The following is a 57671-nucleotide window of genomic DNA, read 5'->3' on the forward strand; positions in this document are numbered from 1 at the left end:
GAACTGGAAGACCGCGTCGCCCGCCTCGGCGCACGGCTCGCGGCGCGCGGCGTCGGACCGGAACGGATCGTCGCGCTCGACATGCCGCGCTCGCCCGACCTCGTCGTGGCGATTCTCGGCGTCTGGCGCGCGGGCGGGGCGTACCTGCCGCTCGACCCGTCCTGGCCGCGGGCGCGGCGCGACCGGATCCTCGCGCTCGCCGAGCCCGTCCTCACGCTGACGGAAGCGGACTGCGACGAGACGGGAAGCGCGCGCCGCGCGGCCGATCCGGGGGATGCGGCGCGGATGGCCGCGGTGATCTTCACCTCCGGTTCGACCGGCACGCCGAAGGGCGTCGTCATCGAGCACGCGCAGGTGCGCGCCTACACCGAGGCGGTGATCGCGGCACTGGGGCTCGCGGAGAACCGCCGCTTCGCCCTGACCTCGACGGTGGCGGCCGACCTCGGCAACACCATGCTGTTCGCGGCCCTGCGCCTCGGTGCATGCCTCGTCGTCGCCCGTGAGGACGAGATGGCCGACGGGCCGGCCTTCGCGCGGTTCTTGCGCGAGCGGGCCGTCGATTGCGCCAAGCTCGTGCCCTCGCACCTCGCCGCGCTCCTCGATACGGAGGCGCCCACGCTTCCGAAACACCTCGTGCTCGGGGGCGAGCCGAGTTCGGCCGCGCTGGTGGCCCGCATCCGCGCCATCGCGCCGGAGACGCGGATCGCCAACCATTACGGACCGACGGAGTGCTGCGTCGGCGTCATCGTGCACGCGGTCGGGACTCAAGAGGCGGTGCCCCCCGAGGGCCTGCCGCTGACCCGGGTGCTCGCCGGCAGCGAGGCGGTGATCCTCGACGAAGAGGGCAGGCTCGCGCCGACCGGCATCGCCGGCATCCTGCACGTCGGCGGCGCCCAGCTCTGCCGCGGCTACCTGCCGTCCACCGCCGGCGAGGCGGCCGGCGACACACTCTTCGTGCCGAACCCGTTCGGTCCCGGGCGGCTCTACCGGACCGGCGACCGCGCCCGCTACCGCCCCGAGGGCGGGCTCGCGATCCTCGGCCGCGCCGACGACCAGCTCAAGCTCAACGGGCACCGCGTCGAACCCGGCGAGGTCGAGGCGGCGCTCGCAGGCCTCGACGGCGTGTCTCAGGCGGCCGTCCGGGCCTGGACCCGCGAAGGCGGGGAGGCTCGGCTCGCAGCCTACGCGGTGGCTCCGGGCCGCGACGCGGACGACCTGCGCGCCCGGCTCGCCGAGCGCCTGCCCGCGCCGATGCTGCCCGCCGCTTTCGTGCTGCTCGATGCGATGCCGCGCTTGGCCAACGGCAAGATCGATCGCGCCGCCCTGCCGGAGCCCGCGATCACGGCGGGGGGCTTCACGGCGCCGCGCACCGCGCTCGAAACGGTGCTGGCCGATGCGATGGCCGACCTGCTCAGGCGACCGCCCGGGACGATCGGCGCTCGGGACGACTTCTTCGAAGCCGGCGGCCACTCCCTGCTGGTCATCAAGCTGACGGCCCGGATCCGCAAGCTCCTCAGGATCGAGATCCAGCCGGGACTCGTCTTCGACCACCGCAGCCCGGCCGCGCTCGCGCTCGCGCTCGGCGCCCAGGCGGCGCCCGACGCGCTGGAGGAGACCGCCCGCCTCCGGCTCGAACTCGCCGCGATGAGCGAGGCCGAGCGCACGGCGCTCGCCGGGGACATCCGGTGATGCCGGAAAACCGCCTGCGGGACGACCGGCGCGCGGCGCTGGCGCGCCTTCTCGAAGAGGACGCCGCGGCGGACGACGCGATCCCGCGCCGCGCGGGCGACGGGCCGGCGCCGCTGTCCTTCCCGCAGAGCCGGCTCTGGTTCCTGCACCGCTACGATCCCGACAACCCGGCCTACCACTCGGCACGCGCCTTCCGCCTGAGGGGAATCCTCGACGAGGCCGCCCTGGCCGCGGCGCTCTCCCGCCTGATCGAGCGCCACGACGCCCTGCGCACGGTGATCTCGGACGCCGACGGCGCGCCGCGGCAGCACGTGCTGCCGCCGGCCGATCTCGCGATCGCACGCTTCGCGGTCACGGACGACCCGGAGCGGGCCATCCGCGCCATCACCCGGAAACCCTTCGATCTCACCCGCGATCCGCCCCTGCGCGTCGCGCTGTCCGAGCCCGAGCCGGACGGGGTGCGCGTCCTCGTCCTGGTGCTGCATCACATCGCGGGCGACGCCTGGTCCTATGCCCATATCCTCGGCGACCTGACGCGGGCCTATCGCGGCGCGCTCGCGGACGATGACCGGCGCGGGCCCCCGCTGCCGTCCCCGGCCCTGGCTTACGCCGACTACGCGCTCTGGCAGCGCGCGCGCATCGAGAGCGAAGGCGCGCAGGCCGCGCTGGCGCGCTGGCGGGCCTATCTCGGCCCGTCCGTGCCGGTGCTCGAACTCCCGGTCGACCGCCCGCGCGCTCCCCTCGGCGACCGGCCGGGCGGGCGCATCGACTTCGCCGTCGATGCCGGACTCGCCGACGCGCTCACCCGCTTCTGCAGGGCGGAGGGCGCGACGCCCTTCGTCGTGCTGCTCGCAGCCTGGCAGATCCTGCTCGGACGCCTGAGCGGTCAGACGGATTTCTGCGTCGGCGTGCCCAATGCCGGGCGCAACCGGCCGGAACTCCAGGATCTCGTCGGCTTCTTCGTCAACATGCAGGTCTATCGGGCCCGGCTCGATCCGGCCCTGAGCTTCCGCGATGTCTGCGCGAGGCTGCGCGGCGAGGCCATGGCCTTCCTGGCCGACGACGACGTGCCCTTCGAGCGCCTGATCGCGGAGACGGACCTGTCGCGCGACCTGCGCCACACGCCCGTCTTCCAGTCCGCCTTCAATTTCCGGCCGGCGCGGGACGCCGCCCCGCTCGTCCTCGACGGGGTGCGCGCCGAGCCTCTCGACGCCGACCCGATGAGCGCGAAGTTCGATCTGACCCTCGATGTCGCCGCCGGCCCCTCCGGCATCGACTGCCGGCTCGAATACGACGCCGGGCTGATCGAGGCGCGGACCGCCGCGCGCTGGCGCGGCCACTTTCTCACCCTGCTCGGCGCCTTGCTCGCCCGTCCCGGGCAAGCCCTCCGCGACGTGCAGATCCTCGGCCCGGCCGAGCGGGACGAACTCGACCGGCTGAACACGCCGCCCGCCGAGGACACGACACCCGACCTCGTCGCGATGCTGGAGGCGCAGCGCGACGCACGGCCCGGGGCGCGGGCGATCGTGCATGCGGGCGGCACGGTGAGCCATGCCGAGCTGCACGGGCGCGCGGACCGGCTGGCGGCGCGCCTGCGCGCGGCGGGCATCGGGCCGGAAACGCGCGTCGCGATCCTGCTGGAGCGCTCGCCCCTGCTGTTCGCGGCGATGCTCGCAGTGCTGAAGGCCGGCGGCGCCTTCATGCCGCTCGATCCCGGCCTGCCGCCCGACCGCCTCGGCTTCCTCCTGCGCGACGGCGCGCCCGCCCTGCTGCTGACGCAGGCGAGTCTCGCCGGGCCTCTCGACGGCTCCCGGCTGCCGACATGGCTGCTCGCGACGGACGAACCGGACGAGCCGGGCCCGACGGCGGCTCTCCCCGCCACCGTCCCGCATCCCGAAAACCTCGCCTACCTGATCCACACCTCGGGCTCGACCGGCCGGCCCAAGGGCGTGGCCGTGGCGCGCGGGGCCCTGTCGATGCATGTCCGGGCGATCGTCCGACTCTACGCGATGCGTCCCGACGACCTCGAAGTGCAGGTCTCGGGGACCGGCTTCGACATCACGCAGGAGCGCTGGCTGGCGCCGCTCGCCGCAGGCGGCGCCGTCAGCCTGACGCCCGCACCCGGCATCGCGATGGAATCCTGGATCGCGCAGGCGCGTGCGGCGAAGGTCACCGTCGCCTTCCTGCCGCCGGCCTACGCCAACGCGCTGGTCGGCGCCCTGGCCGGATCGGGCACGCCGCTCCCGCTGCGGCTCTGCATCGTCGGCGGCGAGGCCTGGGGACGGCGCGCGGCCGCCCGCGCGGCCGCAGCGTTCCCCGGGACCGCGCTCGTCAACGCCTACGGGCCGACCGAGACGGTGATCGCGCCGCTCGCCTGGCCCCTCCGGGCGGGCGTGCTGGGCGAGGGACAGGCGCCGGACGGCGTCTCCACGCCGATCGGGTTCGCGGTCGGCGCGCGAACGGCCTGGGTGCTCGACGACGGCCCGCAACCGGTGCCGGTCGGCGTGGCGGGCGAGCTGTATCTCGGCGGCGCCGGCCTCGCACGCGGCTACCACGGACGCCCGGGCGCGACCGCCGAACGCTTCGTCCCGGACCCGTTCGGACCGCCCGGTTCGCGCCTCTACCGCACCGGCGACCGCGTCCGGCGCAGGACGGACGGCGCGCTGGAATTCCTCGGCCGCCTCGACGACCAAGTGAAGATCCGCGGTTTCCGCATCGAGCCCGGCGAGATCGCCGCGCGGCTCTCGGAGCATCCGGAGGTGAGCGCGGCGACGGTCGCCGCCCACGACGCGCCGGGCGGCCCGCGGCTCGTCGCCTACGTCGTGCCGGACGGCGCCGCGCCGGGCCGGGACGAACCGGCCTTCGCGCTGTCCGCGCCCCTGGAGACGGCCCTGCGCGCCCATCTCGCGGCGCACCTGCCCGACTACATGCTGCCCGCCCGCTTCGTCGGCCTCGCCCGCCTGCCCCTGACGGTGAACGGAAAGCTCGACCGCGCCGCATTGCCCGAACCGGATTGGGCCGCGACCGGAGCCGGCGATGCGGAAGGGCTGAGCGAGGCCGAGACGGCCCTGGCCGCGATCTGGAGCGAACTGCTCGGCGTGAGCCGCGTCTCGCGCCACGACAACTTCTTCGAGCGCGGCGGCGATTCCATCCTCGCGCTGCAACTCGTCACCCGCGCGCGGCGCGACGGCTTCCATCTCACGCCGCGCCATGTGTTCGAGCACCAGAGCCTCGCCGCGCTCGCCGCTCACCTCGACGCGTGTCCGCCCGCGTCCCTCGGGGATGCCGAGCCCGAGACGCCGAGGCCGGTCCCGCCGACACCGATCCAGCGCTGGTTCCTCGACACGCCGGTCCCGAACCGGCATCACTGGAACCAGTCCCTCGTCCTGCATCCGAGCGCGCGGCTCGCTCCGCGGCATCTCGCGCAGGCCCTGCACGCGGTGATCCGCGCCCATCCGGCCCTGCGCCTGCGCTTCGCCCGCGACGCGCGAGGCTGGCACCAGACCTGCGCGCCCGTCGATTCGCACGCGCCGGAGGCCGTCGAGAACCTCCTCGGAGACGGCGACGGGGCGCTGCTCCGGCTGCGGGAGGCCGGCGACGAGCGGGCCTTCGCCGCCATCGCCCGGGAGACACAGACGAGCCTCGATCTCGAGGATGGGCCGCTCCTGCGCGCCGTCCTCGTCCGTGGGCCCGGACCGGGCGAGCGGCTGTTCGTCGCGATCCACCACCTGTGCGTCGATGCCGTCTCGTGGCGCATCCTGATCGACGACCTCGAGACCGCGCTCGCCGACCTCGCGCAGGGCCGACCCATCGCGCTGCCGGCGGCCACGACCGGATTTCCGAGCTGGGCGCGCGGCCTCGACGCGCTGGCACACGCGCCCGAACATGCCGGCCGCCGCGCCCGCTGGCTCGCGGAGTGGCGGGCCTGCCTCGCCGGGCCGGCCGCGACGCTCGCCCCCGCCCGCCCGGAGGGCGCCGACACCGAGGCGGAGCGCACGCATCTGCGTCAGGCGATCGACGCCGACGCGACGGACGCCCTGCTGCGGCGGGCGCCGAAGCCCTATCGCACCGGGATCGACGAGATCCTCCTGACCGCCCTGGCGCTGGGTCTGACCCGTCACCTCGCCGCCGGTTCCGCTTCCGGGCCGCTGCGTCCGGTTCGGATCGCCCTGGAGAGCCACGGGCGCGAGGCCGACGCGTCGGAAGACGGTGAGGCGGCCGGACCGCGGCACGACCTCAGCCGCAGCGTGGGCTGGTTCACCAGCCTCAAGCCCCTGCGTCTCGATCCGCTCGGCCTCGATGAGCGTGCCGGCGAAACATCGGGACAGGGCCGTCCGCCCGCCGTGCCGGACGAGCCCTGGGGCGACGACACGCTCGGGCGCGCGCTCTGCCGGATCAAGGAACGGCTGCGCACCCTGCCGCGACCCGGCTTCGGGCACGGGCTGCTGCGCTTCTGCGCCGATCCCGAAACCCGGCAGGCGCTGGCCGAGATCCCCGAGCCGGGCCTCACCCTCAACTATCTCGGGCAGATGGAGGCGGGCCGTGCCGGGCAGGCCGGCTCCCGCGCGGACGAGGGGCCGACCTTCGCCCTCGGAAGCGAGCGGCCCGCCCCCGACCGGGACGAAGGTGCGGACCTGGGCGCCGAGATGCTCCTCACCGCCCAGGTCCGCGCCGGCCGCCTCATCCTCGACTGGAGCTACAGCCGCGCCCGTCACGACGCGGCGGCGGTCGCCGGCCTCGCCGAGTCCTGCCGCGACGCGCTGCTCGCCCTGATCGCCCACTGCGCCGATCCGGCCACGCCCGGCCGGCTCACGCCCGCCGACCTGCCGCTCGCCGGACTCGACCAGGACGGGATCGATGCGATCGCCGAAACGGTGCGGCGCGAAAACGCGGGGGCGCTCGCCGACCTCTATCCCCTCTCGCCCCTGCAGCAGGGACTGCTCTTCCACGCCCAGCACGCACCCGACACGCCGCATTACCGCAACCAACTGCGCCTCGACGTCGAGAACCTCGATGCGGACCGCTTCGCGGCGGCCCTCGGCGAGACCGTCCGCGCCCATGACGCCCTGCGCACGGCGATCCTCGCCGAGACGCCGGCCGGACGACCGCTCCAGGCGGTGCTGACCGAGGCGGCCGATCCGGTCACCGTCGAGGATTGGAGCGGGACGGTCCCGGAGGAGCACGACGCGAGGCTCGACCTCCTGGCCGCAGCGGAGCGAGACCGCGGCTTCGATCTCGCCCGGCCGCCGCTGCTGCGGCTGCGGCTGGTGCGCACCGGCACGGCGCGCCACCACCTGATCCTGACGCTGCACCACATCGTGCTCGACGGCTGGAGCACGGCCCGCCTCGTCGCGGAATGGCTCGAACGCTACCGGTCCGGAACCGCTTCGCCGCCGCGCGGGCGCTTCCGCGACCTGATCGCCTGGACCGCCCGTCAGGACAGGGCGCGCTCGGAGGCGTTCTGGCGCGCGCAGACGGCGCTGCTCGACGAGCCCACCCTCGTCGCCGACAGCTTCGCGCCGTCGGCGGCCGCCGTCCCGGGTGCGGGCGACGCCGACCTCCGCCTGTGTCTCGACGAGCCGGCCGCGGCCCGCCTGCTCCACCGTGCCCGCGCGAGCCGGCTGACGCTCAACACCCTGGTTCAGGCCGCCTGGATCCGCCTGATCGCCGCGCGCACCGGCGCGCGCAGCGTCTGCTTCGGTGCGACCGTCGCCGGCCGCCCCGAGAACCTGCCGGGCGCCGACACCGTGCTCGGGCTCTTCATCAACACGCTGCCGGTCATCGTCGGGCTCGATCCCGATCGGCCGCTCGCGGCTTGGCTGTCGGACCTTCAGGACCTCAACCTCGCCCTGCGCGAGCACGGCCACGTGCCGCTCGCCGAGATTCAGCGCCTCGCGGGCCGATCCGGCCGCCCGCTGTTCGACAGCCTGATCGTCTTCGAGAATTACCCCGTCGGCGACGCCCTCGCCGCCCTGGCGGGCCCGGGAGCCCTGCGGTTCGGCCGACTCAGGTCGGTCGAGAGCACGCACTATCCGCTCACCCTCACCGTCCACCTGCGCGGCGCGGCGGCGGAGACGGCGGACGGGACGGCGGGGGCGCGGCTCGACCTGCGCCTGGGCTACGACCCGGCCCGGGTCGGGGCGGACGAGGCACGCGCGACCCTCGACCAGCTCGCCACCGGGCTCGACGCCCTCGCCGCCGCCGAACCCGACACTCCCCTCGGCGCCATCCCCGCCCTCACGCACCGGCCCGACGAGGACGAGTGGAACGCGACGGCGCGGGCGTTCGCGCCGCCGGCTTCGAGCGTCCTCGACCTGATCGCGATCCAAGTCGCGGCCCGGCCCGGGGCGATCGCCGTCTGCGACGACAGCCACACCCTCAGCTTCGCCGAACTCGACGCCCGCAGCACCCGCCTCGCCCGGCGCCTGCGCGCGCAGGGCGCCGGACCCGACACCCTGGTCGGCCTTGCCCTCGAACGCGGCTGCGCCCTGCCCACGGCCGTGCTCGCCATCCTCAAGGCCGGCGCCGCCTTCCTGCCGATGCTGCCCGACCTCCCCCGCGCCCGCCTCGACGAGATGGTCCGCGAGGCCGGCCTGCGCCTGCTGCTCACCGACCGAACCCTCGCCCCCGCCCTGCCCGACCGCCGCGACCATCCCGACCTCGCCGTGATCACGATCGAACAGGACGAGGAAGAACACGGCCTCGACGCGGCGCCGCTGCCGCCGCCGCATCCCGACAGCCTCGCCTACTGCGTCTACACCTCCGGCTCCACCGGACGGCCCAAGGGATGCGCCAACACCCATCGCGCCCTGCTCAACCGCCTGCGCTGGGGACAGGACGACGATCCGCTCGGGCCCGACGACGTTCTCCTCCAGAAGACGCCCCTCAGCTTCGACATCGCCATCTACGAACTGCTCTGGCCGCCGATGGCCGGCAGCCGTCTGGCGATGGCCCCGCCCGGCGCGCATCGCGACCCGCAGGCCCTGCGCGCGCTGATCACCCGCCACCGCGTCAGCCACGTCCACTTCGTGCCCTCCATGCTCGCCGCCTTCGTCGCCGCGGGCGAGCTCGACGCCTGCACCGGCCTGCGGCGCATCCTGTGCACGGGCGAGGCGCTGCCGCCGCCGCTGCAGGAGGCGGTGCTGGCCCGCTCCCCGGCCCGGCTGGTCAACCTCTACGGCCCGACCGAGGCGGCGATCGAGGTCACCGCCTGGACCTGCCGGAGCGAGCCGGGGGCGGCGAGCGTGCCGATCGGCCACCCGATCGCCAACACCGCCATCCACCTGCTGGACGCCGACCTCCACCCGGTTCCTTCAGGCGTGGCGGGGGAGCTGTACATCGGCGGGGTCGGGCTGGCGCGGGGCTACCGCGGCCGGGCGGGCACCACCGCCGAGCGCTTCGTGCCCGACCCGCTCGGCGCGCCGGGGGCGCGGCTGTACCGGACCGGCGACCGGGCCCGGCGGCGGGCGGACGGGGCGCTGGAGTTCCTCGGCCGGCTCGACGAGCAGGTGAAGATCCGTGGTTTTCGCATCGAGCCCGGCGAGGTGGCCGCGCGCCTGGCGGGCCATGCGGGGGTGGCCGCGGCCGCGGTGATCGCCGCACCGGCCCCGGGCGGCCTGCGGCTGGTCGCCTACGTCGTGCCGGAGGGCGGCGCCGAAGCAACCGACGCGGCGGCGCCGACCGCGCTCGATGCGGGGTTCGAGGCGGCCCTGCGCGCGCACCTCGCCGTGCAACTGCCCGACTACATGGTGCCGACCCGCTTCGTCGGGCTGGCGCGGCTTCCGCTCAGCGCCAACGGCAAGCTCGACCGGCGGGCCCTGCCGCTGCCGGACTGGACCGGAGCAACCGAGGCCGAGGCGGGCGAGGCGCCTCGGGGCGAGACCGAGACGGCGCTCGCCGCGATCTGGTGCGCGGTGCTCGGCCTGGAGCGCGTCGCCCGCCACGACAACTTCTTCGAGCGCGGCGGCGATTCCATCCTGGCCACGCGCGTGGTCTCGCGTCTGCGGCAGGAACACGGGATCGAGCTGCCCCTGCACCGTCTGTTCGAGGCGGCGACGCTGGCCGATCTCGCCGCGGGCCTCGACCTGTCCGGGCGCGCGGGCGCCGAGATCGACGCGATGAGCGACCTGCTCGACGCGCTGGAGCACGTCGGATGAACGACATGAGCGGACTGCGCGCGGACCAGCTCCGCACCATCGCCGAGCGCCTCGGCGCGCTGCCCGTCGAGAAGCGCCGGCTCTTTCTCGATCAGGTGCGCGCGCGCGGCATCGATCTGGCCCGGCTTCCGATCGCGTCGGCACCGCGCTCGGACGCGATGCCGCTCTCCGATGCGCAGCGCCGGCTCTGGCTTCTCTGGCAGCTCGAACCGGACAGCACGGCCTATCACATCGTCGGCGCGCTCCGCCTCGGAGGCCCCCTCGACGAGGCCTCCCTCGCGTCCGCCTTCGCCGCCGTGATCGAGCGCCACGAAGCCCTGCGCACGGAGTTTCCGAGCCGGGAGGGCGAGCCGGTCCAGCGGATCCGCGCCGCGATGCCCGTCGAGATGCTGCGCCGCGACCTGAGCGGCCTCGATCACGGGCGGGCCGAGGCCGAGCGGGAGCGGATCGCCGCGGAGCAGGCAGGCACACCCTTCGACCTGACGCAGGGACCGCTCCTGAGGATCGCCCTCGTGCGGGAGGCGCAGGATCGACACCTCCTGCTCCTGACGCTCCACCACATCATCGCCGACGGCCGGTCGATCGACCTGCTCGTCGACGATCTCGGCCTCGCCTACGAGGCGTTCCGCCGGGGCGGCACGCCGGACTGGGCGCCGACGCCGCTGCACTATGCCGACTACGCCGTCTGGCAGAACCGGATGCTGGAGGCCGGCGCCGCGGCGGACGGCCTCGCCTTCTGGACCGGACTGCTCGGCACCGAACACCCGGTCCTCGATCTGCCCGCGGACCGCCCCCGCCCGGAGATGCCGAGCTTTTCCGGGGGCAGCGTGTCCACGCGGCTTTCCGCGGAGACGTCCGCCCGGGTCCACGCGCTGGCGCGGCGCCATCGCGCGACCCCGTTCCACGTCCTCGTCGCAAGCTACGCGATCCTGCTGCAACGGCTCGGCGGTCAGGCGAGCGTGCGCATCGGCGTGCCGGTGGCGAACCGGATGCAGGCCGGGACCGAGTCGATGATGGGCACCTTCGCGAACACGCAGGTGCTGCCCTTCGCCTTCGATTCCCGCATGAACTTCCGCGAGGCGGTGGAAGCGGTCCGCGACCTCGCCGTGGACGCGCAGGCACACCAGTCGGTGCCCTTCGAACGCCTCGTCGGCGCATTGCGCCCGGAGCGGGAGCTCAGCCGCAATCCCCTGTTCCAGGTGCTTTTCCAGCATCGTCAGCAGCGCGACGCGGCGAAGATCCGTCTGGGCGATCTCGATGTCGAGCGCGTGCCCCGCTCGAGCGGACGGGCGCAGGTCGACCTGAGCCTGACCACGACCGAGGAGGGGCCCGACGCGATCCTGGCCGAGCTCGTCTACGCGCGCGATCTGATCGACGAGGCGACGGCCCTGCGCTGGCGCGACGGTTTCGTGGCGCTTCTCGGGCATCTGGTCTCGGCGCCGGAACGGCCGCTCCACGAGGCGAGCCTGCTGACGGAAGGCGACCACGCCGAGCTGCGACGCGCGAACGCGACGGCGCGGGCGTTCGCGCCGCCGGCTTCGAGCGTCCTCGACCTGATCGCGATCCAGGTCGCGGCCCGGCCCGGGGCGATCGCCGTCTGCGACGACGACCACACCCTCAGCTTCGCCGAACTCGACGCCCGCAGCACCCGCCTCGCCCGGCGCCTGCGCGCGCAGGGCGCCGGACCCGACACCCTGGTCGGCCTCGCCCTCGAACGCGGCTGCGCCCTGCCCACGGCCGTGCTCGCCATCCTCAAGGCCGGCGCCGCCTTCCTGCCGATGCTGCCCGACCTGCCCCGTGCCCGCCTCGACGAGATGGTCCGCGAGGCCGGCCTGCGCCTGCTGCTCACCGACCGCGCCCTCGCCCCCGCCCTGCCCGACCGCCGCGACCATCCCGACCTCGCCGTGATCACGATCGAACAGGACGAGGAAGAACACGGCCTCGACGCGGCGCCGCTGCCGCCGCCGCACCCCGACAGCCTCGCCTACTGCATCTACACCTCCGGCTCGACCGGACGGCCCAAGGGCTGCGCCAACACCCACCGCGCCCTGCTCAACCGCCTGCGCTGGGGGCAGGACGACGATCCGCTCGGGCCCGACGACGTCCTCCTCCAGAAGACGCCGCTCAGCTTCGACATCGCCATCTACGAACTGCTCTGGCCGCCGATGGCCGGCAGCCGTCTGGTGATGGCCCCGCCCGGCGCGCACCGCGACCCGCAGGCCCTGCGCGCACTGATCACACGCCACCGCGTCAGCCACGTCCACTTCGTGCCCTCCATGCTCGCCGCCTTCGTCGCCGCGGGCGAGCTCGACGCCTGCACCGGCCTGCGGCGCATCCTGTGCACGGGCGAGGCGCTGCCGCCGCCGCTGCAGGAGGCGGTGCTGGCCCGCTCCCCGGCCCGGCTGGTCAACCTCTACGGCCCGACCGAGGCGGCGATCGAGGTCACCGCCTGGACCTGCCGGAGCGAGCCGGGGGCGGCGAGCGTGCCGATCGGCCACCCGATCGCCAACACCGCCATCCACCTGCTGGACGCCGACCTCCACCCGGTTCCTTCAGGCGTGGCGGGGGAGCTGTACATCGGCGGGGTCGGGCTGGCGCGGGGCTACCGCGGCCGGGCGGGCGCCACCGCCGAGCGCTTCGTGCCCGACCCGCTCGGCGCGCCGGGGGCGCGGCTGTACCGGACCGGCGACCGGGCCCGGCGGCGGGCGGACGGGGCGCTGGAGTTCCTCGGCCGGCTCGACGAGCAGGTGAAGATCCGCGGTTTGCGCATCGAGCCCGGGGAGGTGGCCGCGCGCCTGGCGGGCCATGCGGGGGTGGCCGCGGCCGCCGTGATCGCGGTCCAGGCCCCGGGCGGCCTGCGGCTGGTCGCCTACGTCGTGCCGGAGGGCGATGCCGAGGCGGCGCTGGTGCCGACCGCGCTCGACGCGGGGTTCGAGGCGGCGTTGCGCGCGCATCTGGCCGGGCAACTGCCGGACTACATGGTGCCGACCCGCTTCGTCGGCCTGGCGCGGCTTCCGCTCAGCGCCAACGGCAAGCTCGACCGGCGGGCCCTGCCGCTGCCCGACTGGACCGGGGCGGGCGAGGCCGAGGCGGGCGAGGCGCCGCGGGACGGCACCGAGACGGCGCTGGCCGCGATCTGGCGCGCGGTGCTCGGCCTGGAGCGCGTCGCCCGCCACGACAACTTCTTCGAACGCGGCGGCGATTCCATCCTGGCGCTGCAACTGGTGACCCGCGCCCGCCGGGCCGGCCTCGACCTGAGCCCGCGGGCGGTGTTCGAGCACCAGAGCCTGGCGGCGCTGGCCGCGCACGCCCTCTCCACGGCGGGGCAGTCCGGGCAGGCCCCCGGCCCCGCGCCGGCGGAGCGGACGGGGCCGGTCCCGCCGACGCCGATCCAGCGCTGGTTCCTGGCGACGCCGGTGCCGCGGCGCCGGCACTGGAACCAGGCGGTGGTGCTGGGCCTGCCCGGGCCGGTCGACGCGCGGCGGCTGGAGCGCGCCCTGCACGGGCTGGTGGCGCGGCACGCGGCGCTGCGGCTGCGCTTCGCCCGGACGGGCGGGAGCGACGGGGCGGCCGGAGCCCGGGAGGGGGAGGACGACGGATCGGACTGGGTGCAGACCTGCCTGACCCCGGCGGAGGCCGCCGCCGCGGGGGCGGAGCTGCTCTGGCAGCGGCGGGCGCAGCCGGGCGCCGCGGAGGCCGGGGCGTCGGGAGGGTTCGCGGCGCTGGCGCAGGAGGCGCAGACCAGCCTCGACCTGGAGCGCGGCCCGGTCCTGCGCGCGGTGCTGGTGCGGCCGGACGAGCCGGGGAGCGGGACGGCGCCGGTGACGCGCCTGATCGTGGCGATCCACCACCTGTGCGTGGACGCGGTGTCCTGGCGCGTGCTGATCGAGGACCTGACCCTGGCGCTGGCTGCTCCGACGGACATCGCGGAACTCGCGCCGACGGCGGGCTTCCCGGCCTGGGCCGACCATCTGCACGCGGTGGCCGCGCAGCCGGCCTACGCGGCTCTGCGCGCGGGCTGGCTGGCGGGCTGGCTGTCGCACCTGTCGGGGCCGGCCGCGCGGCTGGAGCCGGCCTGCGCGGCGGCGGCCAACGTCGAGGGCGCGCGGCGCCGGCACCGCGCGGCGCTGGACGCCGAGACGACGCGGGCGCTGCTGCGGGCGGCCGCGCGGCCGTACCGGACGCGGATCGACGAGATCCTGCTCACCGGCCTGGCGCTGGGCCTGCGCCGCCATCTCGGGCGCGGCCCGCTGCGGCTGGCGCTGGAGGGGCACGGGCGCGAGGCGGACGCGCTGGCCGATGCGCTGGCCGACGCACGAGCCGAGGGACAGGCCGAGGGGGCGGACGGGGAGAGGGACGGGCCGGCGGCCGCCCGGTTCGACCTGAGCCGGAGCGTGGGCTGGTTCACCAGCCTGACGCCGCTGCGGCTCGACCCGCTGGGCGAGGACGCGGGCACCGCCGCGGCAGCGTCCGGCACGGCGGCGGAAGGAGCATGGCAAGGAGCACGGCAAGGAGCACGGCAAGGAGCACGGCAAGGAGCACGGCAAGAAGCGGAAGGCTCCCCCTGGAGCGGGGCGGTGCTGGGCGCGGCCCTGTGCCGGGTCAAGGAGCAACTGCGCGGCCTGCCCGCGCCCGGCCTCAGCCACGGCCTCCTGCGCTACGGCCCGGACGCGGCGGTGCGCGCGGCCCTGGCCGCCCTGCCGGAGCCGACGGTGACGCTGAACTACCTCGGCCAGATCGACGCGGGCTTCGACACGGGCCTGGACACGGGCGGCGCGGCGGCGGCGGGCGGCCCCCTGTCGCTGCGGCCGGAGCGGGCGGGCCCGGACCGCGCGGCCGACGCGCCGATGGGCGTCGAGGTGCTGGTGAGCGCGCAGGTGCGCGCGGGCCGCCTGCTGCTGGAGTTCAGCTACGCGCGAGGCCGGCACGAGGCGGCGGCGATTGCCGCCCTGGCGCGGGCGAGCCGGACGGCGCTGGAGGCCCTGATCGCGCATTGCGCGGCGCCGGCGACGCGGGCGCGGCTGACCCCCTCGGACGTGCCGCTGTCGGGGCTCGACCAGGCCGGGCTCGACGCGCTGGCCGCGCGCCTGTGCGGACCGGCCGAAGGGGCGCAAGTACCGGACGGGATGCCGGGCGGGATGCCAGGGGAAGTGCTGGACGTCTACCCGCTCTCGCCGCTGCAGCAGGGCCTGCTGTTCCACGCGCTGGAGGCGCCGGAGGCGGACGCCTACCGCAACCAGTTGCGGCTCGACCTGGAGAACCTGGACGCGCCCCGCTTCGCTGCCGCCTTCCGGGCGAGCCTGGCCGCGCACGAGAGCCTGCGCAGCGCGATCGTGGCCGACACCGTCACCGGCCGGCCGCTGCAGGCGGTGCTCTCCGCCGTGCCCGACCCGGTGGTGCTGGAGGACTGGACCGGAGCCGACGCGTCGGACGCGACGCCGGATCTGCCCACCGACCTGACGTCGGACCTGCCGGCCCGGCTCGCGGCGCTGGCGGGCGCGGAGCGGGCGCGCGGCTTCGACCTCGCCCGGCCGCCGCTGCTGCGGCTGCGGCTGGTCCGCACCGGCGCGGCGCGCCATCACCTGATCCTGACGCTGCACCACATCGTGCTCGACGGCTGGAGCACCGCGCGGCTGCTGGCGGAGGTGATCGGGCGCTACCGGGGCCGGCAGGACGGCGCCGCGCCGGCGCCCGGCCGGTTCCGGGACTACATCGCGTGGCTGTCGCGGCGGGACCGGGCGGGCGCGGAGGCGTTCTGGCGCGAACGGCTGGCCCGCCTCGACGCGCCGACGCGGCTGGCCGACGGCTTCCGCGGACCGGAGGCGGCGCAGGGGGAGGCGGAGGGGGAGGCGCAGGGGGAAGCGGCGGAGGCGTGCCTGTGCCTGGACGCGGCGGCGACGGCGCGGCTTCAGGCGCGGGCGCGGGCGTGGCGTCTGACGCCGAACACGCTGGTGCAGGGCGCCTGGGCGCGGCTGGCGGGGGCGCGGGTGGGCGCCGGCGCGGCGGGCGCGGAGCGGGTGTGCTTCGGGGTGACGGTGGCGGGGCGTCCCGAGGCGCTGCCGGGCGCCGAGACGATGCTGGGGCTGTTCATCAACACGCTGCCGCTGGTGGCCGAGCTCGATCCGCAGCGGGGGGTGCGGGATTGGCTGACGGGGCTGCAGGACCTGAACCTGTCGCTGCGCGAGCAGGCGCACGTGCCGCTGTTCGCACTGCAGCGCCTGGCCGGCCAGGCCGGGCGGGCGCTGTTCGACAGCCTGGTGGTGTTCGAGAACTACCCGGTCGAGGCGGCGCTGTCGCACCTGAAGGCACCGGCCGGGCCGCGGGAGGACCGGGGGGCGCTTCGCGTGCTCGGGCAGCAGGTGCGCGAGCGGACGCACTACCCGCTCGCCCTGGTCGCCCACCTGCGCGGCGCCCCGGAAGGCGCGGCGGCGGAGACGGCGGACGGGACGGCGGGGGCGCGGCTCGACCTGCGCCTGGGCTACGACCCGGCCCGGATCGGGGCGGACGAGGCGCGCGCGACCCTCGACCAGCTCGCCGCCGGGCTCGACGCCCTCGCCGCCGCCGAACCCGACACCCCCCTCGGCGCCATCCCAGCCATGCCGGCCCAGAACGAACAAGACGAAGGAAACACGACGGCGGAGCCGAGCGGAGCCGGTTACGTGCACGACATGATCCGCCGCTTCGCCGAGGCTCGGCCCGAGCGGACCGCGGTCATCTTCGACGATCGCGAGTCGAGCCGCGGTTCGCTCGAAGCGCAGGCCAACCGGATCGCGCACGCGCTGCGTCGCCGCGATGTCGGTCCCGATGCGGTCGTCGGCGTCATGCTGGAACGGTCCGTCTCCCTGCTCGCCGCCCTCTTGGGGACCCTGAAGGCGGGCGGAGCCTTCCTGCCGCTCGCTCCGGACCTGCCGCCCGGACGAATCGCCGAGATGGTCTCGGAGGGCGGCGCCCGTCACGTTCTCACCCGTCACGGCCTCGCCGGCAGGCTCGACGGCATCGAGTCCATCCGCGTGGTGACGCTCGAAGCGATCGAGGAGACCGCTCGTCCCTCGGAGGCCGAGGCGCCGCCTTGCGTCGTCCTTCATCCCGAGAACCTCGCCTACCTGATCCACACCTCCGGCTCGACCGGCCGGCCGAAAGCGGTGGCCGTGGCGCACGGCCCCCTCGCCATGCATGTCCGGGCGACGGCGCCCCTCTACGACATGGACGAAGCCTCGCGCGAGTTCCACTTCATCGCCTTCTCCTTCGACGGCGCGCACGAGCGCTGGCTGACCGCCTTGACCTGCGGGGCGAGCCTCGTCCTGCGCGACGAAGCGCTCTGGTCGCCCGAACGGACCTTCGCCGCCTTCCGGCGCCACGGCGTCACCAATGCCGGGTTCCCGCCGAGCTACATCGACGAACTGGCCCGGTGGGTGGAATCCGCCGGAGAGGCACCCGCACTCGACCTCTACTCGTTCGGCGGCGAAGCGATGCCGCGCGAGGCGTTCGAGCGCATGCGGCGCGTCCTGAAACCGCGGGCGCTGATCAACGGCTACGGTCCGACCGAAACGGTGGTGACGCCGCTCGTCTGGAAGGTCGGCGCCGACACCGCCTGCGACGCGCCCTACGCCCCGATCGGCCATCCGGTCGGAGCCCGCACGGCATGGGTCCTCGATCGCGACCTCCACCCGGTTCCTTCAGGCGTGGCGGGGGAGCTGTACATCGGCGGGGTCGGGCTGGCGCGGGGCTACCGCGGCCGGGCGGGCGCCACCGCCGAGCGCTTCGTGCCCGACCCGCTCGGCGCGCCGGGGGCGCGGCTGTATCGGACCGGCGACCGGGCCCGGCGGCGGGCGGACGGGGCGCTGGAGTTCCTCGGCCGGCTCGACGAGCAGGTGAAGATCCGTGGTTTTCGCATCGAGCCCGGCGAGGTGGCCGCGCGCCTGGCGGGCCATGCGGGGGTGGCCGCGGCCGCGGTGATCGCCGCACCGGCCCCGGGCGGCCTGCGGCTGGTCGCCTACGTCGTGCCGGAGGGCGGCGCCGAAGCAACCGACGCGGCGGCGCCGACCGCGCTCGATGCGGGGTTCGAGGCGGCCCTGCGCGCGCATCTGGCCGGGCAACTGCCCGACTACATGGTGCCGACCCGCTTCGTCGGGCTGGCGCGGCTTCCGCTCAGCGCCAACGGCAAGCTCGACCGGCGGGCCCTGCCGCCGCCCGACTGGACCGGAGCGGGCGAGGCCGAGGCGGGCGAGGCGCCTCGGGGCGAGGGCGAGACGGCGCTCGCCGCGATCTGGTGCGCGGTGCTCGGCCTGGAGCGCGTCGCCCGCCACGACAACTTCTTCGAACGCGGCGGCGATTCCATCCTGGCGCTGCAACTGGTGACCCGCGCCCGCCGGGCCGGGCTCGACCTGAGCCCGCGGGCGGTGTTCGAGCATCAGAGCCTGGCGGCGCTGGCCGCGCACGCGCCCTCCGCGGCGGGGCAGCCCGCCCCGGCCCCCGGCCCCGCGCCGGCGGAGCGGACGGGGCCGGTCCCGCCGACGCCGATCCAGCGCTGGTTCCTGGCGACGCCGGTGCCACAGCGCCAGCACTGGAACCAGGCGGTGGTGTTGGGCCTGCCCGGGCCGGTCGACGCGCGGCGGCTGGAGCGCGCCCTGCACGGGCTGGTGGCGCGGCACGCGGCGCTGCGGCTGCGCTTCGCCCGGACGGGCGGGGGCGACGGGGCGGCCGGAGCCCGGGAGGGGGAGGACGACGGATCGGACTGGGTGCAGACCTGCCTGACCCCGGCGGAGGCGGAGGCCGCGGGGGCGGAGCTGCTCTGGCAGCGGCGGGCGCAGCCGGGCGGCGCGGAGGCCGGGGCGCCGGGCGGGTTCGCGGCGCTGGCGCAGGAGGCGCAGACCAGCCTCGACCTGGAGCGCGGCCCGGTCCTGCGCGCGGTGCTGGTGCGGCCGGACGAGCCGGGGAGCGGGACGGCGCCGCCGGTGACGCGCCTGATCGTGGCGATCCACCACCTGTGCGTGGACGCGGTGTCCTGGCGCGTGCTGATCGAGGATCTGGCCCTGGCGCTGGCTGCTCCGACGGACATCGCGGAACTCGCGCCGACGGCGGGCTTCCCGGCCTGGGCCGACCATCTCCACGCGGTGGCGGCGCAGCCGGCCTACGCGGCTCTGCGCGCGGGCTGGCTGGCGGGCTGGCTGTCGCACCTGTCGGGGCCGGCCGCGCGGCTGGAGCCGGCCTGCGCGGCGGCGGCCAACGTCGAGGGCGCGCGGCGCCGGCACCGCGCGGCGCTGGACGCCGAGACGACGCGGGCGCTGCTGCGGGCGGCCGCGCGGCCGTACCGGACGCGGATCGACGAGATCCTGCTCACCGGCCTGGCGCTGGGCCTGCGCCGCCATCTCGGGCGCGGCCCGCTGCGGCTGGCGCTGGAGGGGCACGGGCGCGAGGCGGACGCGCTGGCCGATGCGCTGGCCGACGCACGAGCCGAGGGACAGGCCGAGGGGGCGGACGGGGAGAGGGACGGGCCGGCGGCCGCCCGGTTCGACCTGAGCCGGAGCGTGGGCTGGTTCACCAGCCTGACGCCGCTGCGGCTCGACCCGCTGGGCGAGGACGCGGGCACCGCCGCGGCAGCCTCCGACACGGCGGCGGAAGGGGCATGGCAAGAAGCGGAAGGCTCTCCCTGGAGCGGGGCGGTGCTGGGCGCGGCCCTGTGCCGGGTCAAGGAGCAACTGCGCGGCCTGCCCGCGCCCGGCCTCAGCCACGGCCTCCTGCGCTACGGCCCGGACGCGGCGGCGCGCGCGGCCCTGGCCGCCCTGCCGGAGCCGACGGTGACGCTGAACTACCTCGGCCAGATCGACGCGGGCTTCGACGCGGGCCTGGACGCGGGCGGCGCGGCGGGGGCGGGCGGCCCCCTGTCGCTGCGGCCGGAGCGGGCGGGCCCGGACCGCGCGGCCGACGCGCCGATGGGCGTCGAGGTGCTGGTGAGCGCGCAGGTGCGCGCGGGCCGCCTGCTGCTGGAGTTCAGCTACGCGCGAGGCCGGCACGAGGCGGCGGCGATCGCCGCCCTGGCGCGGGCGAGCCGGACGGCACTGGAGGCCCTGATCGCGCATTGCGCGGCGCCGGCGACGCGGGCGCGGCTCACCCCCTCGGACGTGCCGCTGTCGGGGCTCGACCAGGCCGGGCTCGACGCGCTGACGGCGCGCCTGCGCGGACCGGCCGAAGGGGCGCAAGTACCGGACGGGATGCCGGGAGAACTGCCGGGCGGGATGCCGGGCGAGGTGCTGGACGTGTACCCGCTCTCGCCGCTGCAGCAGGGCCTGCTGTTCCACGCGCTGGAGGCGCCGGAGGCGGACGCCTACCGCAACCAGTTGCGGCTCGACCTGGAGAACCTGGACGCGCCCCGCTTCGCCGCGGCCTTCCGGGCGAGCCTGGCCGCGCACGAGAGCCTGCGCAGCGCGATCGTGGCCGACACCGCCACCGGCCGGCCGCTGCAGGCGGTGCTCTCCGCCCTGCCCGACCCGGTGGTGCTGGAGGACTGGACCGGGACGGACGCGGCGGACCCGACGCCGGATCTGCCCACCGACCCGACGCCGGACCTGCCAGCCCGTCTGGAGGCGCTGGCGGGCGCGGAGCGGGCGCGCGGCTTCGACCTCGCCCGGCCGCCGCTGCTGCGGCTGCGGCTGGTCCGCACCGGCGCGGCGCGCCATCACCTGATCCTGACGCTACACCACATCGTGCTCGACGGCTGGAGCACCGCGCGGCTGCTGGCGGAGGTGATCGGGCGCTACCGGGGCCGGCAGGACGGCGCCGCGCCGACGCCCGGCCGGTTCCGCGACTACATCGCGTGGCTGTCGCGGCGGGACCGGGCGGGCGCGGAGGCGTTCTGGCGCGAACGGCTGGCCCGCCTCGACGCGCCGACGCGGCTGGCCGACGGCTTCCGCGAACCGGAGGCGGCGCAGGGGGAGGCGCAAGGGGAAGCGGAGGCGTGCCTGTGCCTGGACGCGGCGGCGACGGCGCGGCTTCAGGCGCGGGCGCGGGCGTGGCGTCTGACGCCGAACACGCTGGTGCAGAGCGCCTGGGCGCGGCTGGCGGGGGCGCGGGTGGGCGCCGGCGCGGCGGGCGCGGAGCGGGTGTGCTTCGGCGTGACGGTGGCGGGGCGTCCCGAGACGCTGGCGGGCGCCGAGACGATGCTGGGGCTGTTCATCAACACGCTGCCGCTGGTGGTCGAGCTCGATCCGCAGCAGGGGGTGCGGGACTGGCTGACGGGGCTGCAGGGCCTGAATCTGTCGCTGCGCGAGCAGGCGCACGTGCCGCTGTTCGCACTGCAGCGCCTGGCCGGCCAGGCCGGGCGGGCGCTGTTCGACAGCCTGGTGGTGTTCGAGAACTACCCGGTCGAGGCGGCGCTGTCGCACCTGAAGGACCCGGCCGGGGCGCGGGGCGGTCTTCGCGTGCTCGGGCAGCAGGTGCGCGAGCGGACGCACTACCCGCTCGCCCTGGTCGCCCACCTGCGCGGCGCCCCGGAAGGCGCGGCGGCGGAGACGGCGGACGGGACGGCGGGGGCGCGGCTCGACCTGCGCCTGGGCTACGACCCGGCCCGGATCGGCGCGCACGAGGCGCGCGCGACCCTCCACCAGCTCGCCGCCGGGCTCGACGCCCTCGCCGCCTCCGAGCCCGACACCCCCCTCGGAGCCATCCCCGCCATGCCGTACCAGGACGAACAGGACGAAGGGAACACGACGGCGCGGGCGTTCACGCCGCCGGCTTCGAGCGTCCTCGACCTGATCGCGATCCAGGTCGCGGCCCGGCCCGGGGCGATCGCCGTCTGCGACGACGACCATACCCTCAGCTTCGCCGAACTCGACGCCCGCAGCACCCGCCTCGCCCGGCGCCTGCGCGCGCAGGGCGCCGGACCCGACACCCTGGTCGGCCTCGCCCTCGAACGCGGCTGCGCCCTGCCCACGGCCGTGCTCGCCATCCTCAAGGCCGGCGCCGCCTTCCTGCCGATGCTGCCCGACCTGCCCCGTGCCCGCCTCGACGAGATGGTCCGCGAGGCCGGCCTGCGCCTGATGCTCACCGACCGCGCCCTCGCCCCCGCCCTGCCCGACCGCTGCGACCATCCCGACCTCGCCGTGATCACGATCGAACAGGACGAGGACCAGGAAGAACACGGCCTCGACGCGGCGCCGCTGCCGGCGCCGCATCCCGACAGCCTCGCCTACTGCATCTACACCTCCGGCTCGACCGGACGGCCCAAGGGCTGCGCCAACACCCACCGCGCCCTGCTCAACCGCCTGCGCTGGATGCAGGAGGAATACGGCTTCGGGCCCGACGACCGCGTGTTGCAGAAGACCCCGGCGAGTTTCGACGTCTCGGTCTGGGAACTCGTCCTGCCGCCGATGGCGGGCAGCCGTCTGGTGATGGCCCCGCCCGGCGCGCATCGCGACCCGCAGGCCCTGCGCACGCTGATCACCCGCCACGGCGTCAGCCACGTCCACTTCGTGCCCTCCATGCTCGCCGCCTTCGTCGCCGCGGGCGAACTCGACGCCTGCACCGGCCTGCGGCGCATCCTGTGCAGCGGCGAGGCGCTGCCGCCGCCGTTGCAGGAGGCGGTGCTGGCCCGCTCGCCGGCCCAATTGATCAACCTCTACGGCCCGACCGAGGCGGCGATCGACGTGACCGCCTGGACCTGCCGGAGCGAGCCGGGGGCGGCGAGCGTGCCGATCGGCCACCCGATCGCCAACACCGCCATCCACCTGCTGGACGCCGATCTCCACCCGGTTCCCTCGGGGGTTGCGGGGGAGCTGTACATCGGCGGGGTCGGGCTGGCGCGGGGCTACCACGGCCGGGCGGGCGCCACCGCCGAGCGCTTCGTGCCCGATCCGCTCGGCGCGCCGGGGGCGCGGCTGTACCGCACCGGCGACCGGGCCCGGCGGCGGGCGGACGGGGCGCTGGAGTTCCTCGGCCGGCTCGACGAGCAGGTGAAGATCCGCGGGTTCCGCATCGAGCCCGGGGAGGTGGCCGCGCGCCTGTCGGGCCATGCGGGGGTGGCCGCGGCCGCCGTGATCGCCGCGCCGGCCCCGGGCGGCCTGCGGCTGGTCGCCTACGTCGTTCCGGAAGGCGGTGCCGAGGGTGGAGGCGGGACACCGGAGGCTGCGGCGCCCCTCGGGCCGACCGCGCTCGACGCGGGGTTCGAGGCGGCCCTGCGCTCCCATCTGGCCGGGCAACTGCCCGACTACATGGTGCCGACCCGCTTCGTCGGGTTGGCCCGGCTTCCGCTCAGCGCCAACGGCAAGCTCGACCGGCGGGCCCTGCCGCCGCCCGACTGGACCGGGGCGGACGAGGCCGAGGCGGGCGAGGCGCCTCAGGGCGAGACCGAGACGGCGCTCGCCGCGATCTGGTGCGCGGTGCTCGGCCTGGAACGCGTCGCCCGCCACGACAACTTCTTCGAGCGCGGCGGCGATTCGCTTCTCGTGATGAGGCTCGGTGCGCTCGTCCTGGAACGCTTCGGGCGGCGGCTGCCGCTGCGCGCCGTGTTCGACCACCCGACCCTCGCGGACCTGGCGGCCGCGCTGGACGAGCCCGGCGACGAGAACCCGAGCGAGGGCCGGCTCGCCGACATGGAAAGCTGGCTCGACGAGATCGAGGCTTGAGCGCATGAGCATCGACGCCACGCAGATCGCCCGGCGCTTCGCCGGCCTGACGCCCGAGGGCCGCAAAGCCTTCCTCGCCAAGCTCGCCGCGAACGGCATCGACTTCGCCGCACTCCCGATCGTGCCCGTGCAGGATCGGGAAACGCTGCCTCTGTCCGATGCCCAGCGCGGGCTGTGGCTGACCTGGCAGCGCGATCCCGAGAATCCCGCCTACAACCTCACCGGCATCCTGACGGTCGCAGGGCCGATCGATCGCGACGTCCTTCAGGACGCGCTCGACGGCCTCGTGCGTCGCCACGAGAGCCTGCGCACCACCTTCCTCCTCGGTGCGGAGGGCGAGCCGTACCAGCGCGTCCACGCCGCGATGCCGGTTCCCGTGATCCTGCGTGAGGACGTGCGGGACGAGCGCCAGAGCCGGGCGCGGGCGGAGACGCTGGCGCGCACGCCGTTCGACCTCGAAACCGGCCCGCTCCTGCGGATCGAGCTGCATCGGCTCGGCGAGGACGATTCCCGCCTCGTGCTCGGCTTTCACCACATCGTCGCGGATGGCTGGTCGATCGGTCTCTTCCTGCGCGACCTCGCGGCCCTCTACGCTGCCCGGCGCAACGACCTCCCCGACGGCTTGCCGCCGATGCCCGTGCAATATGCCGATTATGCCGCCTGGCAGCGGCACCGGCTGGAGGCGGGTGAGGCCGGGCGGCAGATCGCCTTCTGGCGCGATCGGCTCGGGAGCGGGGACGAGCCGACACCGCTTCCGCTCGACCGGCCGCGCAGGGCGCAGCGCGACGACGCCGGCGGATCCCGCGATCTCGCCCTGCCGCCGGACCTGAGCGAGGCCCTGCGCGCGCTGGCGCGGCGCGAGGGTGCGACGACCTTCATGGCGGTGCTCTCGCTCTTCGCGCTGACGCTCGCCCGGTTCGGCGACACGGAGACGGTCCGCATCGGAACGCCGCTGGCGAACCGTGAGCGGCCCGAGACGCAGCCGATGATCGGCTACTTCACCAACCTCGCGGTGTTGTCCCTGGACATCGATCAGCGCGACGGTTTTCGCGCGCTGCTGGCCGCGGTGCGGGAGCGCGTGCTGGCGGCGCAGAGCCATGTCGACGTGCCCTTCGACCGTTTGGTCGAGGCGCTGGCCCCGCCGCACCGGCCGGGCCTGCATCCGTTCTTCCAGGTGAAGGTCACGGAACAGGCCGGCATGCCCGTCGGCGGGCGCTTCGCCGGGATGCCGATGCGCCTTGCCGGAATCGACAGCGGTGCCGCCCATTTCGACCTGAGCCTCGATCTCCTGGACAGGCCCGACGGCATCGCCTGCCGCATCGCCTATGCCCGCGACCTGTTCGATCCCGAGACGATCGCGGCGCTGGCCGACGGCTTCGCGGCGCTGGCCGCCGACGTCGCGGCCGAACCCGACCGGCCCCTCCACGCCGTCGGCACCCGCTCCCGTGAGACCGCCGGAGGGCCCCGGCCCGAGCCCGCGCAGGATGTCGTCGACGATATCGTCGATTCTTGGCGCGCCCATGCCGCGCTGGCGCCGGATGCGGTGGCCCTGCGGCAGGACGGGACGACCCGCAGCCGGGCCGAACTCGACCGCGCCTCGGACCGGCTCGCCGCGCGCCTTCTCGCCTCGGGGCTTCGCGGTGACGAGCCTGTCGCCCTCCTGATGGAGCGCAGCCCGGAATGGGTCGCGGCGCTGCTGGCGGTGCTCAAGGCGGGCGGGGCCTACCTTCCGCTCGATCCCGCGCTTCCCCGCGAGCGGGTCGCCGCCCTGATCGCCGACAGCGGTGCGCGCCGGATCGTGACCGACGGGCCGGACGATCACGGCCTCGCGCGCTTCACCGTCTCGTTCGCCGACGAGCCCGTCACGACCGCGCTGTCCCTGACGCGGACCCTTCCGCGCGCGGAGCCGGATCAGGCCGCCTACCTGATCTACACCTCGGGCTCGACCGGCCGGCCCAAGGGCGTCGTCGTCACGCGCGGCGGCTTGGCCAGCTACGTGCGCGGCGCGATCGACCGGCTGGCGATCACGCCCGGCCTGCGGCTCGCCATGGCCTCGACAGTCGCGGCCGATCTCGGCAACACGGTGCTGTTCGGGGCGCTCGCGGCGGGCGCGGAACTCGACCTCATCGATCGGAAGACCGCCTTCGATCCCGATGCGTTCGCCGCGCATATGGCGCAGCATCGAATCGACGCGCTCAAGATCGTGCCGAGCCATCTCGGTGCGCTGCTCCAAGCCTCACGTCCGGCCGACGTGCTGCCCGGGACGCTCCTCGTTCTGGGCGGTGAGCCTCTTCCCTGGTCCCTCGTCGAGCGCGTCGCCGCGCTGAAGCCCGGCTGCCGCGTCGTCAACCATTACGGGCCGACCGAGGCGACGGTGGGCGCGCTCTGCCAGGATGCGGCGCAGGCCGAGCGCGCGGCGGGCACCGTCCCGATCGGCCGCCCCCTCGACGGCGCCGCGGCCCACGTGCTCGATCTCTGGCTGTGCCCGGTGCCGGTTGGGGCGACGGGCGAACTCCATCTCGGCGGCCGGACCCTGGGGCGCGGCTATCTCGGACGGGCGGCCGCGACCGCCGAGCGCTTCGTGCCCGATCCGTTCGGCGCACCGGGAGCGCGCCTCTACCGTACCGGGGATCGCGTTCGGCGCCTGCGCGACGGCAGCCTCGAATTCCGCGGCCGCGCCGACGACCAGGTCAAGATTCGCGGGCACCGCGTCGAGCCCGGCGAGGCGGCGGCGTTCCTGCGCGGGCTCGACGGCGTTCGCGACGCCGCGGTCGTCGCGGTCGCGGAGGGGGAGGATCGGGACAGGCTTCAACTCGCCGGCTACGTCGTCGCGCAGGAGAGCGTCGATCTCGACGCGCTGCGGCGGCAGGCGACGCGGCACCTTCCCGAAGCGCTGGTCCCCGCGAGCCTGACGCGGCTCGCGGCACTCCCGCTGACCCCGAACGGCAAGCTCGACCGGCGCGCCCTGCCTCTCCCGCCCAAGCCGCGGCGGTCGGCCGAACCGCCGCGCGTGGGCGCGGAAGCCGATCTCGCCACGATCTGGGCCAACCTGCTCGGCCTCGAGCCCGGCGAGATCGGGCGCGCGCAGTCCTTCGCCGACCTCGGCGGCGATTCGATCCTCAGTCTCAAGATGCTCGCGCGCATCCGCAAGCAGGGGTTCCCGGGTGGCAAGGGCCTCACGCTCGCCGCCATCCTCAACGCGGAGAGCCTCGCGGCCCTGGCCGCGCGGCTTGCCCCGGCGCAGGCGGCGCCGGCCGAGCCGTCGAGCGTGGAGCTCGTACGCCTGCACGAGGGCGGTTCGGGCGTGCCCCTGTTCTGCATCCCCGGCCTGATCGCGAACGCGACCGAGTTCACGGGCCTTGCGGAAAGCCTCGGCGGAAGGCGGCCGGTGCTCGGCTTCGTCAGTCACGTCCATACCCGGCGGCGCTGGCACGGATACGACATCGCCGCGCTGAGCGACGCGTACGCCGCGTCGATCGCCGGCATCACCAGGGGCGGTCGCTGTGCGCTGATCGGATGGTCCTCGGGCGGCGACCTCGCCTTCGAGACGGCCCGGCGCCTCGAAGGGCGGGCCGAGGTGGCGTTTCTCGGACTCGTCGACGTGTTCGAATCGGTGCCCTTCGGCAGCGACCGCCCGCTCGACGACGCGGACCGTGGCCGCGCCGCAGGGCGACTCGCGCCGTGGCTCGCCCGTTCGAGGATGGCTCGGCACTGGCGCGCCCTGATCGCGCGGATGGACGGCGAGGAGCGCTCGGGACTCGACGCCTATCTCGCCGACAGCGCCGAGGAGCCGCCCGCGGACGGCCCGGACCTCGACTCGCGGGAGTTCGAACTCTGGGCGCTGCTCGACAAGCGTATCCGTGCCAAGCGCCACGTCTACGCTCCGCTGCCGTGCCCGGTCCACGTCTGGCAGGCCGAGGATTCCCTGACCCGGAGCGAGCGCTTGCGCGACTGGAGCCTCCTCGCACCGGTGGCCTCGCACGTCACGGTGCCCGGGACGCGCCACCTCGACATCGTCCGCCATGCCGTCTTCCGCAGGAGCGTCGCCGAAATGCTGGACAGGGCGACGGACTGATCGACGCCTGGACGCGCGGGCGGCGAGAATGCGACTGTGGCTTCTTCGACACACGCCACGGTGGGGTTTCCGCGGCAACAACTCAGCGCAAGCCGGCCGCGATCCGCAACGAACAGATAAGTTATTTGATTGCAGTAATTTAACAGGATTATAAGGGCCGTGGCTAGAGTCCTTCTTGTTTAAATTAGAATGATGATAAAATTCAAGAGATTGATATTTTCGACTCTGAAGATATGGTTCTTTCCGAAGTTTATTCTTGGATTCAAGCAAGCCACAAGCCTCTGTCCTTCGTCCGAGTCTGCCGGCAGATCCGGCGGCATCGCCCGGTTGCGGCTCGGGCGAGCGGAAGAGGCAACGTTCGTCCCGCCCTGCCGCGGGCGCCGCGCGACGAATTCACCCGCCAATCCAACGGAATCCACGATTCGGCCGGCAGGTCGACACCAGGGAGTTGCATCGATGCCCGGAGCCGGGGCCGCCATCAACGAAGGACGATCCTCAGGCGCGAGCCGATGCTCCGGAAGGCTCGCGAACCGGCGCTTCGCCGCCTGCCTCGCCCTCGTCGCGGCCTCGTCCCAGGTCCAGGCGCAGCCGCAGGTGACCCTCGAGGAGTTGAGCGTCCAGGGCGTGGGAGGGGCCGGAGGGGCCCGGGTCGAGCGCGCCGACGGGCCGGTGAACGGTTACGTGGCCAAGCGCAGCGCTTCGGGAACCAAGACCGACACGCCCATCACCGAGACGCCGCAATCGATCTCCGTGGTTCCGGCTCGGCAGATCCGCGACACCGGCTCCACGAGCTTCGCCGAAGCCCTCGCCTACACGCCCGGCGTCGCCGCGCAGGCGGTGGGCGGCTTCGGACGCACCTCGGACGGCTTCACGATCCGCGGCTTCAACGTCGAGACCGGCAATGCGGGTCTGCTGCGCGACGGCCTCAAGCTCCAGTCCGGCGTCTACGACGGCACCCAGGAGCCCTACGGACTGGAACGGCTCGAAGTCCTGAAGGGCGCGGCCTCGATCCTCTACGGCCAGCTTTCCCCCGGCGGCGTCATCAACGCCGTCAGCAAGCGTCCGCTGCCGACGCCCTACAACGAACTGAACTACACGGTCGGCAGCTTCAACCGGCAGGAGGTCTCCGGCGATTTCAGCGGCCCCCTCACCGCCGACGGCGAGTGGTCCTATCGTCTGACCGGCCTCGGCCGGATCAGCGACAGCTATCTCGCCTTCACGCCCGACGACAAGCTCTACATCGCGCCCGCGGTCACATGGCATCCTTCGGCCGGGACGTGGGTGACGGTCCTCGGCTACTATCAGGAGATCCGCACGCGCTTCCCGCCGCCGCTGCCGGGGGTGGGTACGCTCCTCGACAACACGCCCTTCGGGCGCTTCCCGATCGAACGCTTCTACGGCGAGCCGAACTTCGATCGCTTCGACTCGCGCAGCGGCGCGGTCGGCTACATGGTCGATCACGCCTTCTCGGACACGGTGCGGCTGCGCCACTCCCTGCGCTACTATCAGGCCGGCGTCGATTGGGATTACCTCCAGCCCGGCACCCTGGCGGCGGACCGGCGCACCTTCAGCCGCAGCGTCAGCGTCCGCAACGAGAACGCGACCGGGATCGCCTCGGATACCTCCCTGGAGACCAAGTTCGCGCTCGGCCCGACCGCGCACACGCTGATCGCCGGCATCGACTATTACCGCAGCTTCCTGAACTCCGAGCGTTTCGGCGGCACGGCCGGTTCGCTCGACGTCTACACGCCGGTCTACGGGCGCAGCACGCCGATCGTGAACTATGCGGTCAACAACGGTTCCAAGAGCCTGCTCGACCAGATCGGGATCTACGCGCAGGACCAGATCCGGTTCGACCGCTTCCTGCTGCTTCTCGGCGGACGCCAGGATTTCGCCCGGACCCAGATCCTGACCTACCGCACCGGCGCGCGGCTCGACCAGAACGACGACGCCTTCAGCGGGCGGGTCGGCCTGCTCTATCTCGGCGACGACGGCCTCGCGCCCTACGTGTCCTTCAGCCAATCCTTCCAGACCTTTGCGATCACGGACCGCCTGGGCAATCCCTTCCAGCCCACCACCGGCGAGCAGGTCGAGGGCGGCCTGCGCTGGGAGATCCCGGGGGCCGATACGCTGCTCAGCGGGGCGGTCTTCGAGATCAACCAGCGGAATGCGCTGGTGCCCGATCCGATCGACCCGACCTTCTCGGCCCAGACCGGTCAGATCCGCTCGCAGGGTGCGGAGTTCGAGGCGCGCTCGAACTACGGTCCGCTGCAACTCGTCGCCTCCTACTCCTACACGGACACGCGGCAGGTGCGCACGACCAACCCGGCCGCCCTCAACCAGCGCGTCGACCTCGTGCCGTACCACCTCGCTTCGGCCTTCGGCACCTACGAGATGAGCCAGTTCGGACTGCCCGGCCTGCGGCTCGGCGGCGGCATCCGCTACATCGGCAGTTCGAACATCACCGGCGCGACCTTCGACACCCACCCCGCCACGCTCGTCGATCTCGTCGGCCTCTACGATTTCGGCGTGGCCAACCCGGACATGAAGGGCTGGCGGGCGCAGCTCAACCTGCGCAACGTCACGGATCGCTCCTACGTGACCTGCCAGACGGTCCGCGGCTGCCGCTTCAGCGAGCCCCTCAACGTCTTCGGCACGATCGGCTACCGGTGGTGAACCTCGCGCCGACGCGGCGGACCGTGCTCGGCGGCCTCGCGCTCGCAGCGCTGCCGCCCTGCGCCCCGTCGCAGGGTGCGGAGGCCGCGAGCCGCCGCATCGTCACGCTCGACGGCCTGTTCACCGAGACGCTGCTCGCCATCGGCCGCGTGCCGGTCGCGACCGCCAACCGGCCGCTCTACGAGAAGCTGACGGCCGTGCCGGCCCTGCCGGCCGAGGTCGTCGACCTCGGACCGCTCCAGGAGCCCAATCTCGAACTCCTGCAGATGCTGCGGCCCGACCTCATCGTCGCCGCGACGCTTCAGGCCCAGACCCAGACCGCGCTCGCCCGCATCGCCCCGGTCATCCCCTTTCCGACCCTCGCGGGCGCCGTGCCGCCGCTCGATCACCTGCGCCGCATGACCCTCGACCTGGGCCGGCTCGCGGGCCGGGAAGCGGCGGCGGACGCCCTCGTCTCGCGAACCGACCTGACCCTGGAAGCCGCCCACGGCCGGCTCGCCGGCCGGACGGCGCGGCCCGTCTACATCGCGCGGCTGCGCGAGGACGGACGCCAGGTCGCGATGTTCGGCGGGAAGAGCACGGTCGGAGCCGTCGCGGCTCGGCTCGGGCTCGCCAATGCCTGGGCCGGCCGGCAGAGCGGCGCCGGCACGGCGGTCGCCGGAATCGAGGATCTGGCGGGCACCCCGGACGCGCTGTTCGTCCACTTCGATCGCGGCTCCGAGACCGCCCGCGCCCTGGAGCGCCTGAACGGGAGCCCGATCTGGCAGGCGCTGCCCTTCGTGCGCGAGAACCGCATCCTCGCCCTGCCCGTCGTCCACCCGAACGGGGGCCTGCCCTCGGCCGCGCGCTTCGCCGGGCAGCTCGCCGCGCGCCTGCCGGCGGAGCCCGCATGAGTTCCGCGAGACGCGCCGGTGCCGGCATGATCCTCGGCGCGACGCTCGTCGCGCTCGCGGGAATCGCCACGATCCTGCTCTTCGGCCTCAACCTTGCGGGCACGCTGCCGGCGGCAGGATGGAGCGCCGCCCTGCTTCATCCCGATCCCGGGAACCTGCCGCAGCTCGTGGTCCACGACAGCCTGCTGCCCCGGCTCGCGGTCGGCCTTCTCTGCGGAGCCGGGCTGGGGCTCGCCGGTGCGCTGTTCCAGCAGGTGCTCGACAATCCGCTCGCCGAGCCCGGCACGCTCGGCGTCTTCGCCGGAGCCAAGCTCGCGCTGGCGCTGGCGACCCTGTGGCTGCCGGAACTGCTCGCCTTCGGCTACGAGCCGGTCGCGCTCACGGGCGGCGCGGCCTGCCTCGGCCTCGTGCTGCTCCTGAGCAACCGCCAGGGGTTCGCGCCGCTCGCCGTGATCCTCGCCGGCCTCATCGTCGCACTGTACTTCGAGGCGATCGCCAAGATGCTGGTGCTGGCGCATTTCGAGGCGCTCGCCGACCTGTTCCAGTGGCAGGCGGGATGGCTCAACCAGAACAGTTGGTCGGTGGCGGCGAGCCTCGCGCCGCGGATCGGCCTCGCGGCGCTCGCCGCCGCCCTGCTCGCCCGCCCCCTGGCACTGCTCGACCTCGACGAGGCGGGCGCGCGCAGCCTCGGCCTGCCGATCGCCTGGATCCGGCTCGCCGCGCTCCTCGTCGCCGTGTTCCTCGGCGCGAGCATCGCCGGAGCCGTCGGCGCGATCGGCTTCATCGGGCTTGCCGGCCCGGCGATCGCCCGGCTCGGCGGCGCGCGGCGGCTGCGGGATCGCATGCTCTGGGGCAGCCTCGTCGGCGCCGTCCTGCTGGCCCTCGCCGACCAACTGGTCCAGGCCCTGTTCGGGCGCATCGGCCTGCCCACGGGAACCGTGACCGCGCTGCTCGGCGCGCCGCTGCTCGTCGTCCTGCTCGTCCGCCTGCGCAAACCGGACACCGAGACGCGCCTGGCCGTCGCCCCATCGGCCGCGCGCCGCCGACGGTCCTGGCCGCTCGTCGCCGCCCTGGTGCCGACGCTTCTCCTCCTCGTCCTCGTCGCGCTCGCCCTCGGCCGGCTGCCGGGAGGCTGGGTCTGGACCTGGTCCGATCTCGGTCCGCTCCTGCCGTGGCGGGCGCCGCGCGTGTTCGCCGCCCTCGGCGCCGGGGTGATGCTCGGCGGCGCCGGCACCCTCCTGCAGCGCCTGACCGGCAACCCGATCGCCAGCCCCGAACTGCTCGGCATCTCCTCGGGCGCGGCGCTCGCCCTCGTCGCGGCCGTGTTCGCCGGCTCCGACCCCGGACGCGCCGGCCTCCTCGCCTGCGCGATCGTCGGTGCCGGTCTCGTCCTCGCGGCGGTGCTCGCGCTCGGGCGCCGCTCCGGCTACGCCCCGGCCCACATGCTGCTCGTCGGGGTGGCGCTCACCTACCTGCTCGGCTCGGTCGTCGCCCTGATCCTCGCCAGCGCCGATCCGCGCACCGCGATCCTGCTGACGTGGTTGTCGGGCTCGACCTACAACGCGGGCGACGGCGAGGCCGCCTTCGCCTGCGTCCTGGCCGCCGTGACGCTCCTCGCCGCACCGCTCCTGGCGCGCTGGCTGGAGATCCTGCCCCTCGGGGCGAGTGCGGCGCGGGCGGTCGGCGTCGCGGTCCCGCGGGCGCGGCTCGGCCTGCTCGCCGCCACGGCGGTGTTGACGGGGGCCTCGACCCTGATCGTCGGCCCCTTGAGCTTCGTCGGGCTGATGGCGCCCCATATCGCCCGGATGGTCGGCCTGCAGCGCCCGACGCCGCAATTCGTGGCCGCCGGCCTGCTCGGCGGCACGATCATGGTCGGCGCGGACTGGCTCGGCCGCATGATCGCCTTTCCCTGGCAGGTTCCGGCCGGTCTCGTCGCGACCGGCCTCGGCGGAACTTACTTCATCTGGCTGATGCTGCGGCGGTGAGAGGGGTCGCCGAACCGATGGACCTGCGGGGAAGGGACTTGCAGAGGCGGCTCGACCCATGCGTTGTCGCCGCCATGACCCTTGAAGCGCTCGCGCCTCTCTTCACCGGTCCGCTCGCGCCCTACGCCGACCGGCTGGTGCCCGCCTCCGATCCGCGCCCCGGAGTGAGCGGGCGAGCGCTTCTCGATCCCGAGATCCTGGCCGAACGACTCGCCCGCTTCGCGCGCAACTACGAGGCGCCCGAGCCCCGCGCCGTCGCCTCGATCTGGTCGAAGCATCACCTCGCCTCCCTCGTCGTCCCGACGCTCCTGGCCGAGCTCGTCCTCGGCCGCACCTTGCCGGTCGCGCTCGACGCGGTCGAGGTGATCGCGGGCGCGGACGGGCGCAGCAGCGCCTTCCGGCTTCGCGAATCCGATCCGCCCCTCGCGCCGCGGGGCCGGTTCGCGCCGCTGATCGACGGACACCTGGAACCGCTCTTCGACGGGCTCGCGGCCGTGTCGGGACTTCGTCCGCGCGTGCTCTGGAGCAATGCCGGCCTCGTCTTCGACGGGATCGCGCGGCAGGCCGAGGCGCTGCCCCTGCCGGATCGGGCCGGCCTCGACGCGCTCCGCCGCCTTCTCGCCGACGCGCGGCGGCCCGACGGGCGGCCGAACGCGCTCCATGCCCCCGTGCGCCTGGTCGGCCCGGCAGGGGCGGCATCCCGCCGCCGCCGGGTCTGCTGCCTGCGCTACCTGATCCCGGCACAGGGCCTGTGCGGCACCTGTCCCATCGAGACGAGACCTGCATGATGCCGAACCACGGGGCGCCGCTGTTCACGCTGCGCGAGGCCAGCTTCGCGGTCGGCGGGCGCACGCTCCTGCAACCGCTGACGCTGGCGCTGCCCGCCGGCGAGGTCGTCGGGCTGATCGGCCATAACGGCTCCGGCAAGTCGACGCTGATCAAGCTGCTCGCCCGGCAGCAGCCGGCGAGCGCCGGCGAGGTCGCGTTCGAGGGGCGTCCGTTGAAAGCCTGGGGCGAGCGCGCCTTTGCCCGCAAGGTCGCCTACCTGCCCCAGTCCCAGCCGGCGGCCAGCGGGATGCTGGTGCGGGAACTCGTCGCGCTCGGGCGCTATCCCTGGCACGGCGCGTTCGGCCGATTCACGCCGGGCGACCGCAACAAGGTCGAGGAGGCGATGGCCCGCACGGGGATCGAAGCCTTCGCCGACCGGCTCGTCGAGACGCTGTCCGGGGGCGAGCGTCAGCGCGCCTGGCTCGCGATGCTGTTGGCACAGGACACCCGCTGCCTGCTTCTCGACGAGCCGACTTCGGCGCTCGACGTGGCACATGGCGTCGAGATGCTCGCGCGTGTGCGGACGCTGTCGCAGGATGCCGGTCTCGGCGTGGTCGTCGTTCTCCACGACGTGAATCTCGCTGCCCGCTTCTGTGACCGTATCCTGGCGCTTCATTCGGGCGCGCTGATCGCGCAAGGCACGCCCGATACGATCATGGCGCCGGACACGCTCCGCTCGGTCTACGGGATCGAGATGGGCGTCATGCCCCATCCTGATACCGGACTGCCGCTGAGCTACCTGCGCGCGGACCGACAGCCTGCGCATCGGCACCGTGCATGGAATTCCGCTCAGGAGGCTGCGGTGAAGGCCTGAGCGCCGACCAGCGCGCCAGCCTGGAGCGCAACGCCTTGGCCGGCTCGGACCGGCCCGGCATTCTCGAGACCAATTTTCCCTGCAAAATTAAAAGCATAACTTTTGACGGCCCGGGCATCGGAATTCTTGGCGCCTTGGCAGAAAAATTTGAGTGATTTCAATTGATTGGATGCTATTTAAACAATCGAGTGGGAGTGAGGCGGCTCCGCCACCCCTTCCCAGCGACGGCGACATCGAACGCGCGCGAGAGAGTTTTAGGAGTTTGAGGTTGCCGGCCGACTCCGCCGATGCCGAAACGCTGTTGCGCGACGCGCTGGCCGATGCCGGCACCGCCTGGAATCTCGGAAGCTTCGGCGCCGTGGCCGAGTTCATGCGCGACGACGGCGAACCCGTCCAGGCACTCCCCGACGACCGGATGGGTCTTGCCACCGACCGCGGTGCCATCGCCCTGACGCCCGGTCCGGGCCTGCGCCCCGTCGCCTACGAGACGGGCTTCTCCGGCGGCTACAACCACGCCGTGGCGCTCTGCCTGCCCGAAGCCGCCTGCGCCATGAGCGGCCGCACCGTTCTCACGGAACTCGGCCCCGACCGGGAGGCCGCTCGCCCGGAGGATCGGGAGGCGATCCTGTTCGATCTGGGGCTGGGGCTGCGTGCGGTCGATGCCTGCCTGCGTGCGCGCGATCCGGAGGTCGTGGCGTGCCTGCGGGCCGGCGCCGGGAAGCCGCTCCTCGCCGCGGACAACCCGGTCGGCCGGCACCTCGTGGCCATGAGCCCGCACCGGATCTTCCGCGCGCGGATCGGGCGGATCGAGGTCTACGCGCCGATCCCGGGCCCTGGCGAGACGAGCCCGGAAGGGCCGCACACCCACGTTCTGCCCAAGCTTCTGCGCGCCGGCCGCACCCATGCGGCGACGACGCCGATCCCCGCCGGCTTCGTGCCGTGCGCCGGCCTTCATCCGCCGCACCCCTACAAGGACATGATGGGCCGGCGCATCCCCTTCGATCCCGACCGTCACGCCGCCTTCCAAGCCCTGCTCGAACGCTGGGGCGATCCGGATCTTCTGGCCGTCAAGCGCGGGATGGCGGGGGCCCTGCCGGATGCGGTGTCGCCCAAGCACGCGCAATCGGCCCGCCGCGTGGCCGAGCTTCAGGCGCGTTTCCTGCGCGGGGAGGACGTGCCGCCGGCAACGGATGACGAGGACGCCGACGAGCATGCCTGAACCGGGGCACGGGCCCGCGGGGCCCGTGGCGGGAATCCGGCTCCCGGTGAAGGCCGGAAGCGAGCGCTTGCCTTGAAACGACGGCCTCAGAGCATCGTCCTGGACATCGGATCCAGGACGATGCTCTCGGTTTTTGATTTCGCATCGTCTTTTCAGACAAGCCGGCAGCCACCTTTCGGGACGATGCTCTAGAACGACAGCTTCATGCCCGCCACGAACGTCCGCGGCGGTCCGGCGAAGATCGAGCCCGTGGTGCCGGCGAGGACGGCCCGGCCGTTCTGAAGCCCCGTCGTCGCGTCGATCGTGTTCGCCAGCGGATTGGCCGAGCCGACATACGCCGTGTCGAGCACGTTGCGCACCTCGCCGTAGAGGTCGATGCGCCGGGCATAGCCGTTCGTCGGCGCCGCCGAATAGTGGACGTTGAGATTCAGGATCACGAAGCCGGGCACCTTCAGCAGGTTGGCGCTGTCGACGAAGGTGCCGTCCTGCGCCACCACCTCGGCGAAGCCGCCGAGCCCGGCGAGCGGTCCCGCCGGCACGTCGTAGCCGACCCGGGCCAGGAGCTGGTGGGCCGGCACGCCGGGGATGCGTTGGCCGGCCCGGTCGAAGCGCGCGGTGAGGCTGCCGGCGCTGATCTGCTCGACGTAGTCGGTGTAGACCTGATCGTCGAAGGTGTAGGCGAGCACGCCGCGCCAGCCCGGCGCGAAGGTCCAATCGGCCCCGACCTCGATGCCGCGATGCTCGGAGGCCGGCGCGTTGAAGGTGTAGCTGAGCAGGCCCGCCCCCGGCGACTGCGTGACGAGTTCGTTGCGGAAGAACTCGTAGAAGCCGGTGACGCCGAGCTTCAGCCCTTCGAACGGGATGACGTCGGCGCCGAGGTCGAACCCCAGATTCTCCTGCGTCTTCAGGTCGGCATTGTTGCCGGGAAGCCCGGCGGAGGTCACGAACAGGCTCGAGAAGGACGGCGTCGAGTAGCCGGTGGCCACGCGGCCGCGCAGGGCCCAGGCCGGATCCGGCCGATAGACCAGGGCGAATTCCGGCGCGACGTTGAGGAAGCGGCGGTCGGCCCGCGCCAGGGTCGCCGTCGTGCCGGCGGCCGTCGTCGCGAAGGTGCGGTTGCGCCCGACGATGCCCGTCTCCTCCGCGCCGATCCCGGCCGCCGCCGTCCATTCGGGCGCCAGTTCGAGTTCGAGCCGCGCCCGCCCGCCGAGATTGGATTGCAGCGCGTCCTGGAACCCGATCAGCGCGCCGAGCCGGGGGCCGGCGTAGGGCGCGCGGTTGTAGGTCGAGGCGGTGATGTCGACGGCGCTGTAGGCGAGTGCCACGTAGCCCACTGTCGGCAGGCCGAACGCCTCGCCGCGCCGGGTCAGGTCGGTCATCGCGAAATAGGAGGGCAGGCTGCCCCGGCCGGAGGTGGTGTAGAAGGGCTGGTTGTAGTTGCGCTCGTCGAAGCCGACCTGCACCCGCCACGTGGTCTGCGCGTCGATGTCGTGCTCCCAGCGCCCGGCGACGATCGTGCGCCGGTCGCTGCGGCGGAACGCGCCTTCCGTCGCCGTCACCGGCACCCGGGAGCCGAAGGCGCCGTTGGCCAGCAGGCCGAAGGTGGTGCAGCCGGGCGCGGCGGTCGCGGCCGCCTCGCAGCCGCGCTGGTAGGGATTGATGCGGAACTGATCGAGCGAGGCCCGGGCGGGGATGTTGGCGTTCACTTCGTTGTCGATCACCTTCAGCGTGAAGCGGTTGTCCGGGCTCGGGGTGTAGCTCGCCAGCAGGTTGACCGTCTGCGTGTCGTAGGAGGAATGGTCCTGGTAGCCGTTGGCGCGCAGATCGCTGGCGAACAGGCTGACCTCGAACGGTCCGCTGACCCCGCCGACGCTGAAATAGCTGTTGAGATAGCCGAAGCTGCCGGCATCGACGCCGATCTCGTAGCCGTCGATCTCGCGGCCGGTGCGGGTGCGGAAGGCCAGCGCGCCGCCGGTGGCGTAGTTGCCGAACAGGGCCGATTGCGGTCCCCGGAACACGTCGATGCGCGAATAGGCCCGCGGATCGACCAGATCGAAGCGCGAGGCGCCGTCGGCCTGGGTGACGGGGAAGCCGTCCTCCAGGACGACCATGTTGCGCGTGACGCCGGTGGCGCGGGCGTTGTTGCCGCGGATCGAGATCACCACGTCGCGCCCGCCATTGCCCTGGCGCAGGGTCACGCCGGGGCTGTCGAGGAGCACCGTGCCGATGCTGGTGGCCGGCCGGGCGGCGATGGTGCCCTCGCGCCCGACGGCGGTGACGACCTGCCCGACCGGGCGCTCGATCACGAGCGGCGCCGATCCCGGCGGACCGGCGACGCCGAAGCCGGGCGAGGCGGAAGCCGCGCCGGCCCGGGGGCGGGACGTTCCATCGCCGGTGACGGCGAGTTCTTCGAGGGTGACGGTTTCGCCGGCGGCTGCATCGGGAGCCGCTTGCGCCGAAGCCGTGATGGACAGGGCGAGCCATGCGACGGCGCAGCGTGCCGTGCTGCCCGACAAGGGGGAAGGCATGAGTTCAGGGTCCGTGACTGAGGGATCGGGGTGATCGGCTCAGACGGCGGGCGGACCTCGGGGACCGGTGCCCTGATTGGGCGGGGCACGGGCGCGGATCGTCTCGGCGGCGCGCCACGGGATCGGCGCGGCGCGCGGCGGCCAGGCCGGCCGATGGGAGACGGCCGGTGCCGGCCCGGGGATGACGACGGCCTGGACCTGGGTGCAGCAATCACGATGCCCGCAGGCCCTGCCGTCATCGGAGGGCGCGCCGGCGGCATCGTGCTCCGCGCACAGGACGCTGCCGGTAAAGGACGGCGCGGCGGGCGCGAGAACCGTGAGGAAGGCCTGGAGCGCGAGCGCGTAGAGCGCGATCACCCCGATGATCGCGCGGCCGTGCACGGATCGGTGCGGGCGCTCGCGCATGGCCAAGCTCATACGGAGCGTCCGCGCATCCGGTCAACGCGGTTGTCCGCGTCGGTCGGCACTTCAGGATGACGCGCACGCCTTCGGGCAGCGCGATGTTCGAAAGCCTTCAGGCCGGCAGGCCGGCCGGCTCGAACAGGAAGTCGTCCACGGAGGGGATCGTGACCGCGAGGTTCGCGCCGTAACCGGCCTTCGACAGGCGCCAGGGGCGCTCGGAGCGGGCGCGGATCGCCTCGGAGGGGCGCAGGCGGCGCAGGGAGCCGTCCTCGCCCATCTCCTCGATCGTCAGGAAGCCGTAGACCTGAAGGCGCGAGGCGATCAGCTTGGTCTCGCGGTCGCCCGCCGGAACCCGCAGGCTGCCGGTGGCATAGACCGCGTCCATCAGATTGCGCTGGTCGGCCCTGGCCCGGCTGCGCGGAGCCTCGACCGCTCCGAACGCCGCGTTGACGGCTCCCTGCCGGGCGGCCGCGGGCCGGCGGAAGGGGATGACGTTGTCCGTTCCCGGAACGCTACGCATGCACACAGCACCTTCGTATCGACAAAAGCTCCCAGACCGGTGCGCTCTCACGGCGCCTGTCCGGTCGATGCGAAGCTTTCGACGATCCCGATTAATGCCTGCTTAGCCATGCCCGGCCGCGGCCGGCGGAAGGCGTCCCGAAACGGGCCGCCTTCCCCGTTGCTCCCTGCGCCTCAGTTCAGCGCGACGGCGAAGTCCCCTTCGGTCCTGGCGCGGATCTCGTCCTCGGTGACGCCGTCGGCGAGTTCGATCAGGGTCATGCCGCCGTCGCCCTTCTTGTCGATGGTGAACACGCCGAGATCCGTGATCACCATGTCGACGACGCCCGTGCCGGTCAGCGGCAGGTCGCAGGCCTTCAGCAGCTTCGCGCTCTCCGAGCCGTCCTTGCCCTTGGCGACGTGCTCCATCACCACCACGACCTTCTTCACGCCCGCCACGAGGTCCATCGCCCCACCCATCCCCTTCACCATCTTGCCGGGGATCATCCAGTTGGCGAGGTCGCCGTTCTGCGCCACCTGCATCGCGCCGAGGATCGACAGGTCGATGTGCCCGCCGCGGATCATCCCGAACGAGTCGGCGGACGAGAAGTAGCTGGTCGTCGGCAGCGCCGTGATGGTCTGCTTGCCGGCGTTGATGAGGTCGGGATCCTCCTCGCCCTCGTAGGGGAACGGCCCCATGCCGAGCATGCCGTTCTCGGACTGCAACTGCACCGACATGCCCTCGGGGATGTAGTTCGACACCAGCGTCGGGATGCCGATGCCGAGGTTCACGTAGAAGCCGTCCTCCAGCTCCTTGGCGGCGCGCTCCGCCATCTGCTCGCGGGTCCAGGCCATTGTTGTCGATCTCCCCTGCTCAGATCTGGCCGCCGCCGGCCGCCGCCGCGTCCGGCTCCTTGCGCCGGCGCACGGTGCGCTGCTCGATCCGCTTCTCGCGCGCCGGCACGTGGAGGATGCGGCCGATGAAGATGCCCGGCGTGTGGATGTGGTCGGGGTCGATCTCGCCCGGCTGCACGAGGTGCTCGACCTGCGCGACCGTGACCTCGGCGGCGGTCGCCATCATCGGATTGAAGTTGCGCGCGGTCTTCCGGTAGACGAGGTTGCCTTCCGTATCGCCCTTCCAGGCGTGGACGATGGCGAGATCGGCGAACAGCCCGCGCTCCATCACGTAGCTCTCGCCGTCGAACGCGCGCACCTCCTTGCCCTCCGCGACCTGGGTGCCGACGCCGGTCTTGGTGAAGAAGGCCGGGATGCCGGCCCCGCCCGCGCGGATGCGCTCGGCGAGGGTGCCTTGCGGGTTGAACTCGATCTCGAGCTCGCCGCCGAGATACTGGCGGGCGAACTCCTTGTTCTCGCCGACATAGGACGAGATCATCTTCCTGACCTGGCGGGTGTCGAGCAGCTTGCCGAGGCCCACGCCGTCGATACCGGCATTGTTGGAGATGACGGTCAGGTCCTTCACGCCGGAGGCCTGAATGGCGTCGATCAACTCGTCGGGGATGCCGCACAGGCCGAAGCCGCCGGCCATGATCGTCATGCCGTCGCGCAGCAGGCCGGCCAGCGCCGCCTTCGGATCCGGATAGACCTTCTTCATCGAAAACCGTCCCTCCCTCGTCGTCTTCGCCACGGCGGGCGCGACCGCCTCGAAGGCGGCCGGCCGCACGCTCGATCGATGGGGATCGGGTGTGCAACGCGAGTCGCCCTTCGTCAAACCGGCGACGCAATCGTTCGCGATGCAAAAGCCTCGTGCCGTCACCATCCACCGGTCCGAAGGGACGCGGCCGAGCGTTCTCCCCGGAGGGCGGCCCGCATCGTCCACCGCGTTGCGGTCCCGTCATCGTTCGTTCGCGAGACAAGAGGGACCGGAACCGGCTAAAGGATCGGGCCGCACGGCTCGTCACGCCGACACGGTCCGGCTCGAAACCGATCGCGTCGTCTGCCCACGGAGTGCAATGTCGCTGCGCCGCACCCTTCCCGCCCTCGGACTCGGGCTGCTCGCCACGGGATTGGTCGCCGCCTGCCTGCCGTGGTCGATCGAGGCGCCCGGGGCGACCCGCTTCGTCAGCCGGAACCTGCAACAGAGCTGGGGCGTCGCGCTCGCCGCCCGGGGGCGCACCGAGGTGGTGGTGCTTCCCCTCCCCCGGATCGTGTTCGACGACATCCGCCTGACCGAGGGCGATGCCGCCGGGCCTGTGCTGGCCTCGGGCGGGAGCCTGTCGCTCCAGCTCGGCCTCGCCGCCCTGCTGACCGGCCGCGTCGAGGTCGATTCGCTGACGCTCGACGGCGCCGAGGTGATGCTGCCGCGCGATGCCCGCGATTCCCGCTGGGCCCAGGCCGCCGAGCGCCTGACCCACGCCATCGCCGGCGAGGACGGCGACCGGCCGCGGCGGATCATCCTGGCCCGCTGCGGGGTCACGGGACGCGACCCGCGCGACAGCGCGCTGAAGACCGCCCGCGACGTCGATCTCACGATCTCCTGGCCGACATGGAGCGAGAGCCTCGCCCTGACAGGCGGCCTGAGGTGGGAGGGCGGCAGCGTCCGGCTCACGCTCTCCGACCTGCACCCGCACGCGCTCCTCTCCGGCGGCGCGAGCCCCTTCGCCGCCGCCCTCTCCTGGCCCTCGGGCTCGCTGAGCGCGGAGGGCCGCGGCAGCCTGCGTGACGGTATCAAGGTTTCGGGCACCGGCAGTCTCCAGACCCGCTCCCTGCGCGGCACGCTGGCCCTCGCCGGGGGCGATCTCGCCCTGTCCCCCTTCGTCGAGGATTTGTCCGTCGAGGGCAGCTTCGAGGCCGCGTCGGGCCAGATCCAGTTCCCGAACGTGACGGTGCGCACGGGCGGCAACGTCTTGGAGGGGGCCGGCTCGGCCGCCTTCGGTTCGGGGCGCACCGCCATGCAGGCGACGCTCGCCGCCGAGAGCCTCAACCTCTCGCCGCTTCTCGCCGACCTGCTGCGCCTGACCGGGTTCGACGAAGGGGCCGACGACCGGGCGTGGCGCTCCCGCTCCCTCGACCTCGCGCCCTTGACCGCGGGCGACCTCGACCTGCGGATCTCGGCCGGCAGCGCCCGGATCGGCCCGGTGCAGATGACCGACCTCGCCTCCAGCGTCCTCGTGCGCGAGGGCGGCATCGAAGCCTCGCTCGGCCGGGCCGGCGTGCAGGGCGGCGTGGTCAAGGGGCGTGTCACCCTGGCGGGGGACGATGGGGATGCCGCGCTCACCCGCGTCAAGGCGCAGGGCAGTTTCGACGGGATCGATCTCGGCGCCCTGCTGAACGATCTCGGCCAATCCCGCTGGATGCTCGGCGTGAGCCAGGGCAGCCTCGCGCTGGAGGGTGAGGGCCGCGATGCCGATGCCTTCGCCCGCTCGGTCGCCGGCCGGGTCGCGCTGGCGAGCGCCGACGGCGCGATCGCCGGCCTCGACCTCGCCGACGTGATCCATCGCGGCGGGACCGTCGCGCCCGGGGCGCTGGCCCGGCGCAACGGCCGGACGCCCTTCGAACGCGCCGCCGTCACGCTGTTGTTCGCCGACGGCGTCGGCGAGATCGTGGAGGGCTCGCTCGCCTCCCGCACCCTCGACGCGTCGCTGCACGGGCGCATCTCCCTGGTCGACCGCCGCTTCCAGGCACGGGCCGAGTTGCTGTCGCGGGTCGCCGCCTCCGCGGAGGGGACGCCGCCCGCGACCGCTCTGTTCGAGATCGCCGGACCGTGGGACGCCGTGACGGCTCGCCGAAGCCAGCATGCGCAGGCCGACGATCCGCGGCAGCGCGTTCTCGGGAAAGGCTTCCGGCGCCCGGGAGCCGACCTGCCGCTCGGGATCCGCGCCTACGTCCCCGCCCATTCGGCGGGGAACCCCTGACGGTCCCCCGGCCTCTGGCCCGGTTCGTCCCGCTCAGGAATGTCCGCTCGCGCTGCCGGCGGCGGACGTGCCGCCCGAGCCGGTGCCGCCGGCGCTGGTGCCGCCCTCGCTGGTGCTGCCCTTGGCCTTCTCGAAGGCGCGGCGGACCAGATCCGTGCCGACTTCCAGCGCCGCGTCGAGCGCCCGCTGCGACAGGGTGCCCGCTTCCACCGTCTCCCCGGCATAGAGCGGCTGCTCCAGGGCGAGAGAATCGCCGCGGGTGACGCGCAGGCGGGCGACCTCGCGGCCCTGCTCGACGGGGGCGACGAGCGGCCCCTGGTAGACCACCTTGGCGGTCACCCGGTCGGAGGTGCCGCGGGGCAGGAGCAGGCGCACGGGCCTGTTGGCCACGACCGGCACCGAGCCCTTTTCGCCGCCGAACACCGAGACCTCGGCCACGGTCTCGTTCGCCGCGAAGACCTGCCGCGGCTCGAAAGCGCGGAAGCCCCATTCCATCAGCTTGCGGGCCTCGGCCGCGCGGTCGCGGGCGGTCTTCAGGCCCGAGACCACCATGATCAGCCGCTGCCCGTTCTGCACCGCCGAGCCGGTCAGCGCGTAGCCGGATTCTTCGAGGTAGCCGGTCTTCAGGCCGTCGGCGCCGATATCGAGGGTCAGGAGCGGGTTGCGGTTCTGCTGCTTGATCTTGTTCCAGGTGAACTCGCGCTCGGAGTAGATCTTGTAGAATTCCGGATAGGTCTCGATCAGGTACTGGGCGATCCGCGCCAGGTCGCGGGCGGTCACCTTCTGGTCGGGCGCCGAGTAGCCGGTCGCGTTGCGGAAGGTCGAGTGCGTCATCCCGATCTCCTTCGCGCGCTGGTTCATCATGCCGGCGAAGGCTTCCTCGGTGCCGGCCATGTTCTCGGCGATGGTGATCGCCGCGTCGTTGCCCGACTGCACGATCAGGCCGCGCAGCAGGTCGGAGAGCTTGATGCGGCTGTTGACCTGCGCGAACATCGAGGAGCCGCCGCCCCCCGCTCCGCCGCGGCGCCACGCGTCCTCGGTCACCGTGAATTCGGTGTCCATGGAGAGCCGCCCCTCCTTGATGGCGCGGAACACGATCTCCGCCGTCATCAGCTTGGCCATGCTCGCCGGGGAGAAGGGCTCGTCGGCGGCTTTCTCGAACAGCACCGAGCCGGATTCGGCATCGATCAGAATCGCGTGGACGGCCGCCGTCTGGAAGGCCTGGGCGCGGGCAGGGCCCGGATACGAGGCGGCGGCGAGCACCACGGACAGCAGGGCCGCCACCGCCCGACATGCCGTTGAAAACCGTTGCCCACGCATCGTCGCCTCTCCCGTGATCCCGTCTTCCGCCCGCTCTCGCCAAGCGTGACCTTAGACTGGATAGAATGCGATTTCGAAGACAAAGTTCGCTTCTTCACCGCGTCACGAACGCGCCTTCGGGGCCGGCCGCGACGTGTGGAAGAACCGGCCGATCCCTGCATCGAACCCATGGATTTCCGGGACTTTTACCCCAACGAGGAGCGGTCCGCCCGCCATCGCCCGCCGGCCGACGCGCCCGGCGGGCGCAGCCGGTCGAGACCGGCATTCTCGATCGGCTGCTCGCCCGGGGCGAGGCCCGGCGCCGGGTCCGCGGAGGCCGTTCGTCCCGTCAGGCCGCGTGAGCGGGCGAAGTTTCCGTCGCCGCGCGCAATCGTATGGGGACAAGCGCCCTCTCGTCGTCTCGCGATAGCGCACGACCTTCGGTATAGCCGGTTCATGGAACTGATCTCCGCAACGCAGGCCCTGTCCGACGCCTGTGCCCGGCTCGCCGCGCAGCCCTTCGTGACCGTCGATACGGAGTTCATGCGCGAGACGACCTATTATCCGAAGCTCTGCCTGATCCAGATGGCCGGGCCGGACGGATTCGTCTGCCTCGTCGATCCCCTCGCCCAGGATCTCGATCTCCGGCCGTTCTTCGAATTGATGGCGGACGAGGGCACCGTGAAGGTGTTTCACTCGGCCCGGCAGGATCTGGAGATCATCTGGCTGCTCGGCGGGCTCCTGCCGCATCCGTTCTTCGACACGCAGGTCGCCGCGATGGTCTGCGGCTACGGCGACTCGGTCTCCTACGAGCAGCTCGTCAACGACGTCGCCAAGGCGCGCATCGACAAGTCGTCCCGCTTCACCGACTGGTCGCGCCGCCCCCTCTCCGAGGCGCAGCTCGCCTACGCGCTCTCCGACGTCACCCATCTCGTGACGATCTATCAGATGCTCGCCGCCGAACTGGTGCGGACCGACCGCGGCCTCTGGCTCGACGAGGAGATGGCGGTCCTCACCTCGCCCGAGACCTATCAGGCCGAGCCCGCCCAGGCGTGGCGCCGGCTCTCGGGGCGGATGCGCAAGCCGCGCGAGATCGCCGTGCTGATGGAGGTGGCCGGCTGGCGCGAGGCGGAGGCGCAGAGCCGCAACGTGCCCCGCGGGCGCATCCTCAAGGACGAGGCGGTGATCGACATCGCCACCGCGGCGCCCCGCAGTGTCGAGGCGCTGGGACGGCTGCGGACGATCCCCGCGGGCTTCGAGCGCTCGCGTACCGGCTCCGAGATCCTCGCGGCGGTCGAGCGGGGCTTTGCCCGCGACCTGTCGCAGATCGCCGTGCCCGAGCGCAGCCGCTCGCGCGGCAGCGGCAGCGGCGCCCTGGTCGACCTCCTCAAGGTGCTGCTCAAGGCGGTGGCCGAGGCCGAGGGCGTGGCGCCCAAGATCATCGCCACGGTGGACGACCTGGAGGCGCTCGCCGAGGACGACGGGGCCGATGTGCCCGTGCTCCAGGGCTGGCGCCGCGGATTGTTCGGCGAGAAGGCGCTCGCGCTCAAGCACGGCCGGATGGCGCTGGCGGTGGAGCGGGGCCGGGTCACCGTGCGCGCCCTGCCGTAGCCCATGGCCGACACCTTCCTGTGACGGAGGGCGTTGCTCACGGTCATGCCCTTGGCGACGGAGCGGAAGCATCGTAATTCGGGAACAAGCTAGGAGCCCTGCGCCCGCTCCGGCTCACGCCGGACGCGACGCTGCCTCTGAAGGAGGGCCGGAATCTTGCCGTCTCGCCGACCGACCGCGTCGGTGAAACGGCCGAGTTCGGGAGCATCGGCCCGGTTGCGCCGGCCTGACGCCCGCCCGAAAGTGGGCCCGATTTTCCCGTCAGCGTCTCTCCCAACGATGCCGCCCGACACGTCCGCCGCCCCGGAGGCCGGCACCTGCTACAGGCTCGCCTGGCATCCGCCCTACGACTGGGGTCATCTCGAACGGTTCTTCGCCGACCATGCGAGCCCCGGCATCGAGACGGTCACGCCGGGCCGCTACGCCCGCACTTTCGTCCTCGACGGGCGCCGCGGCACGCTCGCCGTCACGCCCGCGGCGGGGGCTCTCTCGGTCCGCATCCGCTGCCCGGCCCCTGGGGAAACCCACGAAGGAATCCTGGCGCGGCTGCGGGCGATGTTCGATCTCGATACCGACCCGCGGGCGGTCGCGGCCGGCCTCGCCCGCGATCCGCTGACGGCGGCCCTCGTGGCGCGACGGCCGGGCCTGCGCAGGCCGGGCGCCTTCGACGGGTTCGAACTCGCGGTGCGGGCGATCCTCGGTCAGCAGGTTTCCGTCGCCGCCGCGACGCGGCTCGCCGGCCGGCTGGTCTCGACCTTCGGCACGCCGCTGGCGCCGGAGGAGCGCGGGGCCGAACCCGGCCTGACCCATCTGTTCCCCAGGCCGGAACAGCTCGTGGAGGCGGAGGTGTCGCTGGTGCTGAACATGCCCCGCGCCCGCGGCCGGGCGATCCAGGGCCTCGCCGCCGCGATGCGGGCGACGCCCGGCCTGTTCACCCCCGTCGGCGGCCTCGACGAAACGGTGGCGCGGCTGAAGGCGCTGCCGGGCATCGGCGACTGGACCGCGCACTACGTCGCCATGCGGGCGCTGGCGCAGGACGACGCCTTCCCGGCCGGCGATGTCGGCCTGATGCGGGCGCTCGATGTCGGGGCCGGACGGCCGAACCGGCCGCAACTCCTCGACCGGGCAGCGGCGTGGCGGCCCTGGCGCGCCTACGCCGCGGTGCATCTCTGGGCGGAGGACGCCGCCCGGCGGGAACCGGGGAGCAAGCCATGACGACCCGCGATCCCGGCGCCGCCGACGATTTCGGCCGCGACCGCCTCGTCCCGTGAGCGTTAACGTCTCGTTTACCATAACCGCCCACGGTCGGTCTCAGGAGAGAGAGCCATGATCCGACGAGTCGGCCGTAGTTTCGATGTCCTCAGCGAGGCGCAGATCGTGGCCGGCCGCACCGCCGGCCGCCGCGTCGCCCCGGACGTCCTGGCGCCCGCGCCGAGCCCGCGGCCGATCACCCAGCTTCTCGACACCATCCAGCACGTCGCCGAGGCCGCGACCGGTGAGCGCAGCTTCCTGCATGTCGGCGGCTCCGCGCACCGGAACGGCTGAGCGAGGAGACGAGGGTCAGGCGGCGGGCGCGCCCAGCTCGATCAGCACGATCTCCGGCGGAACGCCGAAGCGGACGCCGACCCCGCTGACGCCGAGGCCGCCGGAGACGATCAGGTGGTGCCCCTCCTCGACGACGTGACCGTAGGCGAAGCGCTGGCCGAAGCGCGAGTTCAGCACCGGCGAGTAGCCCAGCACGCGGATCTGGCCGCCATGGGTGTGGCCCGCCAGCGTGAGGGAGATGCGGGGCGGCACCTTCACGAAGATGTCGGGCTCGTGTGCCATGAGGATCACCGGCGCGTCGTCGCCGACCTGCGCCAGCGTCGCCGGGATGTCGGCGAGACTGCGGCGGCTGCCGACCGGCAGGAACGGCTCCTGATCCGCGAGCCCGGCGATCCAGAACGGGCGGCCGTCATGAACGAGCCGTACGGCGTCGTTTTCCAGAACCGGGATGCCGCGTGCCTCCAGCAGGCGACGCACTTCGACCGGCCCCTTGCCGGCTCGCATCGCCTCGCGGTCGTCCCACCAATCGTGGTTGCCGAGCACGGCGTAGGTGCCGAGCGGCGCGCGCAGCTCCGCGGCGAGCCGGGCGAAATCGGGCAGCGGCACCGGCTGCCACGTCACCTTCCGTCCCGCCGGATAGTCGCCGAGCAGCAGGATCAGGTCGGGTGCGAGGGCGTTCGTCGCCGCCACGATCTCCGCGACCCGGCCGAGCGGCATGTAGGGTTCGCAGACATGGATGTCGGCGAGCACCGCGATCCGCAGGCGCAGGCCCGGGGTCCAGCCCGGCGGGGTCAGGGCGTAGCGGGTCAGCGCCAGCCGGAACCGGGGCTCGACGACGAAGGCGTAGGCGCCGCCCGAACCCAGGGTGAGCCCGGTGGCACCGAGGCCGCCCAGGACCTGCCTGCGGGTGGGGAGGATGAGCATGCCGCCAGAGCCTACGACGCGGCCGCGGCGTCAAGCCTCGATCGCAGGCCCGGTCGCAAGGTCTCAGAGCCTGTTTGACTGCGGTGCTCCCATCTCGACCCTCATCCTGAGGTGCCGCGTGAGCGGCCTCGAAGGGTGCTCCAGGGATCGCGCGGGATCTGGAGCACCCTTCGAGGCCTCCGCTGCGCTCCGGCACCTCAGGATGAGGGTCGGGATGGGAGTCATGGCTTTCCTCTCGCCTTGCCGTGGCCTGACGAAGACACGTCGACCGGCCGAACAGGCTCTTAGTCGACGGGCTCGTCCTCGTGGACGAAACGGAACGCGTTCCGGGCCTCCGCCTTGGCGCGGGCCGCCTTCAGGGCGGCGGCGTTGACGTGGACGGCGGCGGCGAGCGCCGGCAGGGCCACGGGGCGGAAGTTCTCGCGATCCCCGGCCACGGTCACCGGGGCGACGTTGCCCGGTTCTGCCGCGAAGGTCGGGGTTCGGCTGGGGGCGTACATGGTTCCTGTCCTGTCTGGTCTTCGGGGCGGCCGGTGCGGGGCCGCGGCAATGCGATTCGACGCCTCACGGGACACGAGGTCGGCGCTTCGACGATCCCTTCGACCATGCCTTGATGGCAGGATTGCGAGGATGCCGTCCGCCCTGTGATCGATCCTTCCACATGAACGGAAGCTTAAGGCTGCGCGGGAGTCCCCTTTTTCAGCAGGCCGTCAAATCGGGCACCTTGCCGGGCCATGTTTTCGTTGGGCGATAGTGCAGAGCAGCAAGCCCGATCTTGCTATGCACGCAGGAACATTACACCGCACGGTCTCTGTCACCCTTTCGGACCCGGGACACTTCAAGGGGCAGGCGCAGCCTCCAGCCCTTGCTCGGCGATCCACGCCGCGGTCCGGTCGAGGGCGCGAGCCAAGCGCTCGAACAGGGTGTCGATCTCGTCCGGCTGGATCACCAGCGGCGGGCATACGGCGATGCGGTCGCCGGCCAGGAAGCGCACGATCAGGCCCTCGGCCTGGGCGAAGGCGACGCAGCGGGCGGCCACCCCGGCCTTCGGATCGAACGGCCGCTTCGAAGCCTTGTCGGCGACGATCTCGATGCCGCCGATCAGTCCCATGCCCCGCGCCTCGCCGACGAGCGGATGGTCCGAGAGTCGCGCCAGCGCCGCCTGGAATTGCGGCGCCCGTTCGGCCGCCCGCTCGACGATGCGGTCGCGCCGGTAGATGTGGAGCGCACGGCTGGCCACGGCGCAGGCGACCGGGTGGCCTGAATAGGTGGTGCCGTGGCCGAAGCCGCCGAGCTTGGCGCTCTCGTCGAGCATCGCCCGGTAGAGCGGCTCGTCGATGCCGATGCCGCCGAGCGGCAGGTAGCCGGAGGTCAGCGCCTTGGCGAAGGACAGCGTGTGCGGGCGAAGGCCCACCGCCTCGCTGCCGAACCACGTGCCGAGCCGGCCGAAGCCGCAGATCACCTCGTCGGCGATCAGGCGCACGTCGTAGCGGTCGAGCACGGCGGAGATCGCCGCGAAATAGCCCGCGGGCGGCACGATCACCCCGCCCGCGCCCATCACCGGCTCGGCGAAGAAGGCGGCCACCGTATCGGGGTCTTCGGCGAGGATCTGCGCTTCGAGTTCGGCGGCCAGCCGCTGCGAGAAGGCCTCCTCGCTCTCGCCGGCCTCCGCGCCGCGGTAGTGGTGCGGGCAGGCGGCGTGCAGGAAACCCGCGATCGGCAGGTCCCAGTCGGTGTGGTTGGCGGGAAGTCCGGTGAGCGAGGCGGTCGCCACCGTGACGCCGTGATAGCCCTTCACGCGGCCGATGATCTTCTTCTTGCGCGGGCGCCCGAGCGCATTGTTCATGTACCAGACGAGCTTGATCTGTGCGTCGTTGGCCTCCGACCCCGAGGACGTGAAGAAGATCTTCGAGGTCGGGACCGGCATCAGTTCCTTCAGCGTCTCGGCGAGTTCGATCGCCGGATCGTGGCTGCGGCCCGAGAACAGGTGGGCGAAGGGCAGCCGGCCCATCTGCTCGGCGGCGGCCTCGACCAGTTCCTCGTTGTCGTAGCCGAGCGCGGTGCACCACAGCCCGGCCATGCCTTCGAGATAGGGGCGCCCGTCGGTGTCGTAGACCCAGACGCCGTGGCCCCGCTCCAGCACCAGCGGGCCCGTGTCCCGGAAGCTCGCGAGGTTGGTATAGGGGTGGATCAGGGTCTCGACGTCGCGGGCGGCGATGTTCGACAACATGATGCGGGCAGCCGATGAGACTTCACCGACGGGAGCGCGTCGGCAGCCCCGCCACACTAACGGCCGCAATCCCCGTCAGGAAGGCACCGCCCTCGTCTCGAAACGCGCCCATGCCCGCGATGCTCGACCCCGCCACCATCGTCGCCGTGCCCGCGCGGGGTCGGGCCTGCGGGCCCTGCACGCTGTGCTGCAAGGTCTACGCGGTGCCGGCGGTGGAAAGCCCGGCCGGGCGCTGGTGCCGGCACGTCCGTTCCGGCGGCGGTTGCGGGATTCACGCGGAGCGCCCCGATCATTGCCGGGCCTTCCACTGCCTCTGGATGACCGAGAGCTGGATCGGCCCGGAATGGCGGCCCGACCGCGCCAAGATGGTCTTGAGCCTCGACCCCGTGACCCGCTTCCTCAACGTGCAGGTCGATCCAGGGCAAGCGGGAGCGTGGAAGCGGGCGCCCTATCACGAACAACTGCGCCGCTGGGCGGCGGCCTCGCTGCCGCTGCGGCGCTACGTGCTCGTCCACGTCAACACCGGCACCACCGTCGTGTTGCCGGATCGGGACGTGCCGCTCGGCGTGTTCGGTCCCGGGGACCGGCTCGTGGCCCGCGAGCGGATGACACCGGCGGGCCCGACGGCCGATGTCGAGAAGGTCTCGCGGCCGGCTTGAACGTCGCCTGGGTCCGTCGTTCTCAGGTCATGCAGCGGCCGGGCACCATCCTGCGCGCTTCCGGGCCGACGAGCGAACTCAGCGGAGCCTCGCAGCCCTCACGCGTCAGCCGTCGCGGCTTGACCGGAAGCTCCTCCTGGGCCGAGCGGGTCGGGGCCGCCTCGCTGCGGCCGGCCGGGCGGGGCGCGGTGGCGACGCGGACCGGGCTGAGCGCGGTGGAGTAGGGCCGCATGCCCGGCAGGGGCGTCGCAGGGGCTTCGTAGGCGACGCGCGGGGCGCTCGGCGCCGCCATCGCATCGGCCTCCTGCCGAACGACCGGCAGAAGAAGCAGGGTCAGGATCGCAGCGGGGGCACTCACACCGAGGATGAAGCCGGGCCGAAGCATCTTCGCGATCTCCGATGGGAGCTTGACAGGTTGTCAGCACAACGCGGTCTTGCGATGGCCGGTTCCTTCACTGTCCCGCTTCGGGTCAAATCAGTATTCTTCTCCTCCACAGCGTTCCGCCCGCGTCGCCGGAACCGGCGTCGGCTCCGGGCCTATCGTGATAAAAAAGCACCTGTGGATGAAAAACGCGCCGTCCCGAACCGAAATCCGGAACCCGAGCGGCACATATTCGTTGAGTGAGCACCCGGCCATCTGGTCCTCCCCGCATTCCCCTTGTGCATCGGCCGGAACCTCTCCCACGGGTCGGACCATGGTCCGGCCCGTTTTTTCGTGCACACTCCCGTCGAACGCGCCATCGCCGATCCGGTCACGAAAAAGGGCGCCGGCCTCGGAGGCCGGCGCCCTTTCGTCCGTGCCGACGCGTGGTCGGCTCAGGCGGTGCGTGCCTCGCGGCGGCGGGCGCTCTGCTGGAAGAACAGCGCCTGGCTGATCACGGCCGACACGTTGGCGGGCTGGAACGGCTTGGCGATCAGGAAGGCCGGCTCCGGACGCTCGCCGGTGAGGAAGCGCTCGGGGTACGCGGTGATGAAGATCACCGGCACCTCGAAGGTCTTCAGGAGATCGTTGACGGCGTCCAGGCCGGAGGACCCATCGGCGAGCTGGATGTCGGCGAGGATCAGGCCGGGGCGCTTGCTCTCCGCGGCGATCTTCACCGCCTCGCTGCGGGTGCGCGCCACGCCGATGACGTTGTGGCCGAGGCCTTCGACCAGCGCTTCGAGATCCATGGCGATCAGCGGCTCGTCCTCGATGATGAGGATCTCGGTCGCCATGTCGGCGGCGAGTTCGCGGCCCGCCTCGTCCACGAGGTCGCGGACCTTGGCGACGTCCACGTCGAGAATCACGCCGGCATCCTCCTCCGAGAAGCCTTCGAGGCACGACAACAGGAAGGCCTGGCGGGGCAGCGGGGTGATCTGGCCGAGCCGCACCTCGGCCGGCAGGTCGTGCTGCACCTGATCGCTGGCGCCGTTGACCGAAAGCGAGTTCCAGATGCGCGTGAAGACGCGGAAGAGGTCGGCCTTGACGTTCGTGCTGCGGCCGAGGGTCTCGGGTTCGTTGACCAGCGTTTCGAGCGTGGCCGCGACATAGGCGTCGCCCGCCACCTGACTGCCCGTGAGCGCGCGCGCGTAACGGCGCAGGTACGGCAGGTGCTGCACGACCAGTTGTGCTGTGGACATGAGTTCCCCTGAGCCTCTTCGCTCTTACTTGTCGATCCGATCGATGCGCCCCTAACGCGGGGGCTCGGTGTCCGTTCCTAGCAGCCGCGGAACCGAAGCCGCATGGCGGCGTTGCTGCTGCAGCCATGACTCATGTCAAGCCGCAAGACAATCGCGGCAGATCTGGCGCCAAGGGGATCTTGAAAGCATGAACGAGGACGAGTCGGCCGGCATGTTCCCATCCGGGGACCGGCCCACTCGGGTGCGTGGGGACAGCGGGCTGAACGACCAGACCCAGAAGCGCATCGGCAACCACTTGCGTACAGTCTACGATTCCGTCGTACGGCAACCGATCCCGGATCGCTTCCGCGATTTGATCGCGCGTCTCGATGAGGCCGACTCGAAGCCTGACGATCCGGCTGGCGCCTGACCGGCCGGGCTCCGCAATGGTCGAGCCGCTCCCGTCGCCGGGGGCGGCTCGCCCGTCCGCGTCAGAGCGTCGGCGAACGCCCGCGCATCAGGCCGATCACGGCCGAGACCGCGAACAGAACGATCGCCACGAAGAAGACGAGCTTGGCGGCCTCCATGGCCGTGCCGGCAATGCCGCCGAAGCCCAGCAGGGCCGCGACGAGAGCAACCACCAGGAACGTAACAGCCCAACCGAGCATGGCGAAGATCCTTCCAAGAACTGGCACGGCCGATGCAGCCGCCTCTCGGGTTCAATAACGTCAAGTTTTCGCTCCCGGTTCCTTTGAGGTTCCTCGCCATCCAAAGACTTCATGACGAGCAGAGACCGAGGCTGGGCACCGGCCGGAACCGACTGGCAAAGCCGACCGTTCGTTACCATCTCGTGCGTGACGATCAGGTTTCGGAGATATGAAGGAGGCGTTCGGCGTGCCTGCACGGAAAAAGCCCGCAGCCCTCGGTACCGCCCTGACGAAAGCCGCCCTTGCCGCTGCGGCGCGGCTCGTCTCGGTGCTCTCGCCGCAGCCGGTGCTGCAACCCGTTCCCGTCCGCGTGAAATCGGGCCGTCGCCGCTGAGGTGCCGCGCTTCGCCGAGCCTGCGCGATCACGTCGAGCGCCGCCCCTCGACCGGGCGGTGCTTTTTTCTGGCCGTTTCCCGTCCACAGGCTTCATCGTCCAGGACACGAGATCGTCTTGACGAAGCGGACGGCACCGATGCGGCTTCGTGCCGGTTCGGGTGGTATTGCCCTCACCCGTCGGGGGCAAGGCGCATCGCCCGCGAGTTGGCGAACGCGCCGCGCTGTCGTAGGCGGGCGGCACCGTCGCCGCCCGAAGCATCCTCATGAGTGAATCCACCGCGGAAGCGTCAACCGCCGCTCCGGATTTCGAGAACGCCCTGCCCGAGCCCGGGCGCATGGAGCGCTTGAGTCCCCTCGTGCGGCGACGGATCTGCCCCAATGGCGGTCCCTTCACCGCGAGCGGCACCTGCAGCTACGTCGTCGGGCGCGGCCGCGTCGCCGTGATCGATCCGGGCCCGGCGGATGCCGTCCACGTCGATGCGTTGCTTGCCGCGCTCGACGGCGAGCGGGTCGAGGCGATCGTCGTCACCCATACCCACCGCGACCACTCCCCGGGCGCGCGCCTGCTCCAGGCCCGAACGGGCGCACCGATCGTCGGCTGCGGTCCGCACCGCCCGGCCCGGCAACTCGCCGCGAACGAACTGCCCGCCCTCGACGCCAGTGCCGACCGGGAGCACCGGCCCGACCGCGAGCTTGCGGACGGCCGGAGCCTGGAAGGAGACGGCTGGACCCTGACCGCGGTGGCGACGCCCGGCCACACCATGAACCATCTCGCCTTCGCGCTTCCCCAGGAGAACGTGCTGTTCTCCGGCGATCACGTGATGGCGTGGTCGACCTCGATCGTCGCACCGCCCGACGGCTCGATGCGGGCCTACATGGCGTCGCTGGAACGCCTGCGGGAGCGAGGCGAGACGCTCTACTGGCCGGGGCACGGCGGGCCGGTGCGCGATCCGCGCCGCTTCGTGCGCGGGCTCGCCGCCCATCGGCGCCAGCGCGAGGCCGCGATCCGCGCCCGGCTCGCGGCGGGCGACCACGACATCGGGACGATCGTCCGTACGGTCTACCAGGGTCTCGCGCCGCACCTGCTCGGGGCGGCGGCGCTTTCGGTCTTCGCCCATCTGGAGGATCTGGTGGAACGCGGCCTCGCCGTCACCGACGGGCCGCCCCTGCTCGACGGGACCTTTCGTCCAGCCTGAATACCTACTTGAGTGCGATGGCGAGGTTGGCGACCTCGTCGAGGTAGGAGCGGATCCGGTCGGCGTTGTCGCCGAAGTCGCGGTCGCCGATCCGGGAGGCCGAGCGCACGTCGATGCGCGCCCCATCCGCGCGCGGGTGGACGCGCACGGTGATGTCGGCGGGCAGGTTCAGGATGCGGGTATGGGCGACCGCCTCGATGCGGCCGTTGCCGATCCGCCCGCCCGGCCGGATCGCCTCGACGATCTGCCACTTGCGATTCACCGCGGCCTTGCGCGCCAGTTCGAAGGCTTCGTCGGCCCCCACGTCCAGGGTCAGCGGTGCGATCTGCGGATAGGCCGTTCGCTGCGCCTCCCGCGTCGCCGGACCGGGCTCGGGCGGGTAGCGTCCCTCCCGCGCGGCGAAGGCGAGGCGCGAACGCGAGAAGGCCGGCGGACGCTCGATATCCGTCGTGACGTCGGTGAGGGCCGGGAGGCGCACGCCCTTCAGGGCGGCGTAGGCCGGATAGGCCAGGACGAGGCTCGCCACGAACAGGCCGCCGATGGCCGCGCCCAGTCCGCCCGCGCCCTCGCGCCAGACCCGCACGACCGCGAACAGGGCGAAGGCCACCGCGACGACGGACAGCGCGATTCCGCTGCCGAGCACGGCCAGGGCCGGCGCCGCATCCGCGGATGGGCTGCGCACGATCAGCACCGCCATGCCGGTGACGATGAGGGAGAACAGGGCCAGCGTCCGGGCGTAGCGGCCGGCCCGCGTCACGGGTTCGTCGAGAAGCTGGCGGCGCATGGCCTCTGGAACGGCGAAGGGAAGTCGAACCGCCAGTCTACAGGCTGGGGGTGATGCGCGCCACTCGGCTGCCGACGCCTTGCGGCTCTGCTACAAGCGGGTCGACCATGTCCGAGCGTCAAGCCCGCCCCGCCCCGATCGCCGAGCCTGCCGATCCGTTGCGGGTCTGGTTTCGCTTCATCCGCCTCAGCCGGCGTGTCACCGCGGCGGTCGCCGCGGAACTGCGCGGACTCGGCCTCTCGATCCCGCAATTCGACGTCCTCTCGACGCTCACCGAGCGCGAGGGATTGACGCAGCAGGAACTGGCCGCACGGCTGTACGTGACCAAAGGCAACGTGTCGGGCTTGGTCGATCGCTTGGTCGAGGCCGGCTGGGTCGAGCGCCGGCCGATCCCCGGAGACCGCCGCTCGCATGCGCTCCATCTCACGCCCGACGGGGCAGAGCTTGCAAGGCAGGGCATTACGGCACAGGCGGCTTACGTGTCTCGCACGCTCGGCCAACTCGGCGGGACCGATCTCCGCGCCTTCGAAGAACTGGTCATACGGTGGCGCGAACTCGCCCGTGCCGACGCGGCATCCTGACGCCACGGAATCGAGCGAGGATCGACCTCTTCCGACGATGGAGCCGGGCGGTCGAGCCGCGGATTCCGCGTCCCGGACCGCCGCGGCTGGATCAGGCCTCGCCGGTGCGGCCGGTCGATTGACCGCCCTTGCGGCCGGCGGACGAGGCCAGCTCGCGATCCTGCGAGAACGAGCGCTTCTCGGCGGGAACCGAACGACCGCCCTTGCTGGCGATCTCACGCTGCCGCTCGATATTCATGGAAGCGAAACCTCGCTTCGAGGTGGAATTACCAGATGCCATCAGCGCCTCCTCAGGCTTTGTCTGCACATCCTGATCAACCTTCAGCGCACTCGATTGTTCCTTGGCCGTACCGACTGCCGATGCGGGGGAAACCCCTGTTCGATCCAAACGTTAGCCGCTCTCGGCGAGGGATTTGCGCGAAGTTGTGAACAGGCCCTCCACAGGCCCCGTCACATCCGAGAGGAGCCGGACATGACCAATCGCCATATGGTGAAGCCTTCGCTCGCGGCCAAGTCCGCCGATCGGTCCGCCGATCAGGCAGAGCCGAACCGGACGCCCCTGCCGCCGATGCCGGCCCCGGAGGACAGCCGGACGGCCGCCACCCGCGAGGAGCCGATCGATTCGCCGCAGCCCAATGCCGGCGCCGAGCGCGAGCCGCCGCCGAAGGGAGAGATCGGGCTCGCCACCCGCCGGACTTGGTGAAACCGGCGGCATGATGCAGGAATCCGGTGCGCGTTTGCCGTTGATCCCGATACCTCTACCAAGCTGCCTGGAAGCCGACCGATGGTCGTATCCCTTGCGTCCGGCGGACGCCCGCCGCCGCGCCTTCGCGCGGGCAACCGGCGATGAGTCGGGATCATCGACGGTTGGTAAAGGCTGAGCCGAAGACCGGCCACCTCTTTGACAGGCGGCGCCGACGCGGCTACCGGCGGCGCCTTTCCGCCC

At 73.0% G+C, this 57671-nt stretch carries 34 protein-coding genes (1 of these 34 running past the window's edge); 20 read left to right on the forward strand and 14 right to left on the reverse strand.

The window, feature by feature from the left end; all coding sequences use genetic code 11:
* The 10 genes from PGN25_07580 to PGN25_07625 all read left to right on the forward strand — a co-directional run.
* On the forward strand, window positions 1–1689 hold the 3' portion of the coding sequence (locus PGN25_07580) for an amino acid adenylation domain-containing protein (GenBank protein MEH3117457.1). The gene continues 1347 nt to the left of window position 1, outside the view; only the last 1689 of its 3036 coding nucleotides appear in the window; its start codon lies off the left edge, out of view; its stop codon occupies window positions 1687–1689.
* Entirely contained in the window at window positions 1689–9845 is an 8157-nt protein-coding gene (locus tag PGN25_07585; protein ID MEH3117458.1) for an amino acid adenylation domain-containing protein, read from the forward strand. The genes PGN25_07580 and PGN25_07585 overlap by 1 nt, the downstream gene beginning before the upstream one ends.
* 5 nt (window positions 9846–9850) lie before the next feature.
* Window positions 9851–23464, forward strand: a complete 13614-nt coding sequence (locus tag PGN25_07590) for an amino acid adenylation domain-containing protein (GenBank protein ID MEH3117459.1) — start codon at window positions 9851–9853, stop codon at window positions 23462–23464.
* A 4-nt stretch (window positions 23465–23468) separates the two neighbouring features.
* Window positions 23469–27539 (forward strand): amino acid adenylation domain-containing protein, encoded by a 4071-nt coding sequence (locus PGN25_07595; GenBank protein ID MEH3117460.1) that lies wholly within the window; start codon window positions 23469–23471, stop codon window positions 27537–27539.
* Between the two features lie 456 nt (window positions 27540–27995).
* Entirely contained in the window at window positions 27996–30215 is a 2220-nt protein-coding gene (locus tag PGN25_07600; GenBank protein ID MEH3117461.1) for a TonB-dependent siderophore receptor, read from the forward strand.
* Entirely contained in the window at window positions 30209–31108 is a 900-nt protein-coding gene (locus PGN25_07605; protein ID MEH3117462.1) for an ABC transporter substrate-binding protein, read from the forward strand. Before PGN25_07600 ends, PGN25_07605 begins: the two co-directional genes overlap by 7 nt.
* Entirely contained in the window at window positions 31105–33093 is a 1989-nt protein-coding gene (gene fhuB / locus PGN25_07610) for a Fe(3+)-hydroxamate ABC transporter permease FhuB (GenBank protein ID MEH3117463.1), read from the forward strand. The genes PGN25_07605 and fhuB overlap by 4 nt, the downstream gene beginning before the upstream one ends.
* A gap of 74 nt (window positions 33094–33167) precedes the next feature.
* Window positions 33168–33881, forward strand: a complete 714-nt coding sequence (gene fhuF / locus PGN25_07615; GenBank protein ID MEH3117464.1) for a siderophore-iron reductase FhuF — start codon at window positions 33168–33170, stop codon at window positions 33879–33881.
* Window positions 33881–34735, forward strand: coding sequence for an ATP-binding cassette domain-containing protein (locus PGN25_07620; protein MEH3117465.1), 855 nt, complete (start codon window positions 33881–33883; stop codon window positions 34733–34735). Before fhuF ends, PGN25_07620 begins: the two co-directional genes overlap by 1 nt.
* Before the next feature lie 262 nt (window positions 34736–34997).
* Complete coding sequence (locus PGN25_07625) at window positions 34998–35954, forward strand: hypothetical protein (protein MEH3117466.1); 957 nt, start codon at window positions 34998–35000, stop codon at window positions 35952–35954.
* Between the two features lie 188 nt (window positions 35955–36142).
* On the opposite strand, the gene PGN25_07630 is transcribed toward PGN25_07625, so the two are convergent.
* From PGN25_07630 to PGN25_07650, 5 genes are all read right to left on the reverse strand, one after another.
* Entirely contained in the window at window positions 36143–38482 is a 2340-nt protein-coding gene (locus PGN25_07630; protein ID MEH3117467.1) for a TonB-dependent receptor, read from the reverse strand.
* Window positions 38483–38521: 39 nt separating this feature from the next.
* Window positions 38522–38887 carry a hypothetical protein gene (locus tag PGN25_07635; protein MEH3117468.1) on the reverse strand — a complete coding sequence of 122 codons (366 nt, stop codon included), beginning with the start codon at window positions 38885–38887 and terminating at the stop codon, window positions 38522–38524.
* Between the two features lie 109 nt (window positions 38888–38996).
* Window positions 38997–39404 (reverse strand): hypothetical protein, encoded by a 408-nt coding sequence (locus PGN25_07640; protein ID MEH3117469.1) that lies wholly within the window; start codon window positions 39402–39404, stop codon window positions 38997–38999.
* Between the two features lie 173 nt (window positions 39405–39577).
* Window positions 39578–40237 carry a 3-oxoacid CoA-transferase subunit B gene (locus PGN25_07645; GenBank protein MEH3117470.1) on the reverse strand — a complete coding sequence of 220 codons (660 nt, stop codon included), beginning with the start codon at window positions 40235–40237 and terminating at the stop codon, window positions 39578–39580.
* A 19-nt stretch (window positions 40238–40256) separates the two neighbouring features.
* A complete protein-coding gene (locus PGN25_07650) occupies window positions 40257–40994 on the reverse strand; it encodes a CoA transferase subunit A (protein ID MEH3117471.1) in 738 nt (245 codons plus the stop codon).
* Between the two features lie 358 nt (window positions 40995–41352).
* On the opposite strand from PGN25_07650, the gene PGN25_07655 reads away from it, so the two are divergent.
* A complete protein-coding gene (locus PGN25_07655) occupies window positions 41353–43254 on the forward strand; it encodes an AsmA family protein (GenBank protein ID MEH3117472.1) in 1902 nt (633 codons plus the stop codon).
* 33 nt (window positions 43255–43287) lie between these two features.
* Here PGN25_07655 and PGN25_07660 read toward each other — a convergent pair whose 3' ends face one another.
* On the reverse strand, window positions 43288–44574 hold the full coding sequence (locus PGN25_07660; GenBank protein MEH3117473.1) for a D-alanyl-D-alanine carboxypeptidase: 1287 nt from the start codon (window positions 44572–44574) through the stop codon (window positions 43288–43290).
* 435 nt (window positions 44575–45009) lie between these two features.
* On the opposite strand from PGN25_07660, the gene rnd reads away from it, so the two are divergent.
* From rnd to PGN25_07675, 3 genes are all read left to right on the forward strand, one after another.
* Complete coding sequence (gene rnd / locus PGN25_07665; GenBank protein MEH3117474.1) at window positions 45010–46164, forward strand: ribonuclease D; 1155 nt, start codon at window positions 45010–45012, stop codon at window positions 46162–46164.
* A gap of 279 nt (window positions 46165–46443) precedes the next feature.
* On the forward strand, window positions 46444–47379 hold the full coding sequence (locus tag PGN25_07670; GenBank protein ID MEH3117475.1) for a DNA-3-methyladenine glycosylase: 936 nt from the start codon (window positions 46444–46446) through the stop codon (window positions 47377–47379).
* 111 nt (window positions 47380–47490) lie between these two features.
* Complete coding sequence (locus PGN25_07675; GenBank protein MEH3117476.1) at window positions 47491–47709, forward strand: hypothetical protein; 219 nt, start codon at window positions 47491–47493, stop codon at window positions 47707–47709.
* A 15-nt stretch (window positions 47710–47724) separates the two neighbouring features.
* Here the strand turns inward: PGN25_07675 and PGN25_07680 are convergent, their stop codons facing one another.
* The 3 genes from PGN25_07680 to PGN25_07690 all read right to left on the reverse strand — a co-directional run bounded on the left by PGN25_07680 (window position 47725) and on the right by PGN25_07690 (window position 50863).
* Window positions 47725–48633, reverse strand: a complete 909-nt coding sequence (locus PGN25_07680; protein ID MEH3117477.1) for a metallophosphoesterase — start codon at window positions 48631–48633, stop codon at window positions 47725–47727.
* A gap of 284 nt (window positions 48634–48917) precedes the next feature.
* The gene (locus PGN25_07685; protein MEH3117478.1) at window positions 48918–49133 is read right to left on the reverse strand and encodes a hypothetical protein; all 216 of its coding nucleotides are present in this window, start codon (window positions 49131–49133) and stop codon (window positions 48918–48920) included.
* A 338-nt stretch (window positions 49134–49471) separates the two neighbouring features.
* Entirely contained in the window at window positions 49472–50863 is a 1392-nt protein-coding gene (locus PGN25_07690) for an aminotransferase (protein MEH3117479.1), read from the reverse strand.
* A 119-nt stretch (window positions 50864–50982) separates the two neighbouring features.
* Between PGN25_07690 and PGN25_07695 the strand changes: the two genes are divergently transcribed.
* Window positions 50983–51522: a hypothetical protein gene (locus tag PGN25_07695; GenBank protein MEH3117480.1), complete on the forward strand. Its 540-nt coding sequence runs from the start codon at window positions 50983–50985 to the stop codon at window positions 51520–51522.
* Between the two features lie 22 nt (window positions 51523–51544).
* On the opposite strand, the gene PGN25_07700 is transcribed toward PGN25_07695, so the two are convergent.
* Window positions 51545–51907: a hypothetical protein gene (locus PGN25_07700; GenBank protein ID MEH3117481.1), complete on the reverse strand. Its 363-nt coding sequence runs from the start codon at window positions 51905–51907 to the stop codon at window positions 51545–51547.
* Between the two features lie 431 nt (window positions 51908–52338).
* On the reverse strand, window positions 52339–53142 hold the full coding sequence (locus tag PGN25_07705; GenBank protein ID MEH3117482.1) for a response regulator: 804 nt from the start codon (window positions 53140–53142) through the stop codon (window positions 52339–52341).
* Window positions 53143–53329: 187 nt separating this feature from the next.
* Here PGN25_07705 and PGN25_07710 point away from each other — a divergent pair, with 187 nt between their 5' ends.
* Complete coding sequence (locus PGN25_07710; protein MEH3117483.1) at window positions 53330–53551, forward strand: NepR family anti-sigma factor; 222 nt, start codon at window positions 53330–53332, stop codon at window positions 53549–53551.
* 61 nt (window positions 53552–53612) lie between these two features.
* Here the strand turns inward: PGN25_07710 and PGN25_07715 are convergent, their stop codons facing one another.
* Window positions 53613–53789, reverse strand: a complete 177-nt coding sequence (locus PGN25_07715; GenBank protein MEH3117484.1) for a DUF1328 domain-containing protein — start codon at window positions 53787–53789, stop codon at window positions 53613–53615.
* 208 nt (window positions 53790–53997) lie between these two features.
* Between PGN25_07715 and PGN25_07720 the strand changes: the two genes are divergently transcribed.
* Together PGN25_07720 and PGN25_07725 are read left to right on the forward strand one after the other, a co-directional pair.
* Window positions 53998–54162, forward strand: a complete 165-nt coding sequence (locus PGN25_07720; protein ID MEH3117485.1) for a hypothetical protein — start codon at window positions 53998–54000, stop codon at window positions 54160–54162.
* 265 nt (window positions 54163–54427) lie between these two features.
* Complete coding sequence (locus PGN25_07725) at window positions 54428–55360, forward strand: MBL fold metallo-hydrolase (protein MEH3117486.1); 933 nt, start codon at window positions 54428–54430, stop codon at window positions 55358–55360.
* Between the two features lie 4 nt (window positions 55361–55364).
* Here the strand turns inward: PGN25_07725 and PGN25_07730 are convergent, their stop codons facing one another.
* A complete protein-coding gene (locus PGN25_07730; GenBank protein MEH3117487.1) occupies window positions 55365–56144 on the reverse strand; it encodes a DUF1499 domain-containing protein in 780 nt (259 codons plus the stop codon).
* Window positions 56145–56251: 107 nt separating this feature from the next.
* Between PGN25_07730 and PGN25_07735 the strand changes: the two genes are divergently transcribed.
* The gene (locus tag PGN25_07735) at window positions 56252–56725 is read left to right on the forward strand and encodes a MarR family transcriptional regulator (protein ID MEH3117488.1); all 474 of its coding nucleotides are present in this window, start codon (window positions 56252–56254) and stop codon (window positions 56723–56725) included.
* A 91-nt stretch (window positions 56726–56816) separates the two neighbouring features.
* Here the strand turns inward: PGN25_07735 and PGN25_07740 are convergent, their stop codons facing one another.
* The gene (locus tag PGN25_07740) at window positions 56817–57113 is read right to left on the reverse strand and encodes a hypothetical protein (protein ID MEH3117489.1); all 297 of its coding nucleotides are present in this window, start codon (window positions 57111–57113) and stop codon (window positions 56817–56819) included.
* A gap of 84 nt (window positions 57114–57197) precedes the next feature.
* Here PGN25_07740 and PGN25_07745 point away from each other — a divergent pair, with 84 nt between their 5' ends.
* Window positions 57198–57428: a hypothetical protein gene (locus PGN25_07745; GenBank protein MEH3117490.1), complete on the forward strand. Its 231-nt coding sequence runs from the start codon at window positions 57198–57200 to the stop codon at window positions 57426–57428.
* Window positions 57429–57671 lie beyond the last annotated feature (243 nt).

It is taken from the genome of Methylorubrum populi (assembly GCA_036946625.1).
In the GTDB taxonomy this organism is placed as follows: Bacteria; Pseudomonadota; Alphaproteobacteria; order Rhizobiales; family Beijerinckiaceae; genus Methylobacterium; species Methylobacterium populi_C.

Bases quoted from the DNA above. Each gene is read 5' to 3' on its own strand.
- PGN25_07585 (MEH3117458.1), top strand. From the start codon at position 1,689: ATGCCGGAAAACCGCCTGCGGGACGACCGGCGCGCGGCGCTGGCGCGC.
- PGN25_07590 (MEH3117459.1), top strand. From the start codon at position 9,851: ATGAGCGGACTGCGCGCGGACCAGCTCCGCACCATCGCCGAGCGCCTC.
- PGN25_07595 (MEH3117460.1), top strand. From the start codon at position 23,469: ATGAGCATCGACGCCACGCAGATCGCCCGGCGCTTCGCCGGCCTGACG.
- PGN25_07600 (MEH3117461.1), top strand. From the start codon at position 27,996: ATGCCCGGAGCCGGGGCCGCCATCAACGAAGGACGATCCTCAGGCGCG.
- fhuB (MEH3117463.1), top strand. From the start codon at position 31,105: ATGAGTTCCGCGAGACGCGCCGGTGCCGGCATGATCCTCGGCGCGACG.
- fhuF (MEH3117464.1), top strand. From the start codon at position 33,168: ATGACCCTTGAAGCGCTCGCGCCTCTCTTCACCGGTCCGCTCGCGCCC.
- PGN25_07620 (MEH3117465.1), top strand. From the start codon at position 33,881: ATGCCGAACCACGGGGCGCCGCTGTTCACGCTGCGCGAGGCCAGCTTC.
- PGN25_07630 (MEH3117467.1), bottom strand. From the start codon at position 38,482: ATGCCTTCCCCCTTGTCGGGCAGCACGGCACGCTGCGCCGTCGCATGG.
- PGN25_07635 (MEH3117468.1), bottom strand. From the start codon at position 38,887: ATGCGCGAGCGCCCGCACCGATCCGTGCACGGCCGCGCGATCATCGGG.
- PGN25_07640 (MEH3117469.1), bottom strand. From the start codon at position 39,404: ATGCGTAGCGTTCCGGGAACGGACAACGTCATCCCCTTCCGCCGGCCC.
- PGN25_07645 (MEH3117470.1), bottom strand. From the start codon at position 40,237: ATGGCCTGGACCCGCGAGCAGATGGCGGAGCGCGCCGCCAAGGAGCTG.
- PGN25_07650 (MEH3117471.1), bottom strand. From the start codon at position 40,994: ATGAAGAAGGTCTATCCGGATCCGAAGGCGGCGCTGGCCGGCCTGCTG.
- PGN25_07655 (MEH3117472.1), top strand. From the start codon at position 41,353: ATGTCGCTGCGCCGCACCCTTCCCGCCCTCGGACTCGGGCTGCTCGCC.
- PGN25_07660 (MEH3117473.1), bottom strand. From the start codon at position 44,574: ATGCGTGGGCAACGGTTTTCAACGGCATGTCGGGCGGTGGCGGCCCTG.
- rnd (MEH3117474.1), top strand. From the start codon at position 45,010: ATGGAACTGATCTCCGCAACGCAGGCCCTGTCCGACGCCTGTGCCCGG.
- PGN25_07670 (MEH3117475.1), top strand. From the start codon at position 46,444: ATGCCGCCCGACACGTCCGCCGCCCCGGAGGCCGGCACCTGCTACAGG.
- PGN25_07675 (MEH3117476.1), top strand. From the start codon at position 47,491: ATGATCCGACGAGTCGGCCGTAGTTTCGATGTCCTCAGCGAGGCGCAG.
- PGN25_07680 (MEH3117477.1), bottom strand. From the start codon at position 48,633: ATGCTCATCCTCCCCACCCGCAGGCAGGTCCTGGGCGGCCTCGGTGCC.
- PGN25_07685 (MEH3117478.1), bottom strand. From the start codon at position 49,133: ATGTACGCCCCCAGCCGAACCCCGACCTTCGCGGCAGAACCGGGCAAC.
- PGN25_07690 (MEH3117479.1), bottom strand. From the start codon at position 50,863: ATGTTGTCGAACATCGCCGCCCGCGACGTCGAGACCCTGATCCACCCC.
- PGN25_07695 (MEH3117480.1), top strand. From the start codon at position 50,983: ATGCTCGACCCCGCCACCATCGTCGCCGTGCCCGCGCGGGGTCGGGCC.
- PGN25_07700 (MEH3117481.1), bottom strand. From the start codon at position 51,907: ATGCTTCGGCCCGGCTTCATCCTCGGTGTGAGTGCCCCCGCTGCGATC.
- PGN25_07705 (MEH3117482.1), bottom strand. From the start codon at position 53,142: ATGTCCACAGCACAACTGGTCGTGCAGCACCTGCCGTACCTGCGCCGT.
- PGN25_07710 (MEH3117483.1), top strand. From the start codon at position 53,330: ATGAACGAGGACGAGTCGGCCGGCATGTTCCCATCCGGGGACCGGCCC.
- PGN25_07715 (MEH3117484.1), bottom strand. From the start codon at position 53,789: ATGCTCGGTTGGGCTGTTACGTTCCTGGTGGTTGCTCTCGTCGCGGCC.
- PGN25_07720 (MEH3117485.1), top strand. From the start codon at position 53,998: ATGAAGGAGGCGTTCGGCGTGCCTGCACGGAAAAAGCCCGCAGCCCTC.
- PGN25_07725 (MEH3117486.1), top strand. From the start codon at position 54,428: ATGAGTGAATCCACCGCGGAAGCGTCAACCGCCGCTCCGGATTTCGAG.
- PGN25_07730 (MEH3117487.1), bottom strand. From the start codon at position 56,144: ATGCGCCGCCAGCTTCTCGACGAACCCGTGACGCGGGCCGGCCGCTAC.
- PGN25_07735 (MEH3117488.1), top strand. From the start codon at position 56,252: ATGTCCGAGCGTCAAGCCCGCCCCGCCCCGATCGCCGAGCCTGCCGAT.
- PGN25_07745 (MEH3117490.1), top strand. From the start codon at position 57,198: ATGACCAATCGCCATATGGTGAAGCCTTCGCTCGCGGCCAAGTCCGCC.